55 protein-coding genes and 3 tRNA genes (2 of these 58 running past the window's edge) are annotated in these 55914 nt (G+C 70.2%); 38 read left to right on the top strand and 20 right to left on the bottom strand.

The genetic code is table 11. The annotated features are described in order from the left end of the window. The 5 genes from P8R59_RS15390 to P8R59_RS15370 form a co-directional block, all read left to right on the top strand. Positions 1-508, top strand: the 3' end of a protein-coding gene (locus P8R59_RS15390; protein ID WP_278103842.1) for a ferrochelatase. Its footprint begins 665 nt before the window's first position; 508 of the gene's 1173 nt are visible here — the last part of the coding sequence; the start codon falls outside the window, past its left edge; it ends in the stop codon at positions 506-508. An 89-nt stretch (positions 509-597) separates the two neighbouring features. Further along, positions 598-1140 (top strand): ribose-5-phosphate isomerase, encoded by a 543-nt coding sequence (locus P8R59_RS15385; RefSeq protein WP_278101770.1) that lies wholly within the window; start codon positions 598-600, stop codon positions 1138-1140. Then, positions 1140-2129 (top strand): Fpg/Nei family DNA glycosylase, encoded by a 990-nt coding sequence (locus tag P8R59_RS15380; RefSeq protein ID WP_278101769.1) that lies wholly within the window; start codon positions 1140-1142, stop codon positions 2127-2129. Before P8R59_RS15385 ends, P8R59_RS15380 begins: the two co-directional genes overlap by 1 nt. An 18-nt stretch (positions 2130-2147) precedes the next feature. Then, a complete protein-coding gene (locus P8R59_RS15375; RefSeq protein ID WP_278101768.1) occupies positions 2148-2783 on the top strand; it encodes an FMN-binding negative transcriptional regulator in 636 nt (211 codons plus the stop codon). Continuing rightward, the gene (locus tag P8R59_RS15370) at positions 2780-4279 is read left to right on the top strand and encodes an amidohydrolase (protein ID WP_431606861.1); all 1500 of its coding nucleotides are present in this window, start codon (positions 2780-2782) and stop codon (positions 4277-4279) included. The genes P8R59_RS15375 and P8R59_RS15370 overlap by 4 nt, the downstream gene beginning before the upstream one ends. Before the next feature lie 147 nt (positions 4280-4426). Here P8R59_RS15370 and P8R59_RS15365 read toward each other — a convergent pair whose 3' ends face one another. After that, entirely contained in the window at positions 4427-4912 is a 486-nt protein-coding gene (locus P8R59_RS15365) for a Dps family protein (protein WP_278101767.1), read from the bottom strand. 139 nt (positions 4913-5051) lie between these two features. On the opposite strand from P8R59_RS15365, the gene P8R59_RS15360 reads away from it, so the two are divergent. Then, on the top strand, positions 5052-5585 hold the full coding sequence (locus tag P8R59_RS15360) for a gamma carbonic anhydrase family protein (RefSeq protein ID WP_278101766.1): 534 nt from the start codon (positions 5052-5054) through the stop codon (positions 5583-5585). A 1-nt stretch (position 5586) separates the two neighbouring features. Here the strand turns inward: P8R59_RS15360 and P8R59_RS15355 are convergent, their stop codons facing one another. Beyond that, positions 5587-6537, bottom strand: a complete 951-nt coding sequence (locus P8R59_RS15355) for an arsenic resistance protein (RefSeq protein WP_278101765.1) — start codon at positions 6535-6537, stop codon at positions 5587-5589. A 63-nt stretch (positions 6538-6600) separates the two neighbouring features. Here P8R59_RS15355 and P8R59_RS15350 point away from each other — a divergent pair, with 63 nt between their 5' ends. From P8R59_RS15350 to P8R59_RS15340, 3 genes are all read left to right on the top strand, one after another. Further along, a complete protein-coding gene (locus P8R59_RS15350; RefSeq protein ID WP_278101764.1) occupies positions 6601-6963 on the top strand; it encodes an A1S_2505 family phage non-structural protein in 363 nt (120 codons plus the stop codon). Positions 6964-7059: 96 nt separating this feature from the next. Continuing rightward, entirely contained in the window at positions 7060-7608 is a 549-nt protein-coding gene (locus tag P8R59_RS15345; RefSeq protein ID WP_278101763.1) for a hypothetical protein, read from the top strand. A 70-nt stretch (positions 7609-7678) separates the two neighbouring features. Beyond that, positions 7679-8254, top strand: a complete 576-nt coding sequence (locus tag P8R59_RS15340; protein ID WP_278101762.1) for a hypothetical protein — start codon at positions 7679-7681, stop codon at positions 8252-8254. Positions 8255-8292: 38 nt separating this feature from the next. Here P8R59_RS15340 and P8R59_RS15335 read toward each other — a convergent pair. Further along, positions 8293-8366 (bottom strand) — tRNA-Gly (locus P8R59_RS15335). 278 nt (positions 8367-8644) lie between these two features. Between P8R59_RS15335 and P8R59_RS15330 the strand changes: the two genes are divergently transcribed. The 6 genes from P8R59_RS15330 (at position 8645) to clpX (ending at position 13840) form a co-directional block, all read left to right on the top strand. Further along, positions 8645-8718 (top strand) — tRNA-Pro (locus tag P8R59_RS15330). 73 nt (positions 8719-8791) lie between these two features. Next, complete coding sequence (tig, locus tag P8R59_RS15325; RefSeq protein WP_278101761.1) at positions 8792-10249, top strand: trigger factor; 1458 nt, start codon at positions 8792-8794, stop codon at positions 10247-10249. A gap of 183 nt (positions 10250-10432) precedes the next feature. Next, on the top strand, positions 10433-10921 hold the full coding sequence (locus tag P8R59_RS15320) for a tetratricopeptide repeat protein (protein ID WP_278101760.1): 489 nt from the start codon (positions 10433-10435) through the stop codon (positions 10919-10921). Between the two features lie 78 nt (positions 10922-10999). Beyond that, positions 11000-11584: an ATP-dependent Clp protease proteolytic subunit gene (locus P8R59_RS15315; RefSeq protein WP_278101759.1), complete on the top strand. Its 585-nt coding sequence runs from the start codon at positions 11000-11002 to the stop codon at positions 11582-11584. A gap of 29 nt (positions 11585-11613) precedes the next feature. After that, positions 11614-12276 (top strand): ATP-dependent Clp protease proteolytic subunit, encoded by a 663-nt coding sequence (locus P8R59_RS15310; RefSeq protein WP_278101758.1) that lies wholly within the window; start codon positions 11614-11616, stop codon positions 12274-12276. A 295-nt stretch (positions 12277-12571) separates the two neighbouring features. Then, positions 12572-13840, top strand: coding sequence for an ATP-dependent Clp protease ATP-binding subunit ClpX (gene clpX / locus P8R59_RS15305; RefSeq protein ID WP_077051568.1), 1269 nt, complete (start codon positions 12572-12574; stop codon positions 13838-13840). 50 nt (positions 13841-13890) lie between these two features. On the opposite strand, the gene P8R59_RS15300 is transcribed toward clpX, so the two are convergent. Then, on the bottom strand, positions 13891-15942 hold the full coding sequence (locus P8R59_RS15300; protein ID WP_278101757.1) for a M3 family metallopeptidase: 2052 nt from the start codon (positions 15940-15942) through the stop codon (positions 13891-13893). An 82-nt stretch (positions 15943-16024) separates the two neighbouring features. Between P8R59_RS15300 and P8R59_RS15295 the strand changes: the two genes are divergently transcribed. Then, on the top strand, positions 16025-16618 hold the full coding sequence (locus P8R59_RS15295; RefSeq protein WP_278101756.1) for a winged helix-turn-helix domain-containing protein: 594 nt from the start codon (positions 16025-16027) through the stop codon (positions 16616-16618). Further along, positions 16615-16818, top strand: coding sequence for a hypothetical protein (locus tag P8R59_RS15290; protein ID WP_278101755.1), 204 nt, complete (start codon positions 16615-16617; stop codon positions 16816-16818). The genes P8R59_RS15295 and P8R59_RS15290 overlap by 4 nt, the downstream gene beginning before the upstream one ends. 49 nt (positions 16819-16867) lie before the next feature. Here P8R59_RS15290 and P8R59_RS15285 read toward each other — a convergent pair whose 3' ends face one another. The 4 genes from P8R59_RS15285 to P8R59_RS15270 form a co-directional block, all read right to left on the bottom strand. After that, positions 16868-17116, bottom strand: coding sequence for a hypothetical protein (locus tag P8R59_RS15285; protein WP_022878819.1), 249 nt, complete (start codon positions 17114-17116; stop codon positions 16868-16870). Then, positions 17116-19683 (bottom strand): valine--tRNA ligase, encoded by a 2568-nt coding sequence (gene valS, locus P8R59_RS15280; protein WP_278101754.1) that lies wholly within the window; start codon positions 19681-19683, stop codon positions 17116-17118. Before valS ends, P8R59_RS15285 begins: the two co-directional genes overlap by 1 nt. Positions 19684-19797: 114 nt before the next feature. Further along, entirely contained in the window at positions 19798-20454 is a 657-nt protein-coding gene (locus tag P8R59_RS15275; RefSeq protein ID WP_278101753.1) for a hypothetical protein, read from the bottom strand. Next, a complete protein-coding gene (locus P8R59_RS15270; RefSeq protein WP_278101752.1) occupies positions 20455-21690 on the bottom strand; it encodes an MFS transporter in 1236 nt (411 codons plus the stop codon). 355 nt (positions 21691-22045) lie between these two features. Between P8R59_RS15270 and ileS the strand changes: the two genes are divergently transcribed. Genes ileS through ndk form a run of 4 tightly spaced genes read left to right on the top strand, consistent with a single transcriptional unit; the run spans position 22046 to position 27599 of the window. After that, a complete protein-coding gene (gene ileS / locus P8R59_RS15265; RefSeq protein ID WP_278101751.1) occupies positions 22046-25429 on the top strand; it encodes an isoleucine--tRNA ligase in 3384 nt (1127 codons plus the stop codon). Continuing rightward, the gene (locus P8R59_RS15260; RefSeq protein ID WP_278101750.1) at positions 25426-26778 is read left to right on the top strand and encodes a bifunctional folylpolyglutamate synthase/dihydrofolate synthase; all 1353 of its coding nucleotides are present in this window, start codon (positions 25426-25428) and stop codon (positions 26776-26778) included. The genes ileS and P8R59_RS15260 overlap by 4 nt, the downstream gene beginning before the upstream one ends. After that, on the top strand, positions 26775-27179 hold the full coding sequence (locus tag P8R59_RS15255; protein WP_278101749.1) for a DUF4233 domain-containing protein: 405 nt from the start codon (positions 26775-26777) through the stop codon (positions 27177-27179). The genes P8R59_RS15260 and P8R59_RS15255 overlap by 4 nt, the downstream gene beginning before the upstream one ends. 3 nt (positions 27180-27182) lie before the next feature. Next, positions 27183-27599: a nucleoside-diphosphate kinase gene (gene ndk, locus P8R59_RS15250; protein ID WP_077051559.1), complete on the top strand. Its 417-nt coding sequence runs from the start codon at positions 27183-27185 to the stop codon at positions 27597-27599. 255 nt (positions 27600-27854) lie between these two features. Here ndk and P8R59_RS15245 read toward each other — a convergent pair whose 3' ends face one another. After that, on the bottom strand, positions 27855-28454 hold the full coding sequence (locus tag P8R59_RS15245; RefSeq protein ID WP_278101748.1) for a vitamin K epoxide reductase family protein: 600 nt from the start codon (positions 28452-28454) through the stop codon (positions 27855-27857). Positions 28455-28843: 389 nt separating this feature from the next. Between P8R59_RS15245 and P8R59_RS15240 the strand changes: the two genes are divergently transcribed. Beyond that, positions 28844-31342, top strand: a complete 2499-nt coding sequence (locus tag P8R59_RS15240; protein ID WP_278101747.1) for an Rne/Rng family ribonuclease — start codon at positions 28844-28846, stop codon at positions 31340-31342. Positions 31343-31438: 96 nt separating this feature from the next. Here P8R59_RS15240 and P8R59_RS15235 read toward each other — a convergent pair whose 3' ends face one another. Then, the gene (locus P8R59_RS15235) at positions 31439-31711 is read right to left on the bottom strand and encodes a DUF4031 domain-containing protein (protein WP_278101746.1); all 273 of its coding nucleotides are present in this window, start codon (positions 31709-31711) and stop codon (positions 31439-31441) included. Between the two features lie 212 nt (positions 31712-31923). Here P8R59_RS15235 and rplU point away from each other — a divergent pair, with 212 nt between their 5' ends. From rplU to rsfS, 9 genes are all read left to right on the top strand, one after another. Beyond that, entirely contained in the window at positions 31924-32232 is a 309-nt protein-coding gene (gene rplU / locus P8R59_RS15230) for a 50S ribosomal protein L21 (protein ID WP_022878253.1), read from the top strand. 18 nt (positions 32233-32250) lie between these two features. After that, on the top strand, positions 32251-32508 hold the full coding sequence (gene rpmA, locus P8R59_RS15225; RefSeq protein WP_077051555.1) for a 50S ribosomal protein L27: 258 nt from the start codon (positions 32251-32253) through the stop codon (positions 32506-32508). A gap of 121 nt (positions 32509-32629) precedes the next feature. Further along, a complete protein-coding gene (obgE, locus tag P8R59_RS15220; RefSeq protein ID WP_278101745.1) occupies positions 32630-34174 on the top strand; it encodes a GTPase ObgE in 1545 nt (514 codons plus the stop codon). After that, the gene (gene proB, locus P8R59_RS15215; RefSeq protein WP_278101744.1) at positions 34171-35007 is read left to right on the top strand and encodes a glutamate 5-kinase; all 837 of its coding nucleotides are present in this window, start codon (positions 34171-34173) and stop codon (positions 35005-35007) included. Before obgE ends, proB begins: the two co-directional genes overlap by 4 nt. A 4-nt stretch (positions 35008-35011) precedes the next feature. After that, a complete protein-coding gene (locus P8R59_RS15210; protein WP_278101743.1) occupies positions 35012-36271 on the top strand; it encodes a glutamate-5-semialdehyde dehydrogenase in 1260 nt (419 codons plus the stop codon). A 49-nt stretch (positions 36272-36320) separates the two neighbouring features. Continuing rightward, on the top strand, positions 36321-36545 hold the full coding sequence (locus P8R59_RS15205; RefSeq protein WP_077051551.1) for a hypothetical protein: 225 nt from the start codon (positions 36321-36323) through the stop codon (positions 36543-36545). 10 nt (positions 36546-36555) lie between these two features. Then, positions 36556-37152, top strand: a complete 597-nt coding sequence (nadD, locus tag P8R59_RS15200) for a nicotinate-nucleotide adenylyltransferase (protein ID WP_076490350.1) — start codon at positions 36556-36558, stop codon at positions 37150-37152. Further along, entirely contained in the window at positions 37149-38468 is a 1320-nt protein-coding gene (locus P8R59_RS15195) for a hypothetical protein (protein WP_278101742.1), read from the top strand. Before nadD ends, P8R59_RS15195 begins: the two co-directional genes overlap by 4 nt. Continuing rightward, complete coding sequence (gene rsfS / locus P8R59_RS15190; protein ID WP_278101741.1) at positions 38465-38842, top strand: ribosome silencing factor; 378 nt, start codon at positions 38465-38467, stop codon at positions 38840-38842. The genes P8R59_RS15195 and rsfS overlap by 4 nt, the downstream gene beginning before the upstream one ends. A gap of 51 nt (positions 38843-38893) precedes the next feature. Here rsfS and P8R59_RS15185 read toward each other — a convergent pair whose 3' ends face one another. Continuing rightward, on the bottom strand, positions 38894-39931 hold the full coding sequence (locus P8R59_RS15185) for a methionine synthase (RefSeq protein WP_278101740.1): 1038 nt from the start codon (positions 39929-39931) through the stop codon (positions 38894-38896). 19 nt (positions 39932-39950) lie between these two features. Further along, positions 39951-40943, bottom strand: coding sequence for a putative oxygenase MesX (locus P8R59_RS15180; protein WP_278101739.1), 993 nt, complete (start codon positions 40941-40943; stop codon positions 39951-39953). Positions 40944-41060: 117 nt separating this feature from the next. Between P8R59_RS15180 and P8R59_RS15175 the strand changes: the two genes are divergently transcribed. Next, positions 41061-42002: a LysR family transcriptional regulator gene (locus tag P8R59_RS15175; protein WP_278101738.1), complete on the top strand. Its 942-nt coding sequence runs from the start codon at positions 41061-41063 to the stop codon at positions 42000-42002. A gap of 144 nt (positions 42003-42146) precedes the next feature. Beyond that, positions 42147-42572: a hypothetical protein gene (locus P8R59_RS15170; protein ID WP_278101737.1), complete on the top strand. Its 426-nt coding sequence runs from the start codon at positions 42147-42149 to the stop codon at positions 42570-42572. A 142-nt stretch (positions 42573-42714) separates the two neighbouring features. Here P8R59_RS15170 and P8R59_RS15165 read toward each other — a convergent pair. The 5 genes from P8R59_RS15165 to P8R59_RS15145 all read right to left on the bottom strand — a co-directional run bounded on the left by P8R59_RS15165 (position 42715) and on the right by P8R59_RS15145 (position 46376). After that, positions 42715-42787 (bottom strand) — tRNA-Ala (locus tag P8R59_RS15165). A gap of 42 nt (positions 42788-42829) precedes the next feature. After that, positions 42830-43735, bottom strand: coding sequence for a 3-methyladenine DNA glycosylase (locus tag P8R59_RS15160; RefSeq protein ID WP_278101736.1), 906 nt, complete (start codon positions 43733-43735; stop codon positions 42830-42832). Beyond that, entirely contained in the window at positions 43732-44442 is a 711-nt protein-coding gene (locus P8R59_RS15155) for an SOS response-associated peptidase (protein WP_278101735.1), read from the bottom strand. The genes P8R59_RS15160 and P8R59_RS15155 overlap by 4 nt, the downstream gene beginning before the upstream one ends. 216 nt (positions 44443-44658) lie before the next feature. After that, on the bottom strand, positions 44659-45690 hold the full coding sequence (locus tag P8R59_RS15150) for an App1 family protein (protein ID WP_278101734.1): 1032 nt from the start codon (positions 45688-45690) through the stop codon (positions 44659-44661). A 5-nt stretch (positions 45691-45695) separates the two neighbouring features. After that, positions 45696-46376 (bottom strand): DedA family protein, encoded by a 681-nt coding sequence (locus tag P8R59_RS15145; RefSeq protein WP_077051542.1) that lies wholly within the window; start codon positions 46374-46376, stop codon positions 45696-45698. 42 nt (positions 46377-46418) lie between these two features. On the opposite strand from P8R59_RS15145, the gene pabB reads away from it, so the two are divergent. Next, complete coding sequence (gene pabB, locus P8R59_RS15140) at positions 46419-47663, top strand: aminodeoxychorismate synthase component I (protein ID WP_278101733.1); 1245 nt, start codon at positions 46419-46421, stop codon at positions 47661-47663. A 91-nt stretch (positions 47664-47754) separates the two neighbouring features. Continuing rightward, entirely contained in the window at positions 47755-50331 is a 2577-nt protein-coding gene (gene leuS / locus P8R59_RS15135; RefSeq protein ID WP_431606860.1) for a leucine--tRNA ligase, read from the top strand. A gap of 62 nt (positions 50332-50393) precedes the next feature. Here leuS and P8R59_RS15130 read toward each other — a convergent pair whose 3' ends face one another. Further along, on the bottom strand, positions 50394-50894 hold the full coding sequence (locus P8R59_RS15130; RefSeq protein WP_278101731.1) for a DUF2087 domain-containing protein: 501 nt from the start codon (positions 50892-50894) through the stop codon (positions 50394-50396). Positions 50895-51001: 107 nt separating this feature from the next. Here P8R59_RS15130 and P8R59_RS15125 point away from each other — a divergent pair, with 107 nt between their 5' ends. From P8R59_RS15125 to holA, 3 genes are all read left to right on the top strand, one after another. After that, positions 51002-51622, top strand: coding sequence for a ComEA family DNA-binding protein (locus tag P8R59_RS15125; protein ID WP_278101730.1), 621 nt, complete (start codon positions 51002-51004; stop codon positions 51620-51622). Then, positions 51619-53925 (top strand): ComEC/Rec2 family competence protein, encoded by a 2307-nt coding sequence (locus P8R59_RS15120; protein ID WP_278101729.1) that lies wholly within the window; start codon positions 51619-51621, stop codon positions 53923-53925. Before P8R59_RS15125 ends, P8R59_RS15120 begins: the two co-directional genes overlap by 4 nt. 138 nt (positions 53926-54063) lie before the next feature. Beyond that, on the top strand, positions 54064-55101 hold the full coding sequence (gene holA / locus P8R59_RS15115; RefSeq protein WP_278101728.1) for a DNA polymerase III subunit delta: 1038 nt from the start codon (positions 54064-54066) through the stop codon (positions 55099-55101). A gap of 198 nt (positions 55102-55299) precedes the next feature. On the opposite strand, the gene rpsT is transcribed toward holA, so the two are convergent. Further along, a complete protein-coding gene (gene rpsT / locus P8R59_RS15110; RefSeq protein WP_077051536.1) occupies positions 55300-55560 on the bottom strand; it encodes a 30S ribosomal protein S20 in 261 nt (86 codons plus the stop codon). A 119-nt stretch (positions 55561-55679) separates the two neighbouring features. Continuing rightward, positions 55680-55914, bottom strand: partial view of an alpha/beta hydrolase gene (locus P8R59_RS15105; RefSeq protein WP_278101727.1) — the end only. 488 nt of this gene lie beyond the right edge of the window; only the last 235 of its 723 coding nucleotides appear in the window; its start codon lies beyond the right edge, outside the window; the stop codon is at positions 55680-55682.

Genomic DNA, 55914 nt, shown 5'->3' with positions numbered 1-55914 from the left:
CGACGTCGACTTCGGCGAGGGCGGCGCGTACGAGGCGCAGCACAAGGCCGTCGCGGCATTCGTGATGGCCGAGGTCGCCGCCGCCGTCGCCGACGTCGAGTGGGAGCTGGTGTACCAGTCGCGTTCCGGCCCTCCCACGCAGCCCTGGCTCGAGCCGGACGTGAACGACGTCATCGCCGAGCTCCCGGGCCGCGGTGCCGAGGCCGTGGTGATCGTGCCGCTCGGCTTCGTCAGCGACCACATGGAAGTTCTGTGGGACCTCGACACCGAGGCGATGGAAGCGGCGGAGGAAGCCGGCATCCGCGCCGTCCGCACGCCTACGCCGGGTATCGACCCCGCGTACGTGTCCGGACTCGTCGACCTCGTCGAGGAGCGCCTGAAGGGCACGCCGAAGGCGGAACGTCCGCACCTGACCGACCTGGGCCCCTGGTACGACGTGTGCCGCCCCGGCTGCTGCGAGAACGTCCGCGCCGGATTCAAGCCCGTCGCCGCGGGTCTGCGCCCCTGACACCGTTCGACGCCGCTCGTCCCTCGCCGAGGGCGGGCGGCGTCGTCGTTCGCGCCCGCGGTGTCGGCGGCCGTCCCTAGGATGGGCGCATGCGCATTCACATCGGCACCGATCACGCCGGTCTCGAGTTCTCCACCCAGCTGCAGCACCACCTCGCCTCCCAGGGCCACGAGGTCGTCGATCACGGCCCCATCGAGTACGACCCCCTCGACGACTACCCGGCCTTCTGCATCCGCGCGGCCCAGGCGGTCGTCCGCGATCAGGCCGATGGCGTCGAGACGCTGGGTGTGGTCTTCGGCGGCTCGGGCAACGGCGAGCAGATCGCCGCGAACAAGGTTCCCGGGATCCGCGCGGCGCTCGTCTGGAGCATCGCGACGGCCGAACTGGCGCGCGAGCACAACGACGCCAACGTGATCGCCATCGGCGCGCGCCAGCACACGTTCGACGAGGCCGCGTCCTTCATCGACCGCTTCATCGCGACCCCGTTCTCGGGCGAAGAGCGCCACGCCCGGCGCATCGCCCAGCTCGCGGCCTACGAGCAGGACGGCATCCTGCTGCCCGATCCTCGCGAGGCGGCTGCGCGACCCGACGTCCTCGACGCCAGCGACACGTTCGATCCCGAGGCAGGCTGATGCCCGAAGGGCATTCCGTCCACCGCATCGCCCGTCAGTTCGACCGCAACATCGTGGGCCGCGCCGTCGCGGCATCCAGTCCTCAGGGACGATTCGTCGAAGGGGCCGCGGTCCTCGACGGCCGTGAAGCGCTCGAGGTGCGTGCCGTCGGCAAGCAGATGTTCCTGCGGTTCGACCCCGACGTGTGGCTGAGGGTGCACCTCGGCATGTACGGCGCCTGGGATTTCTCGGGCGAGGTCGCGATCGATGCGACGATCGCCTCGGCGAACGGTCGCATGGGGCACACGAACCAGCGCGGCACCGTCCTCGACGAGCCGATCATGGATGCCGCCGGCGAGAACTCCCTCACCTCGATCGGCGCTCCGCGGCGCGCACGCGTGCGCATGTCCGAGCAGACGACCGGGCTCGAGGAGCAGACCGAGTGGCCGCCGCCCGTCGTCGGTGCGGTGCGTCTGCGCCTGCTCACCGAGACGACGTGCGCCGACCTGCGCGGGCCCACCGCGTGCGCGCTCCAGACGCCCGATGAGGTCGCCGCGACGATCGCCAAGCTCGGCCCCGACCCGCTCGTCGACGACGTCGCCGAGGGGGAGGAGCGGTTCGTCGCCACGGTGCGGCGAAAGCCGACGGCCATCGGGCTGCTGCTCATGGACCAGTCGGTGGTCAGCGGGATCGGCAACGTCTATCGCGCCGAGATCCTCTTCCGTGCCCGGCAGAACCCGCACACGCCGGGCCGCGACGTCCGCGAGGAGACCGCGCGCGAGATGTGGCGCGACTGGGTCCGGCTTCTGGCGATCGGCGTCGAGACCGGTCAGATGATGACGATGGACGACCTCGACCCCGAGGCGTACCGACGCGCCATGGCCCACCGCGACGACCGGCACTGGGTGTACCACCGGGCGGGTCTCCCGTGCCGGTTGTGCGGCACCACGGTGCTCGTCGAGGAAGCGGCCGGACGCAAGCTGTACTGGTGCCCGCGCTGCCAGGCGTGAGCGTTCTAGGCTGATCCGGTGCGGCAGAATCCGAGTTTCGCGATGACCGACGTCGGCGAGATCCGACGCCTGATCGAGCATCATCCCTGGGTCACGCTCGTCGCGTCGACCCCCGACGGCCTGGTCGCTTCGCACTACGCCGTCCTGCTCGACGAAAGCCGTGACGACCTCACGATCGTGGGACACGTCGGCAAGCCGGACGACGCGATCCTCGGTCTCGGTGAGCGCGAGTTGCTCGTCGTCGTGCAGGGCCCGCACGGATACATCACGCCGCGCTGGTACGGCGACGGCCCGGCCGTGCCGACCTGGAACTTCGTGTCGGCGCACCTCAGCGGCATCCCGGAGATCCTCACGCCCGAGGAGAATCTGCGCGTGCTCGACCGACTGGTGGAGCGTTTCGAGGGGGAGGACGGTCGCGGCCTGTACCGTGCGCCGAACGACGCCGCCTTCGTCGACCGACTCGCCGCGGGCACCGTCGGTTTCCGTCTGACTCCGACGCGGGTGGTGGGCAAGCGGAAGCTGAGCCAGAACCGTCCCGTGGAGGTCGTCGACACGATCATCGCCGGGCTCGGTGACGGGCCGTACGCGAACCCCTCGCTGGCCGCTGAGATGCAGCGCGCCGCAGACGCGCGCCGTCCGGCAGGACGCGCATGATCGGCGAGACCATGGCCTTCGTGCGGGCCGTCCGGGTGGCCGGCCCGGGGCGGGACTTCCTCCCGACACCGGATGAACCCGTCGATCTCGTGCTCGCGGACGGCCGCATCGTCGACATCGCGCCGACGGGGAACCTCCGCCCGCGCGGCCTCGTCGTGGACGGAGAGGGCGGCTGGCTGCTCCCCGGGCTGTGGGACCACCACGTGCACGTTCTGCAGTGGGCGCTCACGGCCGACCGCGTCGCGCTCGGCGAGGCGGCGTCGGCGCGCGAGGCGGCGTCGATCATGGCCGCAGCGCCGGTGGGCGACGGCGGCCGCCGCGTCGGTGTGGGCTTCCGCGACGGTCTCTGGCCCGACGAGCCGACCCTCGAACTCCTGGATGCCGCGACCGGCGAGGTCCCGACGTACCTCGTCAACGCCGACGTGCACAGCGTCTGGCTGAACTCCGCGGCCTTCCGGCGCGAAGGATTCGAGCCCCCGGCATCCGGGGTCCTGCGCGAAGAAGACGCCTTCGAGATCTCCCGACGGATCAACGCGGTCGACCCCGAGGTGGGGGATCGCGCCGTCGAGCGGATGGCGCGTGCCGCCGCCGCACGCGGACTCGTCGGACTCGTCGACCTCGACATGACCTGGAACGACGAGCCGTGGCAGCGCCGCGTCGCGCGCGGCTTCGACACGCTACGGGTGTCGTACGGCACCTACCCGCAGCACCTCGATCGCGCGATCGCCGAGGGCCTGCGCACCGGCGACCCCGTGCGCGGCGCGGCGAACGCCTTGGTGCGCGTGGGTCCGCTCAAGGCCATCACCGACGGCTCGCTCGGAACGCGGACCGCCGCCTGCGCCCACCACTACCCGGGCGACGTCGACAACCACGGGCTTCTCACGATCCCGCCCGACGAACTCGTCGAGCTGATGACGCGGGCGACCGCGGCGGGTCTGGAATGCGCGATCCACGCGATCGGCGACGTCGCGAACGCCCACGCCCTCGATGCCTACGCCCTGACCGGGGCGGTCGGCACGATCGAGCACGCCCAGCTCGTGTCCCACGCCGACATCCCGCGGTTCGCTCGGCTCGGGGTCGCCGCGAGTGTCCAGCCCGAGCACGCGATCGACGACCGCGACATGACGGATGCCGTCTGGGCCGGGCAGTCCGCGCAGCCCTACCCCCTGCGCGCCCTGGCCGACAGCGGCGCGAATCTGCGCTTCGGCTCCGACGCTCCGGTCGCGCCGCTCGACCCGTGGGGCGCTATCGCGTCGGCGGTGTTCCGCACGCGCGACGGGCGTGACGCGTGGCAGCCGCATCAGCGGGTCGACATCGACACCGCTATCGCGGCATCCACCGCCGGCGGCTCGACGGCCCCGGCCGAGATCGCCCCCGGCGCCCGCGCGGATCTCGTCATCGTGGATGCCGATCCGCGCACCGCCGACGAGCAAGCCCTGCGCGCGATGCCCGTGCGCACGACGCTCCTCGCCGGTCGCGTGACGCACGCGTCCTGAAACGCTCGCGTGCGCCCGGGGCGGGTGCGCGTGTGCGTGAGTCGCCACGATTTGTCGCTTGACCGCGCGTGGAGGCGACAAATCCTGGCGACTCACGCAAAAGAAAAGGGGGCGACGCCGACGCGCCGCCCCCTTGGAAACCTCGGCTCAGGCCGCGAGGTGCGCGAAGAGGAACCAGCGGTCCTTGTCGAGGCCGCGCTTGATCTCGATCGCGACGTCCTGGCTCGACAGGTCGGTCTCGTCGAGGCCGTCGATGGCGGTCTGGATGTCGACGAGGACGGCGTCGATGTCGGCGATCACCGCGCGGATGACGACGTCGGACTGAGCGAAGCCGGCGGGGACGGCGGTCTCCTTCGCCTTGGCGGCGACGGTCGACAGACGCGAGTCGATCGGCAGGCCGAGGGCGACGATGCGCTCGGCGGCGAGGTCGGCCCAGTCCTGCGCGTGGGCGACGACGGTGTCGAGGAGTTCGTGCACGCCGATGAAGTTGGAGCCACGGACGTGCCAGTGCGCCTGCTTGCCGTTGACGACGAGGGCTTCGAGGCCGAGGACGATCGGCGAGAGGAACTGCGCGGTGCTGGAGGCCATGGTCGAGTCGACGGTGGTGGCGGCGGGCGTCTGAACGGTGCTCATGAGGTCTCCTGAGTGTTGTACCGAAGTCGTGATGACACCAACGCTACTCACGCGCGAACATTCCGCAAGCAAGATGAGGCTCGGCTAAATCCCTGGTGGAAAGGCAATCCTCACCTCACCCGCGCGATAGTGTCGGCGCATGACGATCGCTCCGGATGCCACGGTCCTCGCCCTTCCCGACGCGACGCCGGAGGTGCATGAGACGGCGTTCGTGGCATCCGGGGCTCGCGTGATCGGAGCGGTCACCCTGAGCGAGGGATCGAGCGTCTGGTACAACGCCGTCGTGCGCGGCGACAGCGCCGCGATCGTGCTCGGACCGCGGAGCAATCTGCAGGACAACGTCTCGGTGCACGTCGATCGCGGGCGTCCGGTGACGATCGGAGCCGACGTGTCGGTGGGCCACAACGCCGTCGTCCACGGCTGCACGATCGGCGACGGTTCGCTCATCGGGATGGGCAGCGTCGTGCTCTCGGGCGCTCAGATCGGACCCGGATGCCTTGTCGCCGGGGGAGCGGTCGTCCTCGAGGGCACGGTGGTCCCGGAGGGCTCCCTCGTCGCGGGAGTCCCCGCCAAGGTCCGGCGCGCACTGACGCCCGAGGAGCGGGCCGGCATCCTCCGCAACGCGCAGACGTACCTCGCCCACGTCGAACGGCACTCGGCGGCTCAGGCCTGACTCACCGCGCGAGGATCCGCGGCACCACCCGCACCAGTGCGATCATTCCCACGAGCTCGACGAGCGTCTGCGTGACGACGGCGGCGGGTGCCAGAGCGAGCGGCTCGGGCAGGGCCAGCGCGAGCGGGAGCACGACGAGGGAGTTCCGCGTCGAGCCCGAGAACACCGTCGCTCGTGCGGTGGGGCCGTCCTGGCGGAACACCCGGGCGACCAGGATGCCGAGCACCGGCGCCACGACGAGGAACGCGACGTAGATCGGCACGACCGCGAGGAGCTCCTCCGCGTGCGTGCGCAGAACATCGATCTGCGCGCCGACGACCACGGCGAGGGTGACGACGAGAAGCGGCACCATGTTGGCATCCATCGTCCTCTCGACAGCGCGGGCGGCGTGGAACCGGCGCGCCAGCAGCTGCGTGAGCGCGGCGGCCCCCATCGGCAGGGCGATGAACAGTGCGAACGCTCCGAGGAACGGGTTGACGGCGATCGCGCCCGGGAGGTCGGGACCCGCCAGGATTCCGAGGAAAACCGGGAGCAGGGCGAGTTGACCGAGCATCAGCACCGGCGAGACAGCGAGAAGACGGGATGCCGAGCCCCCGGCGAGCCGCGTGAACACGACGACGTAGTCGATGCAGGGGCAGAGGAGCACCAGCAGGACGCCGACGAGCAGAGCGCGGTCGTACGCGACGAACCGCGAGAGACCGAACACGAGGATCGGGACGAGGACGAAGTTCAGGACCAGGACCGCGATGAGGAAGCGCACATCGCGGAGCGCCCGGCCGATCTCGGCGAACGGCACGGCGAGGAACGTCGCGAACAGCAGGAGGATCAGCGCGGGGGTGACGAGCGTCTCGAGCGCGCCCGCGCTTCCCGGAACGGCGAGCCCGACCGCACCGCCGACGAGCATCCCCGCGAGGTACAGCGGGATCTGCCAGCGGTTCGCCCACGCGATCATCTGTTCGAGCCTACGGCGAGGCAACCCCCTCGTCGGGCCGGCGCTTCTGCGTAGCGTGGCGCCATGCACATCACGACGCTCGAGCCCGGTGAAGTCTTCGTCTTCGGGTCGAACGGCTCCGGCGCCCACGGCGGCGGCGCGGCCCGTTTCGCCCTCGACCGATTCGGTGCCGTGTGGGGCCAGTCCGAGGGGCTGCAGGGCCAGTCGTACGGCATCGACACCATGTCGGGGCTGACCGTGTTCGAGGAACAGGCGCGGAGGTTCCTCGCTTTTGCAGCCGAGCACCCGGAGCTGCGGTTCCTCGTGACCGAGGTCGGCTGCGGCATCGCCGGCTACCGGCCCGAACAGGTGGCCGGATTCTTCGCCGGGGCGGGGGAGAACGTTGTGCTGCCGGAGTCGTTCCGGGCGGTGCTTCCCGACGTCTGAGGGCACCGCTGGAGCGCGAGCCGCCCGTTCTCTCACGCTGGGCGACCCGATACGGTGGATTCACGTCCTCGGATCGAGTGACCACGAGGAGCCAGCATGACCCGCTTTCGGCCCGGATGGCGCTGGCGATTGCTGGCCTACGTCGGCGCCGGGAGCGCACTCTTCGGCGGAGTCGGTCTCGCTCACTTCGCTCTCGTCGGCGAGGTGTGGTTATGGGGTCTCGGCGCCCCCCTGCTCGCGGCCGGAGCCGTGATGGCGTGGCGGATTCCGACGGTCGGCGCGGAGTTCGACGAGACCCAGGTCATCGTCCGCGGTCTCCTGTGGTCCCGCACGATCCCGTGGGACGACCTCGAGGACATCGTGACCGAGCTGCAGTTCGCGGCGGTCGTCTGGCGGACGGCCGATGGACGGCGTGTCGTCACGCCGATCACCGCCGTCCAGCCGGGACGCCTCAACTGGCTGCCGTACCGGTCGACCAAGCGGCGCCGGGCGTTCATGGCAGCGCTCGATCGGTGGTCGTACGATAACCATCAAATGCAGCGCTGTGCAGAACCGGGGTCGCGCTCACGCCCCGGCAGTCAGGCGCTGCCCCTGTCGAACGGATGCGGAGCCGTCGAGGGACCCGACCAAAGCGTCGCTCCATAATGAGTTGATGACGCCGCCTCGCGCACCCGTGGACCCCTCGGGCGAGGATCGCTCCTCTCGCCGGGAGTCGATGGGCGCGCTGAAGATGCGGCTGCGCGACGACCCCACGGACCCGTACGTCCGCGCGGAGCTCGTGGAGGCCTACCGTCGACTGGGCCACACGGATCAGGCAGGTCGATTCGCGATCGCACTTGACGGCGGCGCACGGCCGGAGGAGGTTCGCGCCTACGCCGCCATGCTCCGAAGGCTGGATGCGGACGCGAAGACCGCACGACGGCTCAGTCTGATGCCGGCGGATCTCGATCTCCCGAAGCGGGTGCAGAGAGCAATCGACGGGGGAGGACCCCTGGTTCGGGAGTTGCGTCGGTGGGATCGATATGTCGCCGTCCCGTGGACGTATGTACTCGCCGCGTCGTTTCTCACGCTGGTCGCGACCTACGGCCTCACCATTGCAGGTGCGGACAACGCGCGTCCGATCGCGCTGTGGGGGGCGGTTGCCACCGGGTGGGTTGTGGTCGTCGCCATCGTGCTGACCACAGTGTGGTGCGCGGCTACGTCCAGATGGCGAGCCGCTCTCATCTGGACCTGCGTCGCCGCGGTCGCCGGCGGTTCGACGGGGCTGGCCACGGTCGCGCTCGTCACATAGCGAAGTGCGTCGTCGGAATCCCGCCGATACGGTGCGAATGGAGGGGATGACGGGAATCGAACCCGCACCATCAGTTTGGAAGACTGAGGCTCTACCATTGAGCTACATCCCCGCGGCGGCGAACCGCAGCGTCGACCACTCTACTTCACGTCCGCGGGTGCCACGGACACCGACGTCGCCGGAACAGGGCATGTGCCCAGAACAGGCGATCATCGTCCGGAATGGCCTGTTCTCGTGGCATCCCCTGTTCTCGCGCCCGGGGACATGTCGCCCGATCGACGTGTCCCCGGCGAAGCACATGGCATCCGTTCGACTCCCAGACCGGCCCCCACACCTCGATCGACTAGACTTCCAGGGGTCGTTTCGTCGAACGCGTCCTGCGCGTCGCCCCGGGGCGTAGCTCAGCTTGGTAGAGCGCCCGCTTTGGGAGCGGGAGGCCGCAGGTTCAAATCCTGTCGCCCCGACGCAACGGCCCCACAGACCACAGGCCTAGCCGGCCCCCGCGTGCGCGCGGGCCACACGAGGAGAACACACCGCATGGTCAACAGCACCGTCGAGAAGCTCAGCCCGACCCGGGTCAAGCTCCACATCACGGTCTCGCCCGAAGAGCTCAAGCCGAGCATCGCCCACGCGTACGAGCACATCGCGCAGGACGTTCAGATCCCCGGCTTCCGCAAGGGCAAGGTGCCCGCGCCGATCATCGACCAGCGCATCGGCCGTGGCGCCGTCATCGAGCACGCGGTCAACGAGGGTCTCGACGGGTTCTACCGCCAGGCCGTCGAGGACCAGGAGCTGCGCGTCATCGGTCGCCCGAGCGCCGAGATCGTCGAACTGCCCGAGCTCAAGGACTACTCGGGCGACCTGGTCGTCGACGTCGAGGTCGACGTGCGTCCCGAGTTCGAGCTCCCCGCCTACGACACCATCACGGTGACCGTCGACGCCGTCGAGACCGACGACGCCGCCGTGGATGCCGAGCTCGACCGCCTGCGCGCCCGCTTCGGCACGCTCGTGACCGTCGACCGTCCGGCTGCGAAGGGCGACTTCGTCGAGCTCGATCTCGTCGCCACCATCGACGGCAACGAGATCGACCGCGCCGAGGGCGTGTCGTACGAGGTCGGCTCCGGCGAGCTGCTCGAGGGCATCGACGAGGCCATCGACTCCCTCACCGCCGACGAGCAGACCACGTTCCGCTCGAAGCTGGTCGGCGGCGAGCACGCCGGCGAAGAGGCCGAGGTCTCCGTCACCATCACGGCCGTCAAGGAGCGCGAGCTGCCCGAGGCCGACGACGACTTCGCCCAGATGGCATCCGAGTTCGACACGCTCGAAGAGCTGCGCGCTTCGCTCGCGGGCCGCGTGTCCGAGCAGTCGGTGTTCACGCAGGGTGCCGCGGCGCGCGACAAGTTCGTCGAGGCCCTCATCGAGGCCGTCGAGATCCCCGTGCCGCCGCAGCTCATCGAGGACGAGGTCCACACGCACCTCGAGGGCGAGAACCGCCTCGAGGACGACGTGCACCGCGCCGAGGTCACCGAGGCCAGCGAGAAGCAGTTCCGTACCCAGATGATCCTCGACAAGATCGCCGAGGACGCCAACGTCCAGGTCTCGCAGGACGAGCTCACGCAGTACCTCATCCAGTCGGCCGCGCAGTACGGCATGGCTCCGCAGGAGTTCGTCAACGCGCTGCAGCAGGGCAACCAGCTGCCCGCCATGGTCGGCGAGGTCGCCCGGAACAAGGCGCTCGCGATCGCGCTCGGCAAGGTCACCGTCGTCGACAGCAACGGAAAGCCCGTCGACCTGACCGGCTTCGTCGCCGTCGAGGGCGAAGAGCCCGCCGACGCCGAGGAAGAGGTCGTCGAAGAGGCGCAGGAGATCGCCGACGCCGCCGCGGACGCGGACGCCGTCGTCGAGGCCGAAGAGGCCGCCGCCGAGGAGGCGCCCAAGAAGGCCCCCGCCAAGAAGCGCGCTCCCGCCAAGAAGAAGGCCGCCGACAGCGAGTAAGACTCGTCCGGTTCGTCGACAGGGGGTGGATGCCACGGCATCCGCCCCCTGTTCTCGTTCCGGCTCGACAACCGAGTGTCCGAGACACGCCGATGCGATGAGCGTGGAACGGCGTGTCTTGGACATCGAACCCGGGTGCGGTCGAGGCACACGCTGCACCGCACGACACGAGAGGGAACACCCATGAGCGACTGGCAGGAACGCGTCGACGCGGTCTGGGAGGACACGTCGCTGACCGAGCAGCAGGTGATCGAGCGCATCGACGCCCTCGCGGCCGAACGGCCCGAGGACGACCCGGTCGGCCTCTTCGAACGCGCGGGCGCGCGGGACTCCGCCGGGCTCGAGGCCGAAGCCGAGGTGCTGTACCGCCGGGCGCTGGACGGTGGCCTCGACGACGAGCGCCGTGCCCGCGCGACGATCCAGCTGGCCAGCACGATCCGCAACCTCGGCAAGATCGACGAGGCACGGGAGCTGTTGCGGGCGGAGTACGAGCGCGAGCCGCGCGGCCCGCTGCACGATGCCGCGGCGGCGTTCTACGCGCTCGCGCTGGTGTCGTCGGGGGAGTCCGAGCGGGCGGCATCCGTCGCCCTTCAGGCCCTCGCTCCGCACCTGCCGCGCTACACGCGATCAGTGACCGGATACGCCCGCGAAATCGCGGACGGACACGCCTGATCCGCCCGCGGCGAACACGGCGACCCGCCCCGAACCGCGCCGGTAGATTCGTTGCAGATCACCGGAAGAGGAGCACACATGCCCGAACCCCTTATGGCAACGAGCGTCTTCGACAGGCTGCTCAAGGACCGCATCATCTGGCTCGGTTCGGAGGTGCGTGACGAGAACGCCAACGAGATCTGCGCCAAGATCCTGCTGCTCGCGGCAGAGGACTCGCAGAAGGACATCTACCTCTACATCAACTCGCCCGGCGGCTCGATCACGGCCGGCATGGCGATCTACGACACCATGCAGTTCGTCCCGAACGACATCGTGACCGTCGGCATCGGCATGGCCGCCTCGATGGGCCAGCTCCTGCTCACCAGCGGCACCAAGGGCAAGCGCTACATCACGCCCAACGCCCGCGTGCTGCTGCACCAGCCGCACGGTGGCTTCGGCGGTACCGCGAGCGACATCCAGACGCAGGCGCAGCTCATCCTCGACATGAAGAAGCGTCTCGCCGAGATCACGGCCGCCCAGACCGGCAAGACCGTCGAGCAGATCAACGCCGACGGCGACCGCGACCGCTGGTTCAGCGCCCAGGAGGCGCTCGAGTACGGCTTCGTCGACCACATGCGTGAGCACGCCACCGACGTCGCCGGCGGCGGCGGGACCGCGGCCTGAGGCCGAGGGCGAGAGGAAAGGACACCGCAATGCACACTCCCACCTTCGGCGGCGGCGCCGCACACATGCCGAGCAGCCGCTACATCCTGCCCCAGTTCGAGGAGCGGACGGCCTACGGCTACAAGCGCCAGGACCCGTACAACAAGCTCTTCGAGGACCGCGTCATCTTCCTGGGCGTCCAGGTCGACGACGCCTCGGCCGACGACGTCATGGCCCAGCTGCTCGTGCTCGAGTCGCAGGACCCCGACCGCGACATCATCATGTACATCAACTCGCCCGGTGGCTCCTTCACGGCCATGACGGCGATCTACGACACGATGCAGTACATCTCGCCCCAGATCCAGACGGTCGTGCTCGGCCAGGCGGCATCCGCGGCATCCGTTCTGCTCGCGGCCGGTGCCCCCGGCAAGCGCCTCGCCCTCCCGAACGCCCGCATCTTGATCCACCAGCCCGCCGTCGGCGAGTCCGGTCACGGTCAGGCGTCGGACATCGAGATCCAGGCGGCCGAGATCATGCGCATGCGCACGTGGCTCGAGGAGACGATGGCCCGCCACACGGGTCAGGACGTGGCGAAGGTCAACAAGGACATCGACCGCGACAAGATCCTCTCCGCTCAGGAGGCGCTCGAGTACGGCATCGTCGACCAGGTGCTGACGAGCCGCAAGCGCGTCCCGGCTGCCCTGACCGCCTGACCTGCTCCACCCGATGCCCCGCCGGATCCGTCCGGCGGGGCATCGTCGTGTCCGGCGGGTTCTTCGCGCGTGAGTCGCCAAGATTCGTCGCCTCCCGCGTGATGGAGGCGACAGATCTTGGCGACTCACGCGAAGAGGGGTGGGGGAGACGGATGCCGAGACCCCGAAGGGCGGCCCATGTGTCCGCCCGTGGCGATCACGGCGACGGCGCTCGCGCAAATACCCTCGAATGTCCCGGGCACCGGTTAGGCTCAAAGTCACTCCGGCGTGGGGCCGGGAATGAGGAGGCACGGGCATGGCACGCATCGGAGAGAGCGCCGATCTGTTCAAATGCTCCTTCTGCGGCAAGAGCCAGAAGCAGGTGCAGCAGCTGATCGCCGGTCCGGGCGTGTACATCTGCGACGAGTGCGTCGAGCTGTGCAACGAGATCATCGAAGAGCGCATGGCCGAGTCCTCCACGGGCGAGGTCGCCGACTTCGACCTTCCGAAGCCCCGTGAGATCTTCGGCTTCCTCGAGGAGTACGTCGTCGGGCAGGAGCCCGCGAAGCGCGCCCTCGCCGTCGCCGTATACAACCACTACAAGCGCGTGCGGGCGCTCGGCACCCTGCAGCCCGCCGAGCAGCGCGCCGAAGAGATCGACATCGCCAAGAGCAACATCCTGCTCCTGGGGCCGACCGGGTGCGGCAAGACCTATCTCGCGCAGACGCTCGCGAAGCGTCTCAACGTGCCCTTCGCGGTGGCGGATGCCACGGCCCTCACCGAGGCCGGCTACGTCGGTGAAGATGTCGAGAACATCCTCCTCAAGCTGCTGCAGGCCGCCGACTTCGACGTGAAGCGCGCCGAGACCGGCATCATCTACATCGACGAGGTCGACAAGATCGCCCGCAAGGCCGAGAACCCCTCGATCACGCGCGACGTCTCGGGTGAGGGCGTGCAGCAGGCGTTGCTGAAGATCCTCGAGGGCACGGTCGCCTCGGTTCCGCCGCAGGGCGGCCGCAAGCACCCGCACCAGGAGTTCATCCAGATCGACACGACGAACGTCCTGTTCATCGTGGCCGGCGCCTTCGCCGGGCTGGAAGAGATCATCTCCTCTCGCGTCGGCAAGCACGGTGTCGGCTTCGGCGCGCCCCTCCACCGCAAGGAGGACGCGCCCGACCTCTTCAGCGAGGTGCTGCCGGAAGACCTGCACAAGTTCGGTTTGATCCCCGAGTTCATCGGGCGTCTGCCCGTCGTGGCCTCCGTCTCGCCCCTCGATCAGGACGCGCTGATGGAGATCCTCACGGCCCCGCGCAACGCGCTCGTCAAGCAGTACCAGCGCATGTTCGAGCTCGACGGAGTCCAGCTGGAGTTCGAGGAAGACGCGCTGCGCGCGATCGCCGACCTCGCCGTGGCGCGCAAGACCGGTGCGCGAGGGCTCCGTGCGATCCTCGAAGACGTGCTCGGTCCGGTGATGTTCGACATCCCGTCGGCGGAAGACGTGGCGAAGGTCGTCATCACGCGCGCGTCGGTCGAAGACCGCGCCCCCGCGACCCTGGTGCTGGCGCAGAAACGCAAGAGCGCCTGACATCCGACGTCCACGGTCCCGGTCGCACTCGCGACCGGGACCGTCGTCATTCAGACCGTGAGACCCCGGCGCTCGAGCAGCGGCTGGATCTCGGCATCCCGACCGCGGAAATCGCGGTAGGCCTCGAGCGGGTCGCCCGACCCGCCGACGCCCAGCAGACGCTGGCGGAACCGGTCGCCGTTCTCGCGGGTGAGGCCGCCGTTCTCGCGGAACCACTCGACGGTGTCGGCGTCGAGCACCTCGCTCCAGATGTAGGAGTAGTACCCGGCGCTGTAGCCGCCCGAGAACACGTGCGCGAAGTAGGTAGAGGCGTAGCGCGTCGGGACCACCGGGTTGTCGAGGCCGATGTCGGCGAGGGCTGCCGCCTCGAACGCGGCGACGTCGATCTCGCGCGAGGCCTCGTCGACACTCAGGCCGTGCCACGCCTGGTCGATCCAGGATGCCGCGAGGTACTCGCTCGTGGCGAAGCCCTGGTTGAACGCCTCCGAAGCGTGGAGACGCTCGACGACGTCGGCGGGAAGCGGCTCGCCGGTCTCGTGATGCCGCGCGTAGTGCGCGAGGATCTCGGGCCAGAAGATCCACATCTCGTTCACCTGGCTCGGGAACTCCACGAAGTCGCGGTGCACCGCGGTGCCCGCGAAGTGCGGGTACGTCACCGTGGCGAACAGGCCGTGCAGCGCGTGACCGAACTCGTGGAACAGTGTCGTGACCTCGTCGAGCGTCAGCAGCGTCGGCGTGCCGGGCGCGGGCTTGTTGACGTTCAGGTTGTTGACGACCACCGGCGCGGTGCCGCGCAGACGCGACTGCGTGACGATGGAGTTCATCCACGCGCCGCCGCGCTTGGAGTCGCGCGTGTAAAGGTCGAGCAGGAACAGTCCGAGCTCGCTGCCGTCGGCGTTGTGCACCTCGAACACGCGCACGTCGGGGTGGTAGCCCTGCAGGTCGTGGCGCTCGGAGATGCGGAGGCCGTACAGCTGCTCGGCGGCGGAGAACACGCCGTCGCGCAGCACGCGCTCGGCCTCGAACCACGGTCGGAGCGCGGCGCGATCCAGGTCGTACTGCTCGGCACGGACCTTCTCGGTGTAGAACGCCCAGTCGTGCGCCTCGATCCGGATGCCGTCGCCGTCGGCGATTCGCTGGAGCGCGGCCTGCTCGGCCCGGGCGTTCGCGGCCGCGGGCACCGCGAGGCGGCGCAGCAGGTCGTGGACGGCCTCCGGAGACCCAGCGGTCTGATCGGCGAGCACGGCGGCGGCATGCGAGGAGTAGCCGAGGAGGGCGGCCCGTTCGGCGCGCAGCCGGACGATCTCCCGCAGGGTGGCGCGGTTGTCGTGGGCGTTCCCGCGGGTGCCGCGCGCGCGGGAGGCCTCGAGCAGTCGGCGACGGCTCTCGCGGTTCGTGAGCGAGGCGAGGTACGGGTGACCCGTGTACAGCGTGAGGGTCACGACGTAGCGCCCGTCGAGTCCGCGCTCGGTGGCGGCCTGCGCCGCGGCGGAGAGCTCGCCCTCGCTCAGTCCGTCCAGCTCGGCCGCGTCGTCGAACACGACCGCGAGCTCGTTGGTGTCGGCGAGGAGGTTCTTCTCGAACGTCGTCGTCAGAGTGGAGAGACGCTGGTTGAGGTCGGTGAGCTTCTGCTTCTGCGCGTCGTCGAGACCGGCTCCGGCGAGCGACATCTCACGGTATCGGCGCTCGACGAGGTACCGGCTCTCGGCATCCAGGTCGAGGCTGTCGAGAGCGTCGTGCACGGCCGTGACGCGCGCGTACAGCGCCGCGTCGAGCTGGATCGCGTCGCCGTGCGCCGACATGAGCGGCGCCAGCTCCTCCTCGACGGCCTGCACCTCCGCGGTGCCGTCGGCGGAGGAGACGGTGTAGAACGTCCGCGCGACGCGGTCGAGCAGCGCGCCGCTGCGCTCCAGCGCGACGAGGGTGTTCTCGAACGTCGGGGCTTCGGTCTGCGCGGTGATCGCGTCGACCTCGGCGCGCTGCGCGGCGAACGCCTCGTGGAACGCGGGGAGGTAGTGCTCGACCCGGATGCTGCCGTACGGCGGCAGATCGTAGGGGAGGGGCGTCGGAGCGAGGAGGGGATTGGTCACGGCATCCGTCATCGCTCCAGCGTAGTCACCGCGGGTGGGGATGTTTCCAAAGAAGTGTTTGCAACAAGGGTGTTGCAAAGGTATCTTTGCATGCATGAGCTCCGATTCCCGCCCCGAGGGGCGCGTCCTCGACGCCGGTGCGCTGCGAGCCTTGGCGCACCCGCTCCGCGTCCGGCTCTACGACCTGCTGAGCCAGTACGGACCGCAGACGGCCAGCGGGCTCGCGACCCTGACGGGAGAGTCCACCGGCGCGACCAGCTACCACCTGCGGGCCCTTGCCAAACAGGACCTGATCCGCGAGGTCGCGGGACGGGGAACGGCGCGCGAGCGCTGGTGGGAGCGCCCGAAGGGCGCGGTGACGCTGATCAACCCCGAGATGGCCGCCACCGCGAGCGGACGCGCCGTGATGGAAGCCGTGCACTCCGAGACGCTCACGCTTCGCCAGCAGCAGCTCATGTCGTTCGTCACGCACGGATGGGAGGAAGACGAGGAGTGGCTCGACAAGAGCCTCGTTTCGACCGCGAGCGCACGGCTCACCGTCGCGCAGATGGCGGAGCTCGCCGATCGGCTGCAGGCCGTCATCTCCGAAACCGTCGACCGCTACCGGGATCAGACCGGCGACGGCCTCCGCGTGGTCACCATGCGTGCCGACGTCTTCCCGCTCCCCACCGAAGGAGGCATCCGATGAGCGCGCTCACCGCACCCCTCGCCACACCGACCACGCCCGAGCGGCTTCTGCTGGCGCTGTCGCGCATCCTCGCCGACCACGCCCACGCCCGGATGCGCGCCCGCGCGGAACGCATCGACGTCACCGTCCAGCGCGAGACCGCCCTCGCCGCCGGAGCGCGCCCCGAGTTCTCGGCAGAGGCCTACCTCCGCGTGCGGTGAACGAAGAGGAAGGGCCGGGGTGCATGGCATCCCGGCCCTTCGTCCGCACTCAGGCGAACTCGTCCTCGTCGTCGTAGCGCACGACCACCTCGCCGGATGCGTCCTGCGCGACGATCACGCCGGTGTCGAGCTCGGCGACCGGACGCCCCTCGAGGAACGTGAGCGTCCACCGCGGGGCGGGAGCGCTGAGCCCGTCGGGGTTCAGCGCCGCCTCGACGGCCGCGATCTGAGCGTGCAGCACCGCGGGCACGGCAGCCGGCGGCTGCTCACGGGCGGTCCAACGGGTTCCGAGTTGCATCAGTCCTCCTGGGGTGCGAACACGATGTCGGTGACGGCGGTGGTGTCGGCCTCGACGAAGGTGATCGTCTCGATCCGGCCGACGGCGCGCAGATCGCCCTCGGCGAGGCGCAGCGCCTCGACGTTCGGGCTGTGGATCGTGAGCGAGAGCACCGGCGTCTTCTGGGAGGCCTTGGCCTCGGTCTTGGCGCGCCGGATGCCGATGAGCGCCTCACCGACGGCGGTCAGCACGACCGGGTCGCCCTGGATGCCGAGCGGCTGCGGCCAGGCAGCGGTGTGGACCGAGCCCTCCTCGAACCACGACCAGACCTCCTCGGCGGCGAACGACAGCACCGGGGCGAACAGGCGGGTCAGGGTCGACAGCGCGGTGCGCAGGGCGAGCGCCGCCGACGCCTGGCCGGCGTCGGAGCGGTCGTACGCGCGCTCCTTGACGAGCTCGAGGTAGTCGTCGCAGAACGTCCAGAAGAACGACTCGGTGATCTCCAGCGCGCGCGCGTGGTCGTACGCCTCGAGCGCCGTGGTCGCGTCGGCGACGACCTTGTCGAGGGTCGTCAGCATCGAGGCATCCAGCGCGTGCGTCACCTCGGCGCCCTCGGGCACCGGGAACGACAGGACGAACTTCGCCGCGTTCAGCAGCTTGATCGCGAGACGGCGACCGATCTTGATCTGCGTCGGGTTCTGCGGGTCGAAGGCCGCATCGGTGCCGAGACGGCTCGACGCCGCCCAGTAGCGCACTGCGTCGGATCCGTGCTGCTGGAGGATGTCGGCGGGGGTGACGACGTTGCCCTTGGACTTCGACATCTTCTTGCGGTCGGGGTCGACGATGAAGCCCGAGATGGCTGCGTCCGACCACGGGGCGCGGTCGTCCTCGAGGGCGCTGCGGAGCATCGTCGAGAACAGCCACGTGCGGATGATGTCCTGACCCTGCGGACGCAGGTCGAACGGCGCGACCAGGTTCCAGAGCTCGTCGTCGCGCTGCCAGCCGCCGGCGAGCTGCGGCGTGAGCGACGACGTCGCCCACGTGTCGAGGATGTCCTGCTCCGCCTCGAACCCGCCGGGGACGCCGCGCTGGTCCTCGGTGTAGCCCGGGGGCACGTCGGTCGTCGGGTCGATCGGGAGCGTCGCGAGGTCGGGCGTGAGCACGCGGCCGTAGTCGCGGTCGCCGTTCTCGTCGAGGCCGTACCAGACCGGGATCGGCACCCCGAAGAAGCGCTGGCGCGACACGAGCCAGTCGCCGGTGAGCCCGTTGGTCCAGTTCTCGAAGCGCACGCGCATGAAGTCCGGATGCCACGACATCTCACGGCCGAGGGCGATGAGACGCTCGCGCAGCTCGGCGTCGCGTGCGCCGTTGCGGATGTACCACTGGCGCGTCGACACGATCTCGAGCGGGCGGTCGCCCTTCTCGAAGAACTTCACCGGGTGCGTGAACGGCTTCGGCGCGCCCTCCATCTCGCCGGACTCCTGCAGCAGCTCGACGATGCGCTTCTTGGCGCTGAACACGGTCTTGCCCGCCAGTTCCGCGTACGCCGCCTGCGCGGCATCCGTCACGATCACGTCGGGCGCGTCGGCGACGATGCGGCCGTCCTTGCCGATGATCGTGCGGTTGGGGAGGTCGAGTTCGCGCCACCAGATGATGTCGGTGACGTCACCGAAGGTGCAGATCATCGCGATGCCCGAACCCTTGTCCTGCTGCGCGAGCGGGTGCGGGAGCACCGGCACCTCGACGTCGAACAGGGGAGTGCGCACGGTCGTCCCGAACAGCGGCCGGTAGCGCTCGTCGTCGGGGTTGGCCACGAGTGCGACGCACGCGGCGAGCAGCTCGGGACGCGTCGTCTCGATGAACACGTCGCCCGAGCCGTCGGTCTTGTGGAATCCGAGACGGTGGTAGGCGGCGGGCTGGTCGCGGTCTTCGAGCTCGGCCTGCGCGATCGCGGAGCGGAAGTCGACGTCCCAGAGCGTGGGGGCGAGCGCCTGGTACGCCTCGCCGCGCTCGACGTTCCGGAGGAACGCGAGCTGGCTCGTGCGGATGGAATCGTCGGAAATCGTGCGGTACGTCTGGCCCCAGTCGACGCTGAGCCCCAGGTCGCGCCACAGCGCCTCGAAGGCCTTCTCGTCTTCGACGGTGAGCTCTTCGCACAGCTCGATGAAGTTGCGGCGGCTGATGGGCACCTGGTCGGCGGCCTTGCTGCTCTTGTTGTCGCCGCCCGAGAACGGGGGAGTGAAATCAGGGTCATACGGCAGCGACGGGTCGCAGCGCACGCCGTAGTAGTTCTGCACGCGACGCTCGGTCGGCAGGCCGTTGTCGTCCCAGCCGATCGGGTAGAACACCGTCTTGCCGCGCATGCGCTCGAAGCGCACCTTCACATCGGTGTGGGTGTAGCTGAAGACGTGACCGATGTGCAGGCTTCCGGATGCCGTCGGCGGAGGCGTGTCGACCGAGAAGACTCCCGCGCGGCCCAGCTCGGCGGCGCGGACGCGGTCGAAGACGTACGTGCCGCGGTCGGTCCACGCGGCATCCCACTTCTGCTCGAGGCCCTCCAGGGCGGGCTTGTCCGGAATCAGCGACATGGGTACTCCTCGAGCGATATAGGCGGCACCGTGTGATCGTGCCTGAGTGTGGGATGTCGCTCGAGTCTATCGGGCGGACGGGCGACGCCGAGGTGCGGCGGAGGGCGCCCGGGGTCAGTCCTGCACGTCGATGCCCAGTGCCCGCGCGAAGTCGGCGGCGGCCAGCTCCACCTGACGGTGGGTGAGCGTGACGCCCCGCAGCGCGTCGGGACGCCCGAACGAGAGCGCTTCGAGGCCGCGGAGGTCGGTGTGCTCGGCGCGCAGACCGTCGGAGTCAACCTCATCGGCCCGGGAGCCGTCGAATCGCACGCGCGAGAGCGTCGCGAGCGGCAGGTCGAGCGTGCCGATCACGCAGTCGGCGACGAGGACGTCGCGCACCTTCGCGCCCCGAAGGGAGAGGTAGTCGATCCGGAGTCCGCGCAGTTCCACACTGTCGAGCTCGGCGCCGGACAGGTCGAGGGTGCCGATACGGCCGCCGATCACCGCGACGTTCCGCCAGCGCCCGTCGCGCGCGAGCAGCTCGGTCGCGCGCAGCGTGGCGATCTCGACGTCGGCGAGCGACGCACCGGTCAGGTCGAGGGAGTCGACGGATGCCTCGGCGATCACGCTCTCCGAGAGCGCCGAGTGCGCGGCATCCACGTGACCCTCGAGTGAGACGACGCGTGCTCCGAGAACATCCGCCCGCGGTCCGAGTCCGTCGACGCTCTCGAACACCCGGGGCAGGTCGGGCGCGGAGAGGCGGGGCGGCAGCGGACCGCGGGCGCGGACCACTCAGGCCTCGAGCGGTTCGGGGCGACGGCGCGACGCCGCCCACGCGGCGACGAGCGTGACGGCCGAGAGGATCGCGAGCACGACACCAGGATGCCACCACGCGAACGCCGTCTGCGTGCCGAGCGCCGTGGTCACCAGCGGGACGAAGCCCGAGATGGTCGCGGCGATCGCGTACGTGAGCGACAGCGCCGAGTACCGGAAGTGGTCCGGGAACAGATCGCTCATGAGGCCGCCGAGCGCCGCCCACGACATCGTCGGGAGGATGCCGCCGACGATCATCGTCGCAACCAGGATCGGGAACGTCGCGAACTGCAGCAGGAAGTACATCGGGAACGTGATCAGCAGAGTGCCGAGCGCGCCCCACGCGACGACCTTCGCGGAACCGATGCGGTTGGCCCACGCGCCGAACAGCGGGATCGTGACCAGCTGCAGCAGTGCGCCGATCGTGGTCGCCACCAGGAGGTCCTGGAAGCTGAAGCCGAGCTGCGCGACACCGTAGTTGATCGTGTAGGTGTTCATCAGCGAGTACGACCCGATGCCCAGCAGCGCGGCGCCGATCGCGATCACGACCGCGACGGGCCGCGCGCGGAACATCGCCAGCACGGGGAGGCGCTCACGCCGGCCCGAGGCGACGACGTCTTCGAACACGGGCGTCTCGTCGATGGACCACCGCAGGTACAGCGAGACCAGGAGCAGGGGCAGCGCGAGCAGGAACGGGATCCGCCAGCCCCACTCGGCGAGCTGGTCGGCGGGGAGCGCGACGGTCATGACGATGAACACCGCGGCGGACAGGATCGACCCGACCGGGGATCCGAGCTGCGGGATCGCGGCGTAGAACGCGCGCTTCACCGGGCTCGAGTGCTCGGTCGCCAGGAGGATGGAGCCGCCCCACTCGCCCCCGAGCGACAGGCCCTGCGCGATGCGCAGCACCAGGAGCAGGACGACGCCGAGCCATCCGGCCTGCGCGTACGTGGGGAGGGCGCCGATCAGCCCCGTGGCGACTCCCATGATCGCGACGGTCCACAGCAGCGTCGTCCGTCGACCGAGCCGGTCGCCCATGTGACCGAAGATGATCGCGCCGATCGGGCGCACGACGAACGCGAGCGCGATCGTCGAGAACGAGGCGAGTGTCGCGCCGACCTGACCGAGGGGGGCGAAGAACAGCGGCCCCACGAAGAACGCGGCGAAGTAGGCGTAGACGTAGAAGTCGAACGATTCGAGGGAGGTGCCGATCATCGACGCCCACGCGACACGGCGCGCGGGTGCGGAAGAGGTCGGACGGGCAGCGGGAGGAGCAGAAGTCACGGGAGTCGATCTTGGCACGAGTCCAGAAACCCCCCGACGCCCCCCGGCATTCCCCGACCCGCACGCGGTGGCGCGGGGGACCGCGTAGAATGAAGGAACCAGCACCGATCCGGCCATCACCGGGGAGCTCTCGGAAGAACAGGGTCACGGCCCCCAGTAGAACCGAGCGGGTCAGGCCCGTCACAGCCGCAGTGAGAGCGGCGCCCACCCCGGTGGACGCAATGCGGGGTGGTACCGCGGTCCGAACGGATCGTCCCCGCAGGTGGATCGCAACCTGCGGAGAGACATGACCTACCCACGCCCCTCATCCTTCGGCCCGGCCGCCGACGCCGCGGCATCCGTCGTCCCGAGCCCCCGGTTCCCGGACATCGAGCGCGACACGCTGGCGTTCTGGGATGCCGACGACACCTTCCGCGCGTCGATCGCGAACCGCGACGGCGCCGAGGAGTGGGTGTTCTACGACGGCCCGCCGTTCGCCAACGGCCTGCCGCACTACGGGCACCTGCTCACCGGCTACGCGAAGGACGTCTTCCCGCGCTTCCAGACGATGCGCGGCAAGAAGGTCGACCGCGTCTTCGGCTGGGACACGCACGGCCTCCCCGCCGAGCTCGAGGCCATGAAGCAGCTCGGGATCACCGAGAAGGACGAGATCGAGCGCATGGGCGTGGCCGTGTTCAACGGCAAGGCCCGCGAGTCAGTGCTCGAATACACGCGCGACTGGCAGGACTATGTCACCCGCCAGGCGCGCTGGGTCGACTTCGAGCGCGGCTACAAGACGCTCGACACGTCGTACATGGAGAGCGTCCTGTGGGCGTTCAAGACCCTGCACGACAAGGGTCTCGCCTACGAGGGCTACCGCGTGCTGCCGTACTGCTGGCGCGACGAGACGCCGCTGTCCAGCCACGAGCTGCGCATGGACGACGACGTCTACAAGATGCGCCAGGACCCGTCGGTCACCGTGACGTTCCCGCTCGTCGGAGCGAAGGCCGAGGCGCTGGGCCTCACCGGTGTGCGGGCACTCGCGTGGACGACCACGCCCTGGACCCTGCCGACGAACCTGGCTCTGGCGGTGGGTCCCGGCATCCGTTATGCCGTCGTCCCGGGCGGACCGAACGGCGCCGCCGACGTGCACCGCGCGCCCGACGGAACGCCCGACGAGGCGTTCGAGGCCGTCGCGCACCGCTACCTGCTGGCCGAAGACCTGCTGCCGGGCTACGCGAAGGACCTCGGGTACGAATCCGTGGATGCCGCCCGCGCGGCGGTCCAGTCGACCATCACGGGCGCCGAGCTCGGCGGGGTGTCGTACGACCGCCTCTTCGACTACTACGCCGACGCCGAGACGTGGGGCACGCAGGACGCGTGGAAGATCCTCGTCGACGACTACGTCACCGTCAGCGACGGCACCGGCATCGTCCACCAGGCCCCGGCATACGGTGAGGACGACAAGCGCCTCGCGGATGCCGCGGGCCTTCCCACGATCATCTCGCTCGACGACGGCGGACGCTTCCTGTCGGCCGTCACCGACGTTGCGGGGGAGCTGTGGTTCGAGGCGAACCGTCCGCTCATCCGCCTGCTGACGCAGGGTGGTCGCCTGCTGCGCGAGGCCTCCTACGAGCACTCGTACCCGCACTGCTGGCGCTGCCGGAACCCCCTGATCTACAAGGCCGTCTCGAGCTGGTTCGTGCGCGTGACCGACGTCAAGGACCGCCTGCTGGAGAACAACCAGCAGATCACCTGGGTGCCCGAGAACGTCAAGGAGGGGCAGTTCGGCAAGTGGCTCGAGGGCGCGCGCGACTGGTCCATCAGCCGCAACCGCTACTGGGGCTCGCCGATCCCGGTGTGGAAGAGCGACGACCCGAACTACCCGCGCGTCGACGTGTACGGCTCGCTCGCGGACATGGAGGCGGACTTCGGCCGTCTGCCGCGCAACGCGGAGGGTGAGGTCGACCTCCACCGTCCGTACATCGACGACCTCACGCGCCCCAACCCCGACGACCCCACCGGACGCTCGACGATGCGCCGCATCGAGGACGTCCTGGACGTCTGGTTCGACTCCGGCTCGATGCCGTTCGCGCAGGTGCACTACCCGTTCGAGAACCACGAGTGGTTCGACGAGCACTCGCCGGCCGACTTCATCGTCGAGTACATCGGGCAGACCCGCGGCTGGTTCTACGTCATGCACGTGCTGTCCACGGCGCTCTTCGACCGCCCCGCCTTCACGGGGGTGTCGTGCCACGGCATCGTCCTCGGCAACGACGGCCAGAAGATGTCGAAGTCGCTGCGCAACTACCCCGACGTGCGCGAGGTCTTCGATCGCGACGGTTCGGATGCCATGCGCTGGTTCCTCATGTCCAGCTCGGTGCTCCGCGGCGGCAACCTCGTCGTGACCGAGGAAGGCATCCGCTCGGGCGTGCGCGAGTTCCTGCTGCCGCTGTGGAACGCGTGGTACTTCTTCGCCACCTACGCCAACGCCTCGGGCTCCGACGGCTACGAGGCGCAGTGGCGCACCGACTCCACCGACGTGCTGGACCGCTACATCCTCGCCCTCACCGGCGACCTCGTCCGCGACGTCGCCGCCGACCTCGAGGGCCTGGACTCTACGACCGCGGCCGAGCGCCTGCGCGACTTCGCCGAGGTGCTGACCAACTGGTACATCCGCCGGTCGCGCGACCGGTTCTGGGTGGGCGTGACGGACGACCCGTCGAGCCGCGAGGCCTTCGACACGCTCTACACGGTGCTCGAGACGCTGACCCGCGTCGCGGCCCCGCTGCTGCCGCTCGTCACCGAGCGCGTGTGGCAGGGCCTCACCGGTGGCCGCAGCGTCCACCTGGAGGACTGGCCGGACGCGTCGGCGTTCCCGGCGGCAGCGGACATCCGGACCGCCATGGACACCGTCCGCGACGTCTCCAGCGTCGCGAACGCCCTGCGCAAGCGCGAGGGGAAGCGCGTGCGCCTGCCCCTGCCGCGTCTGACGGTGGTGACCCCGGATGCCGCGGGCCTCGCGCAGTTCGACGACATCCTCCGCGACGAGCTCAACGTCAAGGCGGTCGAGCAGGTCGCCCTGCAGGAGGGCAGCGCCGCGGAGTACGGCATCACCCACCGCCTGTCGGTGAACGCCCGCGCCGCGGGTCCACGCCTGGGCAAGCAGGTGCAGCAGGCCATCAAGGCCGCGCGCGAGGGCGGCTGGAGCGAGGTCGACGGTCGGGTGGTCGCCGGCGGCATCCCGCTCGAGCCGAGCGAGTACGACCTCGTCGTCGAAACGGCCGGTCGTCCCGACGGCGAAGCCCTTGCCGTGCTCTCGTCGGGCGGCTTCGTGCTGCTGGACACCACCACGACGCCCGAGCTCGAAGCCGAGGGCTTGGCGCGCGACATGATCCGCGCGATCCAGGACACCCGCAAGGCCGCCGGCTTCGACGTGAGCGACCGCATCGCGCTGACCCTGACGTTCGACGATGCCGCGGACGCCGCGGCCGTGGCCCAGGCGTTCGACCTCGCCGGCGTGGCATCCGAGACCCTCGCCGAAGGCGTCGTGCTCGCGAGCCGCACCGAGCGACTGATCGAGCGCGGGGAGTCCCGTACGCCGGAGTTCGAGAACGTCATCGCGGCCAAGACCTACGCGAACGTCGGCCCCGTCACCGTCGCCGTCGCCCGGATCGGAGCACCCGCATGAGCGACCGTTCCCGCGCCGACGGCGTCTACGCCGCCCTGCTCGAGCGGCAGGGCGAGCAGTGGGTGCAGCCCCGGGTCGAGCGCACGCGCCGCGTGCTCGAGCTGCTCGACGACCCGCAGCGCACCTACCGCGTCATCCACGTCACCGGTACCAACGGCAAGACCTCGACCAGCCGCATCATCGAGAGCCTGCTGCGGTCGCTCGGGCTGCGGACGGGCCTGTTCACCAGTCCGCATCTCGAGCGCTTCACGGAGCGCATCCTCATCGACGGCGAACCGGTGGCGGATGCCGCCGTCGCCGACGCGTGGGACGAGATCCAGCCGTTCGTGCAGATGGTGGATGCCGAACTCGAGGCGGCCGGCGACGCGCCCCTGACGTTCTTCGAGCTGCTGACGGTGCTCGCCTTCGTCGCGTGCGCCGACGCGCCCATCGACGTCCTCGTGCTCGAGGTCGGCATGGGCGGCGAGTGGGACTCGACGAACACCGCCGACGGCGACGTCGCGGTCTTCACGCCCATCGACATCGACCACACCGACCGCCTGGGGAACACGATCGCGGAGATCGCGACCGTGAAGGCCGGGATCATCAAGCAGGGCGCGGCCGTCGTCTCGGCGGCTCAACCCGAGGAGGCGCGCCGGGCCATCCTCGCCCGCGCCGAGCGGATGGATGCCTCCGTCGCGTTCGCCGGCGAGGGGTTCTCGCTCGAGGCGCAGACTCTCGCGGTCGGCGGGCAGTTGCTCACTGTGCGCGGGATCGCGGGAAGCTACCCCGAGCTGTACTTGCCGCTCTACGGTGCGCACCAGGGGGCGAACGCCGCTCTGGCCATCGCCGCCGTGGAATCCCTCATCGGCGGGGGAGACCAGCCGCTGAACGCCGAGGTGGTCGCGGACGGCCTCGGCGCCACGACCTCGCCCGGCCGTCTGCAGCTCCTCGGCACCGCGCCGACGGTGCTGGTCGACGCCGCGCACAACCCGCACGGGGCCCGCGCCCTCGTCGCCGCCCTCGACGAGGCGTTCGACATCGACGAGTGGGGTGCGGTGGTCGGCATCCTGGCGGGGAAGGACACCGTCGGCATCGTCTCGACGCTGACCCCGGCGGTCGCGCGCGTCTTCGCGACCGCCCCCGACAGCGAACGCGCGGGCGACCCCGACCTCATCGCCGACGTGGCCGAGGCGGCCGACGTCCCCGTCACCGTGCACCCGACGCTCGAGGATGCGGCCGACGCGGCCCGCGAATGGGCCGCCGAGTCCGACCGCCGCGCCGTGATCATCGCCGGATCGGTGGTTCTCGCGGGCGAGGCGATCCGTCTCGCCGACCTCGAGGACTGGAAGGCCGGGTGGCAGGGATGAGCGCCCGGGAGCGGCGCCCGCGCCGCACCCGCGGAGCCCTCGAGTCGCTCGGGGCGGTCGTCCTGGGCTTCGAGTCGATCGTCGTGTTCCTCGGCGGACTCGTGGTCTTCGGCCTCAAGGCCCTGCCCTGGGGCATCGAGCCGTGGTGGGGGATCGTCGGCGGCGTCGTGATGGCCGCCGCCATGGTCGCCGTGTCGGGCCTGCTGCGTCACCGCTGGGCGATCGTCGTGGGCTGGGCACTCCAGGTGATCCTGGCGCTCGGCGGCATCCTGGTTCCGGCTCTCGCCGTCGTCGCTCTCATTTTCGGTGGGATGTGGGCGTATGCGACGATCAAGGGAGCGGCTCTCGATCGCGCCAATGCGCGGAGGGCCGCCGACCCCGACCTCTCGAACGGAGAATGACCCATGGCCACCGAAGAGACCCTCGTCCTGGTCAAGCCCGATGGGGTCGCGCGCGGCCTGACCGGCGCGATCCTCGCCCGCATCGAGGCGAAGGGCTACGCCCTCGTCGACATCCGCCTCGTCGAACCCGACCGCGAGACCCTCGCGCAGCACTACGCCGAGCACGAGGGCAAGCCGTTCTACGAGCCGCTGCTCGAGTTCATGCTCTCCGGCCCGTCCGTGGCGATCCGCCTCGCCGGGAACCGCGTCATCGAGGGTTTCCGCTCCCTCGCGGGCACCACCGACCCGACGACCGCAGCCCCGGGCACGATCCGCGGCGACTTCGGCCGCGACTGGGGCCTGAAGGTCCAGCAGAACCTCGTCCACGGCAGCGACAGCCCCGAGTCCGCCGCGCGCGAGCTCGCGATCTGGTTCGACTGATCCCGGATGCCACGACGGCCGCCGTCCCCCGAAGGGCGGCGGCCGTTCTGTTCGTCAGCGGCGGCTGCGCGGCACCGGCTCCGCGATCCGCACCGACTCAGTGGCATCCGCGCGGAACGGACTGAGGTCGTGCAGATGACCGAGGTTGTGCGGGCGCGACGGCGCGGCGTTCGCTCCGCCATCGGCGCAGACTCGGCGATCCGCACCGACTCAGTGGCATCCGCGGAACGGACTTCCGTCCGCGGATCGCCGACGTCAGAGCTGGCCGAGGACGTCCAGGCGCAGCTGCGCGAGGACGGCGACGACCACGTAGCCGCCGAGCGCCATGAGCGGCACCCAGGCCATCAGCGAGGCCGCGGCATCCCGGGTCTTCCGGCCGACCGGGAGGATCCCCTCCCGCAGAACGTGCAGGGTGACCGCGAAGAACGTGGGGATGACCACCGACCACGTGACCATGCACCACGGGCACAGGGTGCCGAGCGCGAAGATGCTCTGCGAGATCAGCCAGATCACGAACGCCAGCGCCCCGACGATGCCGAGCCAGAAGACGATCCAGAACCAACGGGCGAATCTGGCGCCCGCGAGGATCGCGACGCCGACGACGATCGGTGCGATCCACGCCGCGAGCCCGATGATCGGGTTGGGGAAACCGAAGACGCTGCCCTGCCACGACTTCAGGTTCGCGGTGCACTGGACGAGCACGCTGAAGTCGCAGGATGCCGCTTGCCCGCCGTCCATGAGCTGACGGAACCGCTCCATGGTGAGCGAGAACGCCGCCCACCATCCGACGACTCCCGCGATGATCAACCACACCGCGAGGACTGTGGGCCGGCGCGGCGCGACGCTTTCACTCATGCTCGCGATTCTTCCACCGTCCGGCGGTGCGGCTGCTGTGGGATGCCTCGTCGTCGAGATGCCGGCGCCCCGTGCCTACCTGCCGAGAAACGCGATCGGCGTGCAGAAACGGCGTCTCCCGCCGTTTCGCGCGGCGGATCGCGTTTCTCACGGAGGATGACCCCACGCGCCTGTGAGCGAATCCGGCCGACCGTGCGATAATGGAGCTTCGATGAGCCGCGGCCGCGCCGCAGGCGAATCACCAGAAGACTTCGGGCGATGACCGCCCTTCGCAGCACGAGCCGCAGGCCTGCTGCAGACCGAGTGAGTTCGCGGCCCCGCCGGGTGCGGCGCCGCACGAGATTTCGCCGGGCGACGCGCGGTGTCGCCCGCCAGGGAGTACGCCCGATATGGCTGACGCAACAGAAGATCAGATCCCCACGACCGACGCCCCCGAGTCGGTGGCGGAAGAGAACCCGACGGCCGACGCTCCGTCGGTCGACGCCGATCCCGACGACGAGGTCGCGGCGGACGACGCCGAGGCCGCCGCCGCGACCGACGCCGGTGAGCCCGCCGTCCTCGAGATCGACGCGGTGGATGCCGCGGACGCCGCCGCCGTGACGGCGACCGACGCCGTGGAGCCCGAGATCGACGCGGCCCCGGTTGAGGCCGAGGCAGCCGCGGAGGCCGAGGCGGAGCCCGCGGCAGCGCCCGAGCCCGAGCCGCAGCCCGAGCCCGCGGCAGCGCCAGATGCCCCCGCCGAACCGGAGAAGCCCGCGCTCCCCACCGCGGTCTCGCTCGGTCTGCTTCCCGAGGTGTTCGTGTCGGCCGTGTCGACGCAGCTGCACTTCTACGCGCCCGAGCTCCCGCCGCTCCCCGCGCGCGACGAGATCGACGACCACGACGATGACGATGCTCCCGTGGAGCGGACGTCCGCGAACGCCCGGCGCCGCAACCGTCGCCGCGGGGGAGCGGCCACGGGTTCCGGCGCGGACGAGCAGGCCGAAGCCCCCGCCGCTCCCGTCCGTCAGCGCGCGGTCGAGCTCATCACCGAGCCGCAGCGCATCAAGGGCTCGACGCGTCTCGAGGCCAAGAAGCAGCGCCGTCGTGACGGCCGCGAGGCCGGGCGCCGCCGCCCCGTCGTGACCGAGGCCGAGTTCCTCGCCCGCCGCGAGGCCGTGGACCGCGTCATGGTCGTGCGGTCGAAGTCCGGCCGCATCCAGATCGGTGTGCTCGAGGACAACGTGCTCGTAGAGCACTACGTCGCCCGCAACCAGGACGCCTCGCTCATCGGCAACGTCTATCTCGGTCGCGTGCAGAACGTGCTGCCGAGCATGGAAGCCGCGTTCGTCGACATCGGCCGCGGCCGCAACGCCGTGCTGTACTCCGGCGAGGTCGACTGGGACGGCGTCGAGACCGGCAACCAGCCCCGCCGCATCGAGCTGGCGCTGAAGTCCGGCGACCGCGTGCTCGTGCAGGTCACGAAGGACCCGGTGGGCCACAAGGGTGCGCGCCTGACGAGCCAGATCTCGCTCCCCGGCCGCTACCTCGTGTACGTGCCGAACGGGTCGATGAACGGCATCTCCCGCAAGCTCCCCGACACCGAGCGCGCGCGCCTGAAGAAGATCCTCAAGGAGGTGCTGCCCGAGTCGTCGGGCGTCATCGTCCGCACCGCCGCGGAGGGCGCGACCGAGGATCAGCTCACGCGCGACGTCCAGCGCCTCACCGCGCAGTGGGAGCACATCAGCACCCAGGTCTCGTCGATCCAGGCGCCGGCGCTCCTGCACTCTGAGCCCGACCTCCTCGTCAAGATCGTGCGCGACGTCTTCAACGAGGACTTCACGCGCATGCTCATCCAGGGTGACGAAGCGCTCACGACCATTTCGAACTACCTCGCCGGCGTCGCCCCCGACCTGCTCGAGCGCGTCGAGAAGTACGAGGGCGACCAGGATCCGTTCGACGCGTTCCGCATCACCGAGCAGATCGAGAAGGCCCTCGACCGCAAGGTCTGGCTGCCCTCGGGCGGGTCGCTCGTGATCGACCGCACCGAGGCGATGACCGTCGTCGACGTCAACACCGGCAAGTTCGTCGGCTCGGGCGGAAACCTCGAGGAGACGGTCACCAAGAACAACCTCGAAGCGGCGGAGGAGATCGTCCGCCAGCTGCGCCTGCGCGACATCGGCGGCATCATCGTCGTCGACTTCATCGACATGGTGCTCGAGTCCAACCGCGACCTCGTGCTGCGTCGACTGATCGAGTGCCTGAGCCGCGACCGGACGAAGCACCAGGTCGCCGAGGTCACCTCCCTCGGTCTGGTGCAGATGACCCGCAAGAAGCTGGGCCTCGGCCTCCTCGAGACGTTCAGCGAGGCGTGCGAGGTCTGCGCCGGGCGCGGTGTCGTCGTGCACCACGACCCCGTGGTCAAGCACCGTTCCGCTCCGTCGACGAACGGCAACGGGAACGGCAACGGCAACCGCCGGAGCGGCGGCCGCGGCGGCAACGGCTCCGCGAGCGGGAACGCTGCGACCGGCGGCAACGGCAACGGTGCGCAGACGGCCCCGACGGGCGGCACGCACGTGATCACCGAGGGCGTGAAGTCCGCTCTGGCGCAGATCGCGGCATCCACGATCCACCCGACGGTCGATGACCCGGCCGTCGTCGAGGCGGCGGTCGTCGCCTCGGTGGAGGCGGTCCTGGATGCCAAGGTCGAGGCGCCCGTGCGCGAGAAGCGTCCGCGCAAGAAGCGCGAACCGCGGGCCCCGCGCACCGAGAAGGACGCGCTGCTCGAGTCGGTGCTCGAGGCACTGCCCGAGCCCAAGGCTCCCGGCCAGGGCCGTTCGCGCCGTCGCGTGACGACCGCAGCCCTGACGGGGACTCCGGTCAACGCCCAGCCCACCGACCAGGCCTAGGCCGCTTGCTGCCCGTGTCTCCCCGCGCGTGAGGGGTCAACCTCTGTCGCTTCAGACGCCGTGAAGCGACAGAAATTGACCCCTCACGCATGCGCCTCAGCGGGCGCGACGCTCGCGGGCGGTGATGCGCAGGCCGGACGCGCGGAGGCGGCGCACCAGCTCCCGACCTCCGACGTGTTCGGCGCCGGCGGCGACGAGGTCGGCGTGGCGCTCGTCGGGGACGTCGTAGTGGTCGAGGTCGAAGGCCCGGCGGGGGATACCGGCCGCCGCGGCGAAGGCGTGGAGCTCGTCGAGGTTCGCGTCGCTCACCAGATGCGCCCAGAGTCTGCCGTGCGCCGGCCACTGCGGGTCGTCGATGAGAATGGCCACCCGGCGATCCTACGGCCGACACGCGGTGCCGATGCTTTTGCCGGATGCCGCCCGGTGAGCTAAACTTGTCCTTTGGTGCGTCGTGTCCGCGCGATTGACGCGAGACCCCGCAGGCTCAGGCCGGCCGGATCGCACCGAGACTCAGGGCGTCAAGCCCTCCCGACGTCATCAGACAACCGGAGCCGTGCGCTCCCGAACGAAACAGGTGTGAAGTGGTTTACGCAGTTGTGCGCGCCGGCGGCCGGCAGGAAAAGGTCGAGGTCGGCACGATCGTCGTGCTCGACCGCCAGGCGGCGAAGGTCGGCGAGAGCATCCAGCTGCCCGCCGTCCTGTTCGTCGACGGCGAGACGGTCACGACCGACGCCGACAAGCTCGCGAAGGTCTCGGTCACGGCCGAGGTCCTCGGTGAGGAGCGCGGTCCGAAGATCGTGATCCAGAAGTTCAAGAACAAGACCGGCTACAAGAAGCGCCAGGGCCACCGTCAGGACCTCACGCGCGTCAAGATCACCGGCATCAAGTAAGAGCCAGGAGACGCAGAGATGGCACACAAAAAGGGCGCAAGCTCCACCCGCAACGGTCGTGACTCCAACGCACAGCGCCTCGGCGTGAAGCGCTTCGGCGGCCAGGCCGTCCTCGCCGGCGAGATCATCGTCCGTCAGCGCGGCACGCACTTCCACCCCGGCGCCAACGTCGGTCGCGGTGGCGACGACACGCTGTTCGCCCTCGCTGCCGGCTCCGTCGAGTTCGGCCAGAAGGGCGGCCGCAAGGTCGTCAACATCGTCGCCGCCGCGGAGTAATCCCGCAGCGCACGGCGTTCCCGAGGGGGTGGGCACTGGCCCGCCCCCTCGTCGTTTTTCCCCGCCCCGGCAGCGCCGGACCCGTCCCGGCCGCACCGGCCCCCTTCCGGAAGGATCTCTCATGGTCACCTTCGTCGACCGCGTCACCCTGCACCTGCGTGCGGGCAAGGGCGGCAACGGCTGCGTGTCGGTGCGCCGCGAGAAGTTCAAGCCGCTGGCCGGTCCCGACGGCGGCAACGGCGGCAGCGGCGGCGACGTCGTGCTCGTCGCCGACCCGCAGGTCACGACGCTGCTGTCCTATCACCACTCTCCGCACCGGTCCGCCGGCAACGGCGGGTTCGGCATGGGCGACCACCGCTCCGGCGCCCTGGGCGAGGACCAGGAACTCCCGGTTCCCCTCGGCACCGTCGTGAAGGACGCCGACGGCAACGTGCTCGTCGACATGCTGACACCGGGCATGCGTTTCGTCGCGGCGCCCGGCGGTCTCGGCGGTCTCGGCAACGCGGCGCTGGCCTCGCCCAAGCGCAAGGCCCCGGGCTTCGCGCTGCTGGGGACCCCCGGCTGGGAGGGCGACGTCGTCCTCGAGCTCAAGACCGTCGCCGACGTGGCCCTGGTGGGCTTCCCCTCCGCCGGGAAGTCGAGCCTCATCGCCGCGGTGTCCGCCGCGCGTCCGAAGATCGCGGACTACCCCTTCACCACCCTCCACCCGAACCTCGGCGTCGTGCAGGCGGGCGATGCGCGCTACACCATCGCCGACGTCCCGGGCCTCATCGAGGGCGCGAGCGAGGGCAAGGGCCTGGGGTTGGAGTTCCTCCGTCACGTCGAGCGCTGCACCGCGCTCGTCCACGTGCTGGACTGCGCCACCCTCGACCCGGGCCGCGACCCGCTGAGCGATCTCGACGTCATCCTCGGCGAGCTCGCCGCCTACCCGGTCCCCGAGGGTCAGCTTCCGCTGCTCGAGCGCCCGCAGATCGTTGTGCTGAACAAGATCGACGTGCCCGAGGCGCACGAACTGGCCGACTTCGTCCGCCCCGACCTCGAAGCGCGCGGCTTCCGCGTCTTCGAGATCTCCACGGTGAGCCGCGCCGGGCTGCGCGAGCTCACGTTCGCCCTCGGCGAGATCGTCGAGGAGCACCGGCTCGCCACGATCGACGAGGCTCCCGCCGAGCGCGTCGTCATCCGGCCCAAGGGGTCCGAGAAGGACTTCGAGGTCAAGGTCGAGGGCGGAACCTACGGACCGGTGTACCGGATCCTCGGCGACAAGCCGGTCAAGTGGGTGCAGCAGACCGACTTCCAGAACGAAGAGGCCGTGGGCTACCTCGCCGACCGCCTGGCGCGTCTCGGAGTCGAGGACGGGCTCTACCGCGCCGGCGCCGTCGCGGGTGCGACCGTCGTCATCGGCCCCGGGAACGGCATCGTCTTCGACTGGGAGCCGACGCTCAGCTCCACGGCGGAGCTGATGACGGCGCCGCGCGGTACCGACCCGCGTCTGCTGCAGAGCAACCGCCGCACCTCGTCGGAGCGCCGCGAGCAGTATCACGAGCGCATGGATGCCAAGGCCGACGCCCGCGCCGAGCTCGAGACCGAGCGCCGCGCAGCGCGTGCCGCGGGGATCTCACCCGACGGCGACTCGTCCGCTCTGACCTTCGAGGACGAGGAGCGATGACCGCTCGCTCGCGCGCCGATCTCCCTTCGGCGTCCCGTGTCGTGGTGAAGGTCGGGTCGTCGTCGATCAGCGGCGACGGGGCGTTCCGCATCGACCTGATCGTGGATGCCCTCGCGCGCGCGCGTGAGAGCGGCATCGAGGTCGTCCTGGTGTCGAGCGGGGCGATCGCCACGGCGCTGCCGCTGCTCGACCTCCAGGGGCGTCCGAACGATCTCGCGACGCAGCAGGCGGCGGCGGCCGTCGGACAGAACGTGCTGATGTGGCGCTACCAGACCTCGCTCGACCGGTTCGGACTGCTCGCAGGGCAAGTGCTGCTCACCGCCGGAGACCTCGAGAACGCGACGCACCGGTCGAACGCGCGCCGGGCGATGGAGCGGCTGCTGGGGCTCGGCATCCTGCCCATCGTCAACGAGAACGACACCGTCGCGACCCACGAGATCCGCTTCGGCGACAACGACCGGCTCGCAGCCCTCGTCGCGCAGCTCATCGGAGCCGACGCCCTCGTGCTGCTGAGCGACATCGAGTGCCTGTACACGGCGCCGCCGAGCGAACCGGGAGCGCGCCCGATCACCGATGTGGAGTGGGGCGACTACCTCTCGGAGTACACCTTCGGCTCGGTCACCGTGAATGGCGTCGGCACCGGGGGAGCGGCGACCAAGGCCTCGGCCGCGAAGCTCGCCTCCGCCGCCGGCGTTGGTGTGCTGGTCACGAGCGCCGACCTCGTCGCCGAGGCCCTCTCGGGCGCCTCGGTCGGCACGTGGTTCGCCCCGCATCCCGACCCCGTCACCCTCGCCACCGGCCCCGTGGGCGCGGTGCCCGCGGCGATAGACTGACGCGATGACCCTCACCGCCGTTTCGGTCGACGAACGCCTGCGTCTCGCGAAGGACGCCGCCCGCCAGGTCGGGCTCCTCGACTCCGCGGCCAAGACCGCGATGCTGCGGGCGATCGCCGACGCGATCGACGCCTCGAGCGACGCGATCGTCGCGGCCAACGCCGATGATCTCGAGAGCGGTCGCGCCGCCGACATCGGCGACGCGTTGCTGGATCGCCTGCGGCTGGATGCCGGGCGGGTGGCATCCCTCGCCGCCGCCGTCCGCGACGTCGCCGACCTGCCCGATCCGGTCGGCCGCGTGCTCGACCGCCGCACGCTCCCCAACGGTCTCGCGCTCGAGAAGGTCGCGGTGCCGTTCGGCGTCGTCGGGTCCATCTACGAAGCGCGCCCCAACGTCACCGTCGACATCGCGGCGCTCGCGCTGCGCTCGGGCAACGCCGTGGTGCTGCGCGGGGGTTCCGCCGCGCAGCACTCCAACGCCGCCCTCGTCGAGGTGATGCGCGGTGCGCTGAAGAGCCAGGGCGTCTCGCCCGAGGCGATCCAGACCGTCGACGACTTCGGCCGCGACGGCGCTCGAGCCCTCATGAACGCCCGAGGCCTGGTCGACGTCCTCGTCCCGCGCGGGAGCGCCGGGCTGATCGAGACGGTCGTGACGCAGTCGACGGTGCCGGTGATCGAGACGGGCGCCGGTGTCGTCCACGTCTACCTGGATGCCACCGCCCGAGCCGACTGGGCGCGCGACATCGTGTTGAACGCGAAGACGCAGCGTCCGAGCGTCTGCAACGCCGTCGAGACCGTCCTCGTCCACCGGGATGCCGCTGATCGACTGCTGCCCGAACTCCTGGGGTCGCTCGCCGCCGCCGGGGTGCGCGTGCACGGCGACGAGACGGCGGCCGGATACGACCCCCGCGTCGTCGCGGCCACCGAGGACGACTGGGCGACCGAGTACCTGAGCCTCGACCTGGCCGTCCGGGTCGTGGACGATCTGGACACCGCGCTCGAGCACATCCGTCGGTACTCCACGCACCACACCGAGTCGATCATCACCGACGACGACGCGGCCGCGGCCCGGTTCCTCGCCGAGGTCGACTCCGCCGTGGTCCTCGTGAACGCGTCCACGCGATTCACGGACGGCGGCGAGTTCGGCTTCGGCGCCGAGGTCGGGATCTCCACCCAGAAACTGCACGCGCGCGGCCCCATGGGTCTCGCCGAGCTCACGAGCACCAAGTGGCTCGGGCGCGGCGACGGCCAGGTCCGGGCCTGACCGCTAAAATGGCCCTGCGCGTCGCGCAGAAATCTCGAACGGAGCACTGATGACTATCGCCTCGCTGATCGCCCTCGCCGCTGAAGAGGGCGCCCACCACGGCGGCAACGCGCAGGCCGAGACGTGGTGGATCGGTGCGATCGCCCTCGCCGGGTTCATCACGCTGAGCCTCGTGACCCTGTCGTACCGCAACGTGTCGAACCGGCACGCGCACAAGGCGGAGGCCTACACCGCCAAGCACGGCACGCCCACCCCCGAGGCGCACGGCCACTGAGGCCCACTGTATGTCGGTGACACGCGCCCCTCGCATCGGGGTCATGGGTGGGACGTTCGATCCCATCCATCACGGTCACCTGGTCGCGGCCAGTGAGGTCGCTCAGTCGTTCGATCTCGATGAGGTCGTCTTCGTCCCCACGGGTCGACCGTGGCAGAAAGCCGACGTCACCGAGAGCGAGCACCGCTATCTGATGACGGTCATCGCGACCGCCTCCAACCCGCAGTTCACGGTCAGTCGCGTCGACATCGATCGCGCGGGGCCGACCTACACGATCGACACGCTGCGCGATCTCAAGCGTGAACGTCCCGGCGCCGACCTGTTCTTCATCACCGGCGCCGACGCGGTGGCCCAGATCCTGGGGTGGCGCAACCATCAGGAGCTGTGGGACCTGGCGCACTTCGTCGCCGTCTCCCGCCCCGGACACGTGCTGACGACGGAGGGCCTCCCCACCGAAGACGTCAGCCAGCTCGAGATCCCGGCGCTGTCCATTTCGTCCACAGACTGCCGCGCCCGAGTGCGCCGAGGCCACCCCGTGTGGTACCTCGTGCCCGACGGTGTCGTGCAGTACATCGCGAAGCATCACCTCTACCGGAGCCCTGCATGAGCACATCCGAGAACCCCGAGACCCCGCCGCTGACGCGGCGTCAGCTGCGCGAACTCCGCAACACCGGCGCCACGCCGATCATCAACCCGCAGTTCGACGCCGACGACGCGGCCCCGACCGAGCCGCCTGCGGCAGCGGACGCCACGGACGCGCCCGCCGCGGCAGCCGCCGCAGCCGAGGAGCCCGCCACGGCGGAGGCACCCGGCGCCGACCCCGAAGCCGCCGAGCCCGAGGTCGTTGCGGCCGAGCCCGAGGCGCCCTCCGCGGAGCCCGCGGCCGCGCAGGAGGCGCCCGCCAAGAAGGGCGGAATGTTCGGCGGACTCTTCGGCCGGGGCAAGGCCGAGGCAGCGCCGGTCGACGAGACTCCCGCTGTCGACGCGGAGCCCGCTCCCGTCCCCGTACCGCCGATCGTCCCGGCGTCGTTCCCGCCCGCCGACGGTGGCGATCTCGGCGTGACCGGCCTCACCCGTCGTCAGGCGCGTGCCCAGGAACGCATCCGCACCGCCTCGGTGCCCATCATCGCGCCCGATCTCGAGCCGGGCGTGCCCGCGGCGCGCGACGAGACGCCGGCCGCCGCCGGTCCGGCCGAGCCGGTGGAGACCGACGTCACGCCATCCGAGACCGGATCCGCGGATGCCGCGCTGGTCGAGGCCCCGGACACCACCGAGGACGCGTCGCCCGAGTCCGAGGCCGCCGAGGTCACGGAAGAACCGGCGGCCCCGCTCGAGCAGGAGCGCCCGGCGGAGGCGCTGGCGATCTTCCGCCCCGCGGCTCCCGAGGAAGCGCCCGCTGCCGAGACGGAGGCACCGCTCTCGACCGTGAACCCCGCTCTCGGTTCCGATCTGCTCAGCGGCCAGACTCCCGAGATCACGCTGCCGCCGTCCTTCGATCAGCTCATCTCGCGCGGAGGCGCGACCACGGGGTCGGTGTCGACGCCGAACGCGCTGATCCTGTCGCAGACGCCCGCGGGCGTCCCGCTCGTGGGTCCGGTCACGTCGACCGGTGAGGTGCTGATCACGGGCACATTCGAACTCCCCGAGGGGCTCGGCTCCGCCGGCCACGCTCCCGGAACCACCGACGGCCGCGATGTCGACGCCGTTCTTCTCGACGGCGAGCTTCCGCCCGCGTCGTCCCCCACCCCGATCGCGGCCAGTGCCGCGATCAGCACCGTCAAGCAACCCGGTGAGATCATCCGCCCCCCGGCACCGGAGAAGGGCAGCAAGCTCGTCATCGGTCTCATCATCACCACCGGCGCTCTCGCCGTGGCGGTCGCCGTCGCGCTGGTCCTCGCCTTCACGACAGGAGTCTTCGGATGACAGCCAGCCCCAACGGCATCGAGATGGCGCGCATCGCCGCGATCGCAGCCGACTCGAAAGCGGGCGAAGACCTCGTCGCGCTCGACGTGTCCGAGCCGCTGCCGCTCGTCGACATCTTCCTCCTGGTCACGGGGCGCAACGAGCGCAACGTCGCCGCCATCGCCGACGAGGTGGAGGAGAAGCTCCTCGAAACCGGTCACAAGCGGCTGCGCCGTGAGGGACGCCAGGAATCGCGCTGGGTGCTCCTCGACTTCGGCGACCTGGTGGTGCACGTCTTCCACGAGCAGGAGCGCGTCTACTACGGCCTCGAGCGCCTGTGGAAGGACTGCCCGGTCGTGCCGCTGGAGATCCCGGCTCCGGCTTCCGCCGACTGACGCTCACCGAAACGAAGCGCCGCTCCACGTGAGGAGCGGCGCTTCGGCGTTTCAGACCAGCGCGCCGGCCAGTTCCTCCCGCAGGATCGCCGCACCCGCGCTCAGCGCGCTGAGCTTGGCGAGGGCGACGTCGCGGGGCAGCGGCGCCATGCCGCAGTTGGAGCTGGCGATGAGCTTGTCGGCATCCACGAAGTCCAGGGCGCGACGGAGAGTGTCGGCCACCTCTTCGGGGCGCTCGATCTCGTGCGAGGCCACGTCGATCGCACCGAGCATGATCTTCTTGCCGCGGATCAGCTCGATGACCTCAATCGGGATGCGCGAGTTGTGCGACTCCAGCGAGACGATGTCAATGCTCGACTTCTGCAGCAGGGGGAAGGACTCCTCGTACTGCCGCCACTCCGGGCCGAGCGTTTCCTTCCAGTCGGTGTTCGCCTTGATGCCGTAGCCGTAGCAGATGTGCACGGCCGTCTCGGCGCGCAGACCCTCGACGGCGCGTTCGAGCGTCGCCATGCCCCAGTCGCGCACATCATCGAAGAACACGTTGAAAGCGGGCTCGTCGAACTGGATAACGTCGACCCCGGCCGCCTCGAGCTCCTTGGCTTCTTGGTTCAGGATGCCGGCGAACTCCCACGCGAGCTTCTCGCGGCTCTTGTAGTAACGGTCCGAGAGGGTGTCGATCATCGTCATCGGCCCGGGCAGGGCCCACTTGATCCGCTGGTCGGTCTGCGCGCGGAGGAAGGCGGCATCCGCGACGAAGACCGGCTGGGGACGCTCGACGGGCCCGACGACGGTGGGCACACTGGCGTCGTACCGGTTGCGGATGCGGACCGTCTCACGGTTCTCGAAGTCGACGCCGCTGAGATGCTCGATGAACGTCGTCACGAAGTGCTGGCGGGTCTGCTCGCCGTCGCTGACGATGTCGATGCCGCGCTGGCGCTGCTCGTGGACGGCCGCACGCAGGGCGTCCTGCTGCCCTTCGACGAGGGCATCGCCCTCGAGCGCCCACGGCGACCAGAGCTTCTCGGGTTCGGCGAGCCACGAGGGCTTGGGCAGGCTGCCGACGACCGCGGTGGGAAGGAGTGCGTTCATGGGTGAGGGCTCCGACGGGTCAGTGGACGAGGGCGGGGGAGAGGCCTGCCCAGCGGGCGAGAAGCTCGCCGTGGGGCTTCACGAAATGCTCCTCGGTGTATTTCCCCTGGGTGACCGCGAGGCGCGAGCGCTCTTCGCGGTCGTAATCGACCCGCGTGCGGGAGAAGTCGCCGCTGTCCAGAGTCGGACGGAACACGTGTGCGGCGGCGGCGTTGGCGTTGTAGATCTCGGGACGGTAGATCTTCTGGAAGGTCTCCATCGTGCTGATCGTGCCGATTAGCTGCAGGTTCGAGTAGTCGTTGAGCAGATCGCCGCGGAAGTAGAACGCCAGCGGAGCGACGCTGCCGGCCGGCATGAAGTAGCGGACCTGCAGCCCCATCTTCCCGAAGTACTCGTCGGTGAGCGAGTAGTCGTCCTGCGCGTACTCGACACCGAGGACGGGGTGGTGGTTGTCGGTGCGCCGGTAGGTCTTGCTGGTGGAGACGCTGATGCAGATGACCGGCGACACCGTGAACCGCTTCCGGTACGCGGCGGACTCCAGGAAGTCCTGGAACAGCTTTCCGTGGAGCGCGCCGAAGTCGTCGGGGACGGTGAACGACCCGGCGGCGGCGCTGGCCGCGGGCAGCAGCACGCTGAAGTCGAAGTCGCGCAGGTACGACGAGAAGTTGTTGCCGACGATCCCGTGGTGGCGAACACCGGTCGTTCGGTCCACGATCACGAGGTCGAGCACCTCGAGGAGCGGGAAGCGCTGGTCGTCACCGGATGCCGCGAACTCCACGTCGACCGAGACGATGTCGAGCTCGAGGGTGTAGCGGTCGCCCTCCGGGTTGTCCCACCGCGCCAGGTCGTTGAACCGGCGGTCGATCATCGTCAGCGCACTGCGCAGGTTCTCACGGCGGTCGTCACCGCGGGCGAGGTTGGCGAAGTTCGTCGTGGCGCGGGAGCTCTCGGACGGCGAGTAGTCCTCGTCGAATCGGGTGGTCGAGATCCGGTAGGTGAAGTCGGTGGACATCGCCGAGGCTCCTCTCGCTCGTCGGCTCTCGCCGCGGTCATCGGTGGGACCATGGTGCTCGCTCGCGGCATCCATCGGGTAATCCGTATGGACTATCCGCGCATATAGTCTTTCCCTATGGCCCGTCGTTCCAGCGGTGTGACGCTGCAGCAGCTCCAGTCCTTCATCGAGGTCGCCGCGGAAGGCTCCATCTCCGCCGCAGCCGATCTGCTCTACGTGTCGCAGCCCACGATGTCGGCCGCGATGAAGGATCTCGAGGCGAAGGTGGGCCGCTCGTTGCTCGTCCGGTCGGCGCGCGGCATCACGCTGACGACCGACGGCGTCGAGTTCCTCGGGTACGCCCGCCAGGTCGTGGAGCAGGTCGCCCTTCTCGAACAGAGGTACCTGGGCGGCCCGGCGTCGCGGCGCCTCCTGGGCGTGTCGGCGCAGCACTACTCGTTCGTCGTCGACGCGTTCGTCCGCATGGTCAAGGCCAGCGGGGCCGAACGATACGAGTTCTCCCTCCGGGAGACGCGGACGTGGGACATCATCGAAGACGTCCGGACGCTGCGCAGTGAACTCGGCATCCTGTACCGCAACGACTTCAACCGCGACGTCATCGACAAGCTCCTGCGCGACTCGGGGCTCACGTTCCATCCGCTGTTCCTCGCCGACCCGCACATCTTCGTCTCGCGGAAGAACCCCCTCGCAGCGCGCGAGCGCGTGACGCTCGACGACCTCGCGGGCCTACCGCGCCTCACATTCGACCAGGGCAACAACAACTCGTTCTACTTCGCCGAGGAGATCCTCTCGACCCTGTCCAGCGAGCAGGAGATCCGCGTCTCCGACCGCGCGACCATCTTCAACCTCATGATCGGCCTCGAGGGATACACGATCTCGACCGGGATCATCAGCGACGACCTCGACCCCGAGATCGTCGCGGTGCCGCTCGACGTCGACGAGCGCATCGAGATCGGGTGGATCGCCCACTCCGCGATCCCGCTCACCGAACAGGCGCAGCGCTACCTCGACGAGGTGCGGGCCGTCGTGCGGGAGTTCGACGTCGTGCTGCTGGGGTAGGGGGGTACGGGCATCCGATCGTGGCCTACCCGCGGCCGGCAGCGGGAGTTCATTGAGGAGTCGGTGCAGCAGGCACGTCGGAGGGCTAGGTTGTCACGACGACACCCACGGAGTGATTCGGTGAGTTCATGAACGGGCAGGGATATGCGAACGAGTACGAGGATTGCCACATTCGCCGCCGGATCGGGTCTCGTGCTCGCGTGTACGGCCTGCTCACCGGAGGCGGCCGTCTACGGCTCCGACGGGGCTGCCGTGAGAGCCGTCAGCAATGACGTCATCGAGGAGGTCACCACCTCCGGGCAGTCCGGAAGGGTATGCGCGGACGCTCCAGTGGACTTCGGGGATCCGACCTCGTGGGACGGCTTGTCGGCCGGCGAGCCGGAGAAGTTCGACGGTGAGCAGTGGGAGGAATATGCCGACCTCTCCCCGACATGGTTCATCAACGTCTCACAGTCACAGCCTGACGAGGGGGCGAGTGGTCGAGAAGTACCTGCGGTTCTCTTCTTCCGCGGCGAGGCCGACGATCTCTGCGTCGCGGGCGTGGCCTTCGGGACGCGAGTCACGTCGTAACCGCTTCTCTGCGACACGAACGACACCCCCGTCCGTTCCGTGACGGTGGACGGAGCGATCGCGTGCTCGCGTTCCCAAATACTGCAAGGTGCCCGGAAACGCAGAATGCCCCGCGAGATCACTCGCGGGGCATTCGATCCGGTGGACCTGAGGGGACTCGAACCCCTGACCCCCTGCATGCCATGCAGGTGCGCTACCAGCTGCGCCACAGGCCCGTTTTCTGTTTTCGCCCCGTTCGAGGCAACTCCATGAGCTTACTACACGGATTCGAGGCGCAGGAAATCGGCTCCACCGGGCGTGTCGTCGCCCTCCGTGACCGCGGCCACGAGCGCTGTCCGCAGCGCCTGCGACCGCTCGCTCAGGCCCCGCTGACGGGCGACGTACTGCGCTTTGCCGTCCGGGGTCTCGATCGCGACGGGGGAGTAGCCCCAGTCGGCGAGGTCGTAGGGCGATGCTTCCATGTCGAGCGTGCGGATGTCGCGTGCCAGCTCGAACGCGTCGAGCAGGATCTCGCCGGGCACGAGCGGGCCGAGCTTCACAGCCCACTTGTAGACGTCCATACCGGCGTGCAGACATCCAGGCTGCTCGACGTCGATCTGCCCCTCACGGGCGAGCGGGGTCCGGTTGCGCGGAACCGCCTCGGGCGTGAAGAACCGGAACGCGTCGAAGTGGGTGCACTTGAGATCGTGCGACTCGACCACGGCGTCCGTGCCGTCGCGCCCGAGACGCAACGGCACCGCGTGGCGCACCTCGTCGGCGCGGTAGGCCATGGCCCACTCGTGCAGCCCGAAGCACCCGAACTGAGCCGGGCGGGCCGCGGTGGCCCGCAGCAGGTTCACTACGCCGCGGTACAGCGAACCGCGGTCGCGGCGGAACGCCTCGGCATCCACCTCCGTCCCGTCCGGCGCGACCCGGTACCAGCGCCAGGACGCCCGCTCGTCGGCCTCGGCGAGCACGATGCCGGGACCGGGATGCCACCGTCGCAGGATCGCCGGCTTGTACGAGTAGTAGGTGAACAGGAAGTCTTCGACCGGATGCTTCTGCCCCCGTGAGGCGCGGGCGCGGTGAGCGGCCGTCAGCGCGTCGGCGCGTTCGGCGTGCGCGTCCGCCCGCACGGTCCACTCCGCGGGCGGAAGCACATCCGTCTCGAGGAGTGCGGTCATTCCACCGGCTCGATGAGGTCGGGGCTGTCGTTGCGGACGTTCCCGACCGCGGACGACACGACATGGTCGTCGAGCGTCTCGGCGACGTCGGGGGCGGCGTCGACCGCGGCATCCAGGATGTCGCCGACGTTCTCGGTCGTCGGGTCGAGCCACGCGTCGGCGAAGTCGGGGTCCATGAACAGCGGCATCCGGTCGTGGATCGACCCGAGGCGGCCGATCGCGTCGCGCGTGAGGATCGTGCAGCTGAGGACCCAACGCGTCGGGTCGTCTTCCGCCTTGGCGGGATCCTTCCACCACTCGTAGAGCCCGGCGAAGAACAGCGGCGACCCGTCGGCGGGGTGAATGTAGTGCGGGGTCTTGCCCGCCTCGGTGGTCTTCCACTCGTAATAGCCGGAGGCGGGGATCACCGCGCGACGCTTGATCAGGGCGTTGCGGAACATCGGCTTGTCTTCGATCTCCTCCGACCGCGCGTTGAACGCCCGCGCGCCGATCTTCACGTCTTTCGCCCAGCCCGGGACGAGCCCCCACCGTGCCACCTCGAGGCGCCGCACGGGCGGCTCGGTCTTCACCGAGTCGAGCACGATCGCCACGGATGCCGTGGGCGCGATGTTGTACGACGGCGGCGGCAGCTCATCGGTCTCGACGTCGACGCGCAGCACCCCCACGAGCTCGGATGCCACATTGGCCACGACGAATCGACCGCACATGCTTCCACCGTACGCGGGGGTTCCGACATCGGCGGCGGCGCGAGCGGGGTTGGGGCCGGCACGGGTCGCCCGGCCGGGCGCAACCTCAGCGATCCGCGCATCCTCAGCCCGGAACCCCGGATGCCACTCACCCGACGCGAATCGCTGAGGTTGCGCAGCCACGCGGCCGCGTCAGCGCTGCTACGCGACGGCGTCAGACGCAGTCACGCGGCGGCGTCAGGCGTCGCCGGCGATGACGCCCACGTCCTCGAGACGCTCGAGGAGTCCGGCGCCGTCGGATTCCGAGACCCACGGGACGTCGGCGGCGGAGTGGTCGTCGACGACCGTGCGGCCACCGGCGAGCACGGCCTCGGCGGGCAGCAGGCGCCGGATGGCGACGGCCGCCACGCTGTCGGGGTGCTCGATCGCGAAGTGCGTGTAGATCGCGTCGTCGTGCTGTCCGTCGTCGCCGACCAGGAGCCACTTCACGTTCGGGAACTCGGTGGCCAGTCGCCGGAGGTTGCCCTCCTTGTGGTCGCGGCCGCTGCGGAACCACCGGTCGTGCGTCGGCCCCCAGTCGGTCAGCAGGAACGCGCCCGCGGGGAAGAGGTGCCGGCGCATGAAGCGCGTGAGCGTCGGCGCCACGTTCCACGCGCCCGTGGAGAGGTAGATCACGGGGGCGCCGGGGTGCTCACGCGAGAGTCGCTCGAGCATCACGGCCATGCCGGGGACGGGCTGGCGGGCGTGCTCGTCGACGACGAACGAGTTCCAGGCGGCGAGCAGCGGGCGGGGGAGAGCCGTGACCATGACGGTGTCGTCGACGTCGCTGACGACGCCGAAACGCACGTCCGAGCCGACGACGAACACCCGGGTCTCGGTCGGTTCGCTGCCCTCGACCGTCATCGTCACGGTCTGCCATCCGGGAGGAAGCGACGCGGGGAGCTTCGCGTCGATGACGCCGCCGCGGTCGGCGACGACCTCGTGCGCGACTCCCTCGATCGTCACCGTGACCTGGGCGTACCCGACCGGGACCGCCGCGAAGCTGCGCCATCCCCTCAGGCTCGCGAAGTCCCCGGTGGACGTGCGCTTGACCGGGGGAGTGATGAGGACGCGGCCGAGGACGCGAACCCACTCCTCAGTCCCGTAGCCAGGGAAGCCGGTGACCGAGGGCCGGAGACCGCGAGCCCGTGCGCGACGCTCGCGCCAGGCATGGAAGCGGTACTCCAGGCGGGCGAACCAGAGCACTTTGGCGCGAGGGGAGCGAGGCATCCCGCTCAGTCTTTCACGTCGTCGCCCGCCGGTTCGAGGGAGTCGTGCTCTTCGGCGAGGTGCCGGCGCTCGATGCGCTCCAGCACCTTCTTGCCGATGTAGACCAGGAGGAGGAAGACGACGATGATCCCGACGAAGACGTATCCGGCGTAGTGGATGCGGTCGGCGAGCTCACGGTAGGTGCCCGCGGCCGTCGCGGCGACGGTGATGTAGAGGCCGGCCCAGACGATGCACGCGGGCGCCGTCCACGCCAGGAACCGTCGGTAGCGGTAGCCGCTCATGCCGACCGTCAGCGGCACGAGCGAGTGCAGCACGGGCAGGAAGCGCGACAGGAAGATGGCGGGGCCCCCGCGACGGCGGAGGTACCGGTCGGCACGCTCCCAGTTGCGGTCGCCAAGCTTCTGCCCCAGACGCGACGCGCGGATACGCGGACCGAAGTAGCGTCCCAGCCAGAAGCCGAGGCTCTCGCCGGCGAGCGACCCGATCACGACGGCCACCCCGAGCAGGATCCCCTCCAGCGGCGAGGCGATCGCCGTGCCCGCGACGATGACGACGGTGTCGCCCGGGACCACGAGACCGACCAGCACGCTGGTCTCCAGCATCATCGCGACTCCGGCGACGAGCGTGCGCACCACGGGGTCGACGTTCTGGACGACGTCGAGCAACCACGTGAGGATCTCGTTCACCTCGCTCAGCCTACGGGCGTCCGCGCGCCCTAGCCTGGGAGCGTGCCGCGTTCTGTCTCCCCGGTCGCCCTGCCGCGGTGGCGCGACCCCGACGACGTCTTCTCCACGCTGTTCGCCACCGCGCCGCACGCGTTCTGGCTGGACGCGGGCCCCGACGCGTCATCGGGCTGGAGCTACCTCGGCACCGGGCATTCCGTCCCCGGCGCAGAGCCCTTGGCGGTGGATGCCACGGCCCACGCGGACCACGATGATCCCGCCTTCCGCGGCGGCTGGGTGGGCTGGATCTCGTACGAGGGCGTCCCCACGTGGCTCCGCGTCGAGGAGATGCTCGCGTTCGACCACGCCGCGCGCCGTGTCTGGGCATTCTCGGCGGCAGGTTCCGCGGAAGAACTCGCGCGCACCGCGGACGGCGCCGGGATCGCTCCGGCGGTCCCGGAGACGGAACACCGGGGCGCGGCATCCGCTCGCCACACACCCGAGGAGTACGCGGATCTCATCGCGGCCTGCCGGGAGCGCATCGCCGACGGCGACGCCTACCAGTTGTGCCTCACCACCAGCTTCCGGCTGTCCGGGACCGTCGACGCCCTCGCCGCATTCCGCCGCCTGCGACGGCAGGCGTCCTCGCACCACGGCGGGTTCGTCCGGCAGGGCGACACGGCGCTCGTGAGCGCGTCGCCCGAAAGGTTCCTCGAGGTGCGCGGGGGCCGCGTCCACACGCATCCGATCAAGGGCACGCGCCCGCGGCATCCGGACCCCGTTCACGACCGCGCCCTCGCCGAAGACCTGCGGACGGATGCCAAGGAGCGCGCCGAGAACGTCATGATCGTCGACCTCATGCGCAACGACCTGTCGCGGGTGTGCGAGCCGTCGTCGGTGGGCGTCGACCGGCTGCTCGAGGTCGAGACGTACCCCACGGTGCATCAGCTCGTCAGCGAGGTCTCGGGCGCCCTCCGCCCCGGGACGACGATCGGCGATCTCGTGACCGCGACGTTCCCGGCCGGGAGCATGACGGGTGCCCCGAAGGCGTCGGCGATGGAGATCCTCGCGGACCTCGAGGACGCCCCGCGCGGGGTCTACTCCGGAGCGTTCGGCTGGATCGGCGACGACGGCGCGGCCGACCTCGCGATGGTGATCCGGAGCATCGTCGTCGAGCCGGATGCCACCTGGGTCGGCGCCGGCGGAGGGATCACGTGGCGGTCGGTCGCGGCATCCGAGGTCGCCGAGGTGGGGATCAAGGCGCGGGCTCCGCTCGCCGCCGTCGGCGCGGTCGTCCCGCCCGGATGGTGAGCGCCCGCCCGCGCCGGAAGGCGTGTCGCGGGGTCCGGTAGCCTGGACGTTGGCCCTTGTGGTCTCCCGACTTTCACGATTGGTCTCACCCGTGTCACAGAACGTTCCTTCCGTGCCGTCCGTCGACGGAGGCTTCGACCCCCATGCGATCCAGGCGAAGTGGCAGCAGGCGTGGGCCGAGAAGGACCCGTTCCGCGCCGGTGGCGACGGCGACACGCGTCCGCGCAAGTACGTGCTCGCCATGTTCCCGTACCCCTCGGGCGACCTCCACATGGGGCACGCCGAGAACTACCTCTACTCCGACATCGTCGCGCGCTTCTGGCGCCACCGCGGCTACAACGTGCTCAACCCCATCGGGTGGGACTCGTTCGGCCTGCCCGCCGAGAACGCGGCCATCAAGCGCGGGGCCGACCCCGTCGAGTGGACGTACGCGAACATCGCGCAGCAGAAGGAGAGCCTGAAGGACTACGGCGTCTCGTTCGACTGGAGCCGGGTGCTCCACACGAGCGACCCCGAGTACTACCGCTGGAACCAGTGGCTGTTCCAGAAGCTGTACGAGAAGGGCCTCGCGTACCGCAAGGACGCGCTCGTGAACTGGGATCCGGTCGACCAGACGGTGCTCGCCAACGAGCAGGTGCTGCCCGACGGCACGAGCGAGCGCAGCGGCGCGGTCGTGGTGAAGAAGAAGCTGACCCAGTGGTTCCTGCGGATCACCGACTACGCCGACCGGCTGCTCGACGACCTGAACCAGCTCGAGGGGTTCTGGCCGCAGAAGGTCATCCAGATGCAGCGCAACTGGATCGGTCGCTCCATCGGCGCGGATATCACCTTCGAGATCGAGGGCCGCGCCGAGAAGATCACGGTGTTCTCCACTCGTCCCGACACCCTCCACGGCGCGACGTTCTTCGTCGTGGCGCCCGAGTCCGACCTCGCGGCCGAGCTCGCGGCATCCGCCGACATCGAGGTGCGGCAGAAGTTCCAGGCGTACCTGCAGGAGGTGCAGCGCGCGACCGACATCGAGCGGCAGGCCACCGACCGTCCGAAGACCGGTGTGTTCCTCGGCCACTACGCGATCAACCCGATCAACGGCGAGAAGCTGCCGATCTGGGCCGCCGACTACGTACTGGCCGACTACGGTCACGGAGCCGTCATGGCCGTGCCCGCGCACGACCAGCGCGACCTCGACTTCGCCCGCGCGTTCGACCTGCCCGTCAAGGTCGTCGTCGACACGAACGCCCCGGTCACGGGTGCGATCCCGGTCATCGAGCTCGACGAGGACGGCGTGCCGATCGACCCGCTGGGCGACGTCGACGACCTCGACCCCGCGAAGACCGGTGTCGCGCTGACCGGCGACGGTCGCATGATCAACTCCGGGTCGCTGAACGGCCTGTCCAAGCGCAACGCGATCGCGCGCATGATCGAGGAGCTCGAGGCGAAGGGCGTGGGCCGCGCCGCCAAGACCTACCGTCTGCGCGACTGGCTCATCTCGCGGCAGCGCTACTGGGGCACGCCGATCCCGATGCTGCACGCCGAGGACGGCACGATCGTGCCCGTGCCCGCGGACGAGCTGCCCGTCGTGCTGCCGTCGGTCGAGGGCCTCGACCTCAAGCCCAAGGGCTCGTCGCCGCTCGGCGCCGCGACCGACTGGGTGGAGGTCACCGACCCCGAGACCGGCCAGAAGATGCGGCGCGACCCCGACACGATGGACACGTTCGTCGACAGCTCGTGGTACTTCCTGCGCTTCCTGTCGCCCAACGACCCGAACGAGGCGTTCTCGCTGCCCGAGGCCCGCAAGTGGGGGCCGGTCGACTTCTACATCGGTGGCGTCGAGCACGCGATCCTGCACCTGCTGTACGCGCGCTTCATCACGAAGGCGCTGTTCGACATGGGCCTGGTGGAGTTCACCGAGCCGTTCTCGAGCCTGATCAACCAGGGCATGGTGATCCTCGACGGCGCCAAGATGTCCAAGAGCAAGGGCAACCTGGTGCTCTTCCAGGAGGAGCTCGACGCCCACGGCGCCGACGCGCTGCGCGTCGCGCTGGCCTTCGCCGGCCCGGTGGAGGACGACAAGGACTGGAACGACGTCTCCACCACGGGAGCGGCGAAGTTCCTCGCGCGCGCCCTGCGCATCGCGCACGACATCGACAGCGAGACCGACGTGGTGTGGGCCGAGGGCGATCAGTCCCTGCGCCGTGTCACGCATCGCCTCCTGGCCGAGGCGCCGAACCTCATCGAGCAGACGAAGTTCAATGTCGTCGTCGCGCGCCTCATGGAGCTCGTCAACGCCACCCGCAAGGCAATCGACGGCTCCGCCGGCACCAGCGACCCCGCCGTCCGCGAGGCGGCGGAGGTCATCGCGATGACCCTCGACCTGTTCGCTCCGCACACCGCGGAGGAGATGTGGCAGACGCTCGGCTACGACGGGTTCGTCGGCCTGCAGACCTGGCGTCAGGCCGACCCGACGCTGCTCGTGGAGGACACCGTGACCGCGGTCGTGCAGATCGACGGCAAGGTGCGCGGCACGCTCGAGGTCTCGGCCAAGATCGGCGCCGACGCGCTCGAGGCCGCCGCTCGCGCCGACGAGAAGGTGCGGCGGGCACTGGGTGACCGTGAGATCGTGCGTGCGGTCGTGCGTCCGCCCAAGGTGGTCAGCTTCTCGACGAAGTAGTTCTTCGTTCCGGATGCCACGTCCCGCCGCTCCACGGAGTGCGGGGACGTGGCATCCGTCGTTCAGGGACGCGCCAGGGCGTACTCGGTGCCGGCGCGCGTGCGCTCGATCAGACCCTCGTCGACCAGGTAGCGGCGGATCGCGGCGACGTCGTCGACGATGTCGGCGAGCCGGTCGTTGATCTGGCGCTCGGTGAGGCGTTCGCCGTCGGCGAGGACCCGGGATGCCACGGCGGCGAGGACCTCGCGTCGGTCGCCGGCCCGTGAGGGGTAGTCCGTGAGGCGGCCCTCGGTGAAGAACCGGTCGACGCCGGTCGGGCGTGCGGCACGGGGTGCGGCTTTCAGGGCATCGGCGAAGACCGTCGGCGAGGCGGAGTAGCCCTCGGGCGTCTCGGCGAGGAGCCCGGCCGAGGTGAGCGCCGTGACGACCCGGCGGGCACGCGCGGGCGTCAGGGCGTCGAGGGTGGGGGTGGCCGACTCGCCGAGGACCACGCGGGCGTACACCTCGCGAGCGGAGTCGTCGGCCAGCGCGGCGAGAATGGCGCGCCAGGCGTTCTCGTTCATCCCTCCAGGCTAGGCGCGAGTCCTCCCCAGCAGAGTGATTCCGCGGACTGTCCACCGTTCGGGCTTCTCGGCTCCGGGCCCGTGGTCCGACTTCGTAGCGTGCTCGGGTGGCCACCGTCCCCGACACCGATACGCCGTCGCCCCGGCTGCCTCCGCGCCGGCGGCTCGGCGTGGGGGCAGTGATCGTGCTGGTGCTGCTCGCCTTCGCGGTGACGGTGGGCATCGGGATCTTCCGCGGCGCGACGGGCGCAGAGACGGTGACGGCGTCGTCCACACCGGCTCCGGACGGGAGCGGGGCGCCCGCCGCCGGCGTGTACGTTCACGTCGCCGGCGCTGTCCGCGCGGCCGGCCTCTACCGTCTCGAGGTCGGCGACCGGGTCGCGGATGCCATCGCCCGAGCGGGCGGATTCGCCGACGACGCCGCCCGGGACGGGGTGAACCTGGCGCGCACCGTGACCGATGGGGAGCAGATCGTCGTCCCCGTTGTCGGGGCCGAGCCGACAACCGCGGCGGCGAGCGGCAGCGCCGCCGCGGCCGGTCCGCTCGACCTCAACACCGCAACGCGAGAGCAACTCGACGCTCTGCCCCGGATCGGTCCGGCATTGGCCGACCGCATCCTCGCCTGGCGTGAGGAGAACGGCCGCTTCACGAGCGTGGACGACCTGGGATCGGTTCCCGGCATCGGCGACAAGATGCTCGCGAGCCTGCGCGATCTGGTGCGCGTATGAGCGAGCGGAAGGCCCTCCGGAGGCGGGCGTGGCGAACGGTCGCCGTGGCGGTCGGCACGTGGACCGCGGCGGCCGTCACGACCGCGACGCCGGAGGCGTGGACGGTGGCTGTCGGTCTCGGTCTGGCCGCCACGGCCGTCGGTGCCGTCTTCGTCCGGTTCCGGCATCCGCCCCTGCTGGTCGCGACGGTCGCGTTGGCGTGCGCCGCCGCCACGGGAGGGACGGCCGCCGCGCTCGTCCCCACGCGCCAGGCCGTCGCCGACCTCGAGGTGAACGGAGGTCGTCATCTGCGCGTGACCGCCACCGTCACCGGGCATGTGTCGGGCAGCGCCGACGGCGGGGCGTGGTTCGACGCGACGGTGACGAGCGTCTCCGCGGGCCAGACCACCGTGCGCGGCGTGATCCCCGCGCGGATCGGTGTCGACGCCGACGGGCGAGAGCGTCTGTCCGCCGCCGGGCAGGGGAGTGAGGTCGTGGTGTCCGGGCGGGCGATCCCGGCCGATCCGGCCGAACGGGCGATCCTCGTGCTCCGGGCCGGCGACGTGGACCGCGCCCCTCCGCCGCAGGGTATGTGGGCGGCGTTCGAGGATCTGCGCGACGGGCTCGTCGCCTCGACCCGAGGACTCCCGCAACCCGGGGCCGGCCTCATCCCCGGGCTGGCCGTGGGCGACACGTCGAGTCTCGACCCCGTCACCGAGACGGCGATGAAAGCGTCCTCGCTCTCACACCTCACCGCGGTGTCCGGAGCCAACTGCGCCCTCGTGGTCGGTGCGGCCTTCGCACTCCTGGCCGCGTGCGGCGCGCGTCGATGGGTCCGGGTGACCGGCGCCCTCCTGGTGCTCGCGGGGTTCGTCGTCCTCGTCACGCCCGAGCCGAGCGTGGTGCGGGCCGCGGCGATGAGCGCGATCGGCATCCTGGCCCTCGGGTTCGGCAGACCCACGGTCGGGATCGCCGTCCTCGCCGCCGCGGTCACCGCGCTCCTCGTCGCCGACCCGTGGCTGTGCCGATCCCTCGGTTTCGCGCTGTCGACCGCGGCCACCGCCGCTCTCCTCGTGCTCGCCCGCCCTCTGGCCGACGGACTCGGACGATGGATGCCGCGCCCTCTCGCACTCGCCCTGGCGGTGCCGACGTCGGCACAGCTGGTGTGCGGCCCGCTCATCGTGCTGATCGACCCGCACGTGCCGCTGTTGGGCATCGCGGCGAACCTGCTCGCCGACCCGGCGGCGGCGCCCGCGACGATCGCCGGCGCGCTCGCGTGCGTCGCGCCGTTCCCGTGGCTGCGCGACGGGCTGACGGCTCTGGCGTGGATCCCCGCCGCGTGGATCGCCGGGGTCGCGCACACGACGGCGTCGTCGACGGCGCAGAACCTCCCCTGGCCGGACGGTCTCCCGGGGGCGGCCCTCCTCGCGGTGATCGGTGCCGCGATCGCGGTCGCCGTCACGCGCCCGCGGCGGGTGCCGCGACTGACCGCGCTCGCCACCCTGGTCGTCGCGATCCTCGTCGGCGCGGCCGGGGGGACGAGCACGATCCGCACGGTCGCGGGCCCCCTCACCGTGCCGACGACATGGCAGGTGGCCATGTGCGACGTCGGGCAGGGGGATGCCACGCTCTGGCGCTCCGGCGACGCCGTGGCGCTCGTCGACACCGGTCCAGAACCCGAACCGCTCGCCGCGTGCCTTCAGACGTTCGGGATCGATCGCCTCGACCTGGTCGTCCTCACGCACTTCGACAAGGATCACGTCGGCGGTTCCGATGCCATCCTCGGGAAGGCGGATGTGGTGGTGCACGGACCCACCGGCGAAGCCGCCGACCAGAGGCTGCTCGACCGGTTCTCCACCGGTGGCGCCCGCGTGATCGCCGCCACCATCGGGATGACGGGACAGGTCGGCGACACCCGCTGGCAGGCTCTCGGCCCACTCCCGGGCATGGAGCCGGGCAACGACGCCAGCGTCGCGATCGACGTCACGGGCGCGGGATTCCCCCGCACCGTGATGCTGGGCGACCTCGGAGCCGATCCCCAAGCCGCTCTGCTCCGCCGCATCGACGTTCCCCGCGTCGAGATCGTGAAGGTGTCCCACCACGGCAGCGCCGACCAGGACCCCGCCCTCTACGAGCGTCTCCACGCCGACCTCGGGCTCATCGGCGTCGGCGCGGGGAACACGTACGGGCATCCGACGGAGCATCTTCTCGACATCCTGCGGGCGAACGGGACGGTCGCTGCCCGCACCGACACCGACGGCATCCTCGCGGTCTGGCGCGGCGACGAAGGGAAGCTGACGCTGTGGCGCCAGCGGGCGCCGTGATCGCGCCGGCGCTGCGGGGCCGGGTGCCAGCCGGGCGCGGCCGTGGCGGCGCCGCGAACCTCCGGGCGCGGAACAGCCACTGCCGGGAGGGGCCGCGCCCCCGGCATCCGTGTCCGACCCGGTCGGTAGGCTGGGGGAGTGACCCCGGCACCCCGACGCTCCGCCCCCGCGAAGGCCAAGTCGGCGATCCCGCAGATCGGCTGGCGCACCCCGCAGCCCGCGCCGATCGTGCTCGTCTCGGGTCCTGAAGAGGTATGCGCCGAGCGCGCGATCGCGGGCGTCCGCGAGTTCCTCAAGAGCGAAGATCCGAGCCTCGAGGTCACCGATGTCCGCGCCGACGACTACACGGCCGGAACGCTGCTGGGCGTCACATCACCCTCGCTGTTCGGCGAACCGCGCCTGGTGCGCGTCGGCGGCGTCGAGAAGTGCTCCGACACGTTCCTCACCGAGGCACTCGCCTACATCGAGCATCCTCAAGACGGCGCGACGGTCGTCCTGCGGCACACCGGCGCGAGCGTCCGCGGCAAGAAGCTCCTGGATGCCATCCGTGCCGGCCAGGGGAACGGCATCGAGATCGCGTGCCCCGCGATCAAGCGCGACTCCGACCGTTTCGACTTCGCCGTCGGCGAGTTCAAGGCCGCGCAGAAGAAAATCGCCCCGGTCGCGCTGCGCTCCCTCGTCTCGGCGTTCGCCGACGACCTCACCGAGCTCGCCGCCGCGTGCCAGCAGCTGATCGCCGACGTCCCCGGCGACATCGACGAGCGGACCGTCGAGCGCTACTACGGCGGCCGCGTCGAGACCTCCGCGTTCACCGTGGCCGACACGGCGATCGCCGGTCACTACGGCCAGGCCCTTCTCGCACTGCGGCACGCCCTGGCATCCGGGGCCGACCCCGTCCCTCTGGTCGCCGCGGTCGCGATGAAGCTGCGCACGATGGCGCGCGTCGCCGGCAACCGCGAATCGTCGGGCGCGCTGGCACAGCGCCTCGGCATGAAGGACTGGCAGGTCGACCGCGCGCGCCGCGACCTCGTCGGCTGGAGCGCCACGACCCTCGGCATGGCGATCCACGCCACCGCGCGCGCCGACGCCGAGGTGAAGGGGGCTTCGCGCGACGCGGTCTTCGCCCTCGAGCGCATGATCACGATCATCGCGACCCGCCAGCCCTACGGCCGCTGACCGCGCCCGACTCTGATCGCGGGTCCGACGAAGCCGAGCTGGCCGAGGCGGCCACGGTTTGGGGCGCGATCTGCCGTCTGGGGCGCGGCATTCCTCGCCCCGAATGGAATCTCGCGCCCCAAATCCGCACCGCACCCCACGCCCGGAAACGACGAAGCCCGCCCCGCGATGCGGGACGGGCTGTCGAAAGGATGCGGCTCAGAGAGCGGCGACCTGCTTCGCGATGGCCGACTTGCGGTTCGCGGCCTGGTTCTGGTGGATGACACCCTTGCTCACGGCCTTGTCGAGCTTCTTGCCGGCGAGGACGAGCGCCTTCTCGGCGGCTTCCTTGTCACCGGCGAGGACGGCCTCGCGCGTGCGACGCACGTGCGTGCGCAGCTCGCTCTTGACGGCCTTGTTGCGCTCGCGCGCCTTCTCGTTGGTCTTGTTGCGCTTGATCTGCGACTTGATGTTCGCCACGTTCGACGGTCTTTCGTTTGAGTGAGTGTTGGAAGTGCCGGCCGAGCGGTAGAGGGGCGCTGTACCGGCGATCGTGGAGGTCGGGAAAAACCCCACACGCAAGCCAAGGACCGAGTCTATCAGGTCGTGGCTTCCACCGTGGTGAGCGCCACGTCGAGCAGCGCGTTGAACACCCGCGGGCGCATCGCCGTGACGAGGTGCGTCGTGCGGGGCACCACGATCAACTCCGCATCCCGCGCGATCGACGTGAAGAGCTTCTCATTGGCCCGCAGCTGATCCCACTGCCCGTTGACGAACCACATCGGCACGTCGATCCGACGCAGGGCCGCCAGCAGGTCGAGCACCGACAACGAC

It is taken from the genome of Microbacterium proteolyticum (assembly GCF_029639405.1).
Taxonomy (GTDB): Bacteria; Actinomycetota; Actinomycetes; order Actinomycetales; family Microbacteriaceae; genus Microbacterium.
This window is presented reverse-complemented; position numbering and strand designations above follow the sequence as displayed.

Bases quoted from the DNA above. Each gene is read 5' to 3' on its own strand.
- P8R59_RS15260 (WP_278101750.1), top strand. From the start codon at position 25,426: ATGAGCGACCGTTCCCGCGCCGACGGCGTCTACGCCGCCCTGCTCGAG.
- P8R59_RS15320 (WP_278101760.1), top strand. From the start codon at position 10,433: ATGAGCGACTGGCAGGAACGCGTCGACGCGGTCTGGGAGGACACGTCG.
- P8R59_RS15310 (WP_278101758.1), top strand. From the start codon at position 11,614: ATGCACACTCCCACCTTCGGCGGCGGCGCCGCACACATGCCGAGCAGC.
- P8R59_RS15240 (WP_278101747.1), top strand. From the start codon at position 28,844: ATGGCTGACGCAACAGAAGATCAGATCCCCACGACCGACGCCCCCGAG.
- ileS (WP_278101751.1), top strand. From the start codon at position 22,046: ATGACCTACCCACGCCCCTCATCCTTCGGCCCGGCCGCCGACGCCGCG.
- P8R59_RS15205 (WP_077051551.1), top strand. From the start codon at position 36,321: ATGACTATCGCCTCGCTGATCGCCCTCGCCGCTGAAGAGGGCGCCCAC.
- P8R59_RS15285 (WP_022878819.1), bottom strand. From the start codon at position 17,116: ATGCAACTCGGAACCCGTTGGACCGCCCGTGAGCAGCCGCCGGCTGCC.
- clpX (WP_077051568.1), top strand. From the start codon at position 12,572: ATGGCACGCATCGGAGAGAGCGCCGATCTGTTCAAATGCTCCTTCTGC.
- P8R59_RS15340 (WP_278101762.1), top strand. From the start codon at position 7,679: ATGGGCGCGCTGAAGATGCGGCTGCGCGACGACCCCACGGACCCGTAC.
- P8R59_RS15120 (WP_278101729.1), top strand. From the start codon at position 51,619: ATGAGCGAGCGGAAGGCCCTCCGGAGGCGGGCGTGGCGAACGGTCGCC.
- P8R59_RS15245 (WP_278101748.1), bottom strand. From the start codon at position 28,454: ATGAGTGAAAGCGTCGCGCCGCGCCGGCCCACAGTCCTCGCGGTGTGG.
- rsfS (WP_278101741.1), top strand. From the start codon at position 38,465: ATGACAGCCAGCCCCAACGGCATCGAGATGGCGCGCATCGCCGCGATC.
- P8R59_RS15185 (WP_278101740.1), bottom strand. From the start codon at position 39,931: ATGAACGCACTCCTTCCCACCGCGGTCGTCGGCAGCCTGCCCAAGCCC.
- P8R59_RS15170 (WP_278101737.1), top strand. From the start codon at position 42,147: ATGCGAACGAGTACGAGGATTGCCACATTCGCCGCCGGATCGGGTCTC.
- obgE (WP_278101745.1), top strand. From the start codon at position 32,630: ATGGTCACCTTCGTCGACCGCGTCACCCTGCACCTGCGTGCGGGCAAG.
- P8R59_RS15195 (WP_278101742.1), top strand. From the start codon at position 37,149: ATGAGCACATCCGAGAACCCCGAGACCCCGCCGCTGACGCGGCGTCAG.
- P8R59_RS15385 (WP_278101770.1), top strand. From the start codon at position 598: ATGCGCATTCACATCGGCACCGATCACGCCGGTCTCGAGTTCTCCACC.
- P8R59_RS15255 (WP_278101749.1), top strand. From the start codon at position 26,775: ATGAGCGCCCGGGAGCGGCGCCCGCGCCGCACCCGCGGAGCCCTCGAG.
- P8R59_RS15180 (WP_278101739.1), bottom strand. From the start codon at position 40,943: ATGTCCACCGACTTCACCTACCGGATCTCGACCACCCGATTCGACGAG.
- rpmA (WP_077051555.1), top strand. From the start codon at position 32,251: ATGGCACACAAAAAGGGCGCAAGCTCCACCCGCAACGGTCGTGACTCC.
- proB (WP_278101744.1), top strand. From the start codon at position 34,171: ATGACCGCTCGCTCGCGCGCCGATCTCCCTTCGGCGTCCCGTGTCGTG.
- P8R59_RS15160 (WP_278101736.1), bottom strand. From the start codon at position 43,735: ATGACCGCACTCCTCGAGACGGATGTGCTTCCGCCCGCGGAGTGGACC.
- P8R59_RS15290 (WP_278101755.1), top strand. From the start codon at position 16,615: ATGAGCGCGCTCACCGCACCCCTCGCCACACCGACCACGCCCGAGCGG.
- P8R59_RS15365 (WP_278101767.1), bottom strand. From the start codon at position 4,912: ATGAGCACCGTTCAGACGCCCGCCGCCACCACCGTCGACTCGACCATG.
- P8R59_RS15370 (WP_431606861.1), top strand. From the start codon at position 2,780: ATGATCGGCGAGACCATGGCCTTCGTGCGGGCCGTCCGGGTGGCCGGC.
- nadD (WP_076490350.1), top strand. From the start codon at position 36,556: ATGTCGGTGACACGCGCCCCTCGCATCGGGGTCATGGGTGGGACGTTC.
- P8R59_RS15300 (WP_278101757.1), bottom strand. From the start codon at position 15,942: ATGACGGATGCCGTGACCAATCCCCTCCTCGCTCCGACGCCCCTCCCC.
- P8R59_RS15210 (WP_278101743.1), top strand. From the start codon at position 35,012: ATGACCCTCACCGCCGTTTCGGTCGACGAACGCCTGCGTCTCGCGAAG.
- P8R59_RS15150 (WP_278101734.1), bottom strand. From the start codon at position 45,690: ATGCCTCGCTCCCCTCGCGCCAAAGTGCTCTGGTTCGCCCGCCTGGAG.
- ndk (WP_077051559.1), top strand. From the start codon at position 27,183: ATGGCCACCGAAGAGACCCTCGTCCTGGTCAAGCCCGATGGGGTCGCG.
- tig (WP_278101761.1), top strand. From the start codon at position 8,792: ATGGTCAACAGCACCGTCGAGAAGCTCAGCCCGACCCGGGTCAAGCTC.
- P8R59_RS15130 (WP_278101731.1), bottom strand. From the start codon at position 50,894: ATGAACGAGAACGCCTGGCGCGCCATTCTCGCCGCGCTGGCCGACGAC.
- P8R59_RS15355 (WP_278101765.1), bottom strand. From the start codon at position 6,537: ATGATCGCGTGGGCGAACCGCTGGCAGATCCCGCTGTACCTCGCGGGG.
- P8R59_RS15345 (WP_278101763.1), top strand. From the start codon at position 7,060: ATGACCCGCTTTCGGCCCGGATGGCGCTGGCGATTGCTGGCCTACGTC.
- P8R59_RS15175 (WP_278101738.1), top strand. From the start codon at position 41,061: ATGGCCCGTCGTTCCAGCGGTGTGACGCTGCAGCAGCTCCAGTCCTTC.
- P8R59_RS15155 (WP_278101735.1), bottom strand. From the start codon at position 44,442: ATGTGCGGTCGATTCGTCGTGGCCAATGTGGCATCCGAGCTCGTGGGG.
- valS (WP_278101754.1), bottom strand. From the start codon at position 19,683: ATGTCGCTGATTCCGGACAAGCCCGCCCTGGAGGGCCTCGAGCAGAAG.
- P8R59_RS15380 (WP_278101769.1), top strand. From the start codon at position 1,140: ATGCCCGAAGGGCATTCCGTCCACCGCATCGCCCGTCAGTTCGACCGC.
- P8R59_RS15350 (WP_278101764.1), top strand. From the start codon at position 6,601: ATGCACATCACGACGCTCGAGCCCGGTGAAGTCTTCGTCTTCGGGTCG.
- P8R59_RS15360 (WP_278101766.1), top strand. From the start codon at position 5,052: ATGACGATCGCTCCGGATGCCACGGTCCTCGCCCTTCCCGACGCGACG.
- P8R59_RS15315 (WP_278101759.1), top strand. From the start codon at position 11,000: ATGCCCGAACCCCTTATGGCAACGAGCGTCTTCGACAGGCTGCTCAAG.
- P8R59_RS15295 (WP_278101756.1), top strand. From the start codon at position 16,025: ATGAGCTCCGATTCCCGCCCCGAGGGGCGCGTCCTCGACGCCGGTGCG.
- P8R59_RS15270 (WP_278101752.1), bottom strand. From the start codon at position 21,690: ATGATCGGCACCTCCCTCGAATCGTTCGACTTCTACGTCTACGCCTAC.